The 56,014-nt window shown below is 66.4% G+C and carries 54 protein-coding genes, 2 pseudogenes and 1 riboswitch (1 of these 57 cut by a window edge); of the genes and pseudogenes, 30 read left to right on the top strand and 26 right to left on the bottom strand.

Annotated elements, in window-relative coordinates:
• The 3 genes in view from TL10_RS18065 to TL10_RS18055 are tightly spaced (at most 8 nt apart) and all read left to right on the top strand, a layout consistent with a single transcriptional unit that may run on beyond the window.
• Nucleotides 1–120, top strand: the end of a protein-coding gene (locus TL10_RS18065; protein WP_043397617.1) for a succinate dehydrogenase hydrophobic membrane anchor subunit. 363 nt of this gene lie to the left of the window's left edge; the window shows 120 of its 483 coding nt (coding positions 364–483); the start codon falls outside the window, past its left edge; it ends in the stop codon at nucleotides 118–120.
• A gap of 8 nt (nucleotides 121–128) precedes the next feature.
• Entirely contained in the window at nucleotides 129–1,883 is a 1,755-nt protein-coding gene (gene sdhA / locus TL10_RS18060) for a succinate dehydrogenase flavoprotein subunit (RefSeq protein ID WP_043397619.1), read from the top strand.
• Nucleotides 1,884–1,885: 2 nt separating this feature from the next.
• Nucleotides 1,886–2,671 (top strand): succinate dehydrogenase iron-sulfur subunit, encoded by a 786-nt coding sequence (locus tag TL10_RS18055; protein ID WP_043397621.1) that lies wholly within the window; start codon nucleotides 1,886–1,888, stop codon nucleotides 2,669–2,671.
• A 66-nt stretch (nucleotides 2,672–2,737) separates the two neighbouring features.
• Here TL10_RS18055 and TL10_RS18050 read toward each other — a convergent pair whose 3' ends face one another.
• Complete coding sequence (locus tag TL10_RS18050; protein ID WP_043397759.1) at nucleotides 2,738–3,586, bottom strand: type IV toxin-antitoxin system AbiEi family antitoxin; 849 nt, start codon at nucleotides 3,584–3,586, stop codon at nucleotides 2,738–2,740.
• Between the two features lie 153 nt (nucleotides 3,587–3,739).
• Between TL10_RS18050 and TL10_RS18045 the strand changes: the two genes are divergently transcribed.
• Both TL10_RS18045 and TL10_RS18040 read left to right on the top strand, forming a co-directional pair.
• Complete coding sequence (locus TL10_RS18045; protein ID WP_043986687.1) at nucleotides 3,740–4,717, top strand: AurF N-oxygenase family protein; 978 nt, start codon at nucleotides 3,740–3,742, stop codon at nucleotides 4,715–4,717.
• A complete protein-coding gene (locus TL10_RS18040; protein ID WP_043986686.1) occupies nucleotides 4,717–6,147 on the top strand; it encodes an FAD-dependent oxidoreductase in 1,431 nt (476 codons plus the stop codon). Before TL10_RS18045 ends, TL10_RS18040 begins: the two co-directional genes overlap by 1 nt.
• Here TL10_RS18040 and TL10_RS18035 read toward each other — a convergent pair.
• Nucleotides 6,123–6,857 (bottom strand): TetR/AcrR family transcriptional regulator, encoded by a 735-nt coding sequence (locus TL10_RS18035; RefSeq protein WP_043397627.1) that lies wholly within the window; start codon nucleotides 6,855–6,857, stop codon nucleotides 6,123–6,125. The genes TL10_RS18040 and TL10_RS18035 overlap by 25 nt on opposite strands.
• Nucleotides 6,858–6,927: 70 nt before the next feature.
• Between TL10_RS18035 and TL10_RS18030 the strand changes: the two are divergent.
• Together TL10_RS18030 and TL10_RS18025 are read left to right on the top strand one after the other, a co-directional pair.
• Nucleotides 6,928–7,518: pseudogene (locus tag TL10_RS18030) on the top strand (carboxymuconolactone decarboxylase family protein); the annotation flags it as partial.
• Nucleotides 7,519–7,616: 98 nt separating this feature from the next.
• Nucleotides 7,617–8,408, top strand: coding sequence for a phosphatidylethanolamine N-methyltransferase family domain-containing protein (locus tag TL10_RS18025; RefSeq protein WP_043397631.1), 792 nt, complete (start codon nucleotides 7,617–7,619; stop codon nucleotides 8,406–8,408).
• Nucleotides 8,409–8,412: 4 nt separating this feature from the next.
• Here TL10_RS18025 and TL10_RS18020 read toward each other — a convergent pair whose 3' ends face one another.
• Nucleotides 8,413–9,318 (bottom strand): sigma-70 family RNA polymerase sigma factor, encoded by a 906-nt coding sequence (locus tag TL10_RS18020; protein ID WP_043986684.1) that lies wholly within the window; start codon nucleotides 9,316–9,318, stop codon nucleotides 8,413–8,415.
• A gap of 83 nt (nucleotides 9,319–9,401) precedes the next feature.
• Here TL10_RS18020 and TL10_RS18015 point away from each other — a divergent pair, with 83 nt between their 5' ends.
• The 4 genes from TL10_RS18015 to nagA all read left to right on the top strand — a co-directional run bounded on the left by TL10_RS18015 (nucleotide 9,402) and on the right by nagA (nucleotide 14,736).
• Nucleotides 9,402–11,111, top strand: a complete 1,710-nt coding sequence (locus TL10_RS18015; protein WP_043986683.1) for an APC family permease — start codon at nucleotides 9,402–9,404, stop codon at nucleotides 11,109–11,111.
• 93 nt (nucleotides 11,112–11,204) lie between these two features.
• Nucleotides 11,205–12,203: an SMP-30/gluconolactonase/LRE family protein gene (locus TL10_RS18010; RefSeq protein ID WP_043397636.1), complete on the top strand. Its 999-nt coding sequence runs from the start codon at nucleotides 11,205–11,207 to the stop codon at nucleotides 12,201–12,203.
• Between the two features lie 96 nt (nucleotides 12,204–12,299).
• Entirely contained in the window at nucleotides 12,300–13,547 is a 1,248-nt protein-coding gene (locus TL10_RS18005) for a D-alanyl-D-alanine carboxypeptidase family protein (protein WP_043397639.1), read from the top strand.
• 13 nt (nucleotides 13,548–13,560) lie between these two features.
• Nucleotides 13,561–14,736 carry an N-acetylglucosamine-6-phosphate deacetylase gene (gene nagA / locus TL10_RS18000; protein WP_043986682.1) on the top strand — a complete coding sequence of 392 codons (1,176 nt, stop codon included), beginning with the start codon at nucleotides 13,561–13,563 and terminating at the stop codon, nucleotides 14,734–14,736.
• Nucleotides 14,737–14,909: 173 nt separating this feature from the next.
• On the opposite strand, the gene TL10_RS17995 is transcribed toward nagA, so the two are convergent.
• The 6 genes from TL10_RS17995 to TL10_RS17965 are packed head-to-tail and all read right to left on the bottom strand — an operon-like array spanning nucleotide 14,910 to nucleotide 21,313.
• Nucleotides 14,910–16,475 (bottom strand): radical SAM protein, encoded by a 1,566-nt coding sequence (locus TL10_RS17995; protein WP_043986681.1) that lies wholly within the window; start codon nucleotides 16,473–16,475, stop codon nucleotides 14,910–14,912.
• Nucleotides 16,472–16,921, bottom strand: a complete 450-nt coding sequence (locus TL10_RS29705) for a hypothetical protein (protein WP_052506451.1) — start codon at nucleotides 16,919–16,921, stop codon at nucleotides 16,472–16,474. Before TL10_RS29705 ends, TL10_RS17995 begins: the two co-directional genes overlap by 4 nt.
• Nucleotides 16,902–17,702, bottom strand: a complete 801-nt coding sequence (locus tag TL10_RS17980) for a prolipoprotein diacylglyceryl transferase (RefSeq protein ID WP_043986680.1) — start codon at nucleotides 17,700–17,702, stop codon at nucleotides 16,902–16,904. The genes TL10_RS29705 and TL10_RS17980 overlap by 20 nt, the downstream gene beginning before the upstream one ends.
• A 25-nt stretch (nucleotides 17,703–17,727) precedes the next feature.
• Nucleotides 17,728–18,834, bottom strand: a complete 1,107-nt coding sequence (locus tag TL10_RS17975) for an NDMA-dependent alcohol dehydrogenase (RefSeq protein ID WP_043986679.1) — start codon at nucleotides 18,832–18,834, stop codon at nucleotides 17,728–17,730.
• Between the two features lie 13 nt (nucleotides 18,835–18,847).
• Complete coding sequence (locus tag TL10_RS17970) at nucleotides 18,848–19,795, bottom strand: alpha/beta hydrolase (RefSeq protein WP_043986677.1); 948 nt, start codon at nucleotides 19,793–19,795, stop codon at nucleotides 18,848–18,850.
• 12 nt (nucleotides 19,796–19,807) lie between these two features.
• Nucleotides 19,808–21,313 (bottom strand): flavin-containing monooxygenase, encoded by a 1,506-nt coding sequence (locus TL10_RS17965; RefSeq protein WP_043986675.1) that lies wholly within the window; start codon nucleotides 21,311–21,313, stop codon nucleotides 19,808–19,810.
• 125 nt (nucleotides 21,314–21,438) lie between these two features.
• Between TL10_RS17965 and TL10_RS17960 the strand changes: the two genes are divergently transcribed.
• Entirely contained in the window at nucleotides 21,439–22,698 is a 1,260-nt protein-coding gene (locus TL10_RS17960) for a PucR family transcriptional regulator (RefSeq protein ID WP_043986674.1), read from the top strand.
• A gap of 3 nt (nucleotides 22,699–22,701) precedes the next feature.
• Here TL10_RS17960 and TL10_RS17955 read toward each other — a convergent pair whose 3' ends face one another.
• Both TL10_RS17955 and TL10_RS17950 read right to left on the bottom strand, forming a co-directional pair.
• Nucleotides 22,702–23,829, bottom strand: a complete 1,128-nt coding sequence (locus TL10_RS17955) for a sensor histidine kinase (RefSeq protein WP_082067989.1) — start codon at nucleotides 23,827–23,829, stop codon at nucleotides 22,702–22,704.
• Complete coding sequence (locus TL10_RS17950; protein WP_043986673.1) at nucleotides 23,826–24,548, bottom strand: response regulator transcription factor; 723 nt, start codon at nucleotides 24,546–24,548, stop codon at nucleotides 23,826–23,828. Before TL10_RS17950 ends, TL10_RS17955 begins: the two co-directional genes overlap by 4 nt.
• Before the next feature lie 153 nt (nucleotides 24,549–24,701).
• Between TL10_RS17950 and TL10_RS17945 the strand changes: the two genes are divergently transcribed.
• Nucleotides 24,702–25,160 (top strand): DM13 domain-containing protein, encoded by a 459-nt coding sequence (locus tag TL10_RS17945; protein ID WP_043986672.1) that lies wholly within the window; start codon nucleotides 24,702–24,704, stop codon nucleotides 25,158–25,160.
• On the top strand, nucleotides 25,160–25,654 hold the full coding sequence (locus TL10_RS17940) for a DoxX family membrane protein (protein WP_234711475.1): 495 nt from the start codon (nucleotides 25,160–25,162) through the stop codon (nucleotides 25,652–25,654). Before TL10_RS17945 ends, TL10_RS17940 begins: the two co-directional genes overlap by 1 nt.
• On the opposite strand, the gene TL10_RS17935 is transcribed toward TL10_RS17940, so the two are convergent.
• Entirely contained in the window at nucleotides 25,655–26,746 is a 1,092-nt protein-coding gene (locus TL10_RS17935) for an NmrA family NAD(P)-binding protein (RefSeq protein WP_043986671.1), read from the bottom strand.
• 65 nt (nucleotides 26,747–26,811) lie between these two features.
• Entirely contained in the window at nucleotides 26,812–27,252 is a 441-nt protein-coding gene (locus tag TL10_RS17930) for a MarR family winged helix-turn-helix transcriptional regulator (RefSeq protein WP_043986670.1), read from the bottom strand.
• A gap of 147 nt (nucleotides 27,253–27,399) precedes the next feature.
• On the opposite strand from TL10_RS17930, the gene TL10_RS17925 reads away from it, so the two are divergent.
• The gene (locus tag TL10_RS17925; RefSeq protein ID WP_043986668.1) at nucleotides 27,400–28,638 is read left to right on the top strand and encodes an oxygenase MpaB family protein; all 1,239 of its coding nucleotides are present in this window, start codon (nucleotides 27,400–27,402) and stop codon (nucleotides 28,636–28,638) included.
• A gap of 4 nt (nucleotides 28,639–28,642) precedes the next feature.
• Here TL10_RS17925 and yhjD read toward each other — a convergent pair whose 3' ends face one another.
• Together yhjD and trpS are read right to left on the bottom strand one after the other, a co-directional pair.
• Nucleotides 28,643–29,665: an inner membrane protein YhjD gene (gene yhjD / locus TL10_RS17920; RefSeq protein ID WP_043986667.1), complete on the bottom strand. Its 1,023-nt coding sequence runs from the start codon at nucleotides 29,663–29,665 to the stop codon at nucleotides 28,643–28,645.
• 75 nt (nucleotides 29,666–29,740) lie between these two features.
• Entirely contained in the window at nucleotides 29,741–30,769 is a 1,029-nt protein-coding gene (gene trpS, locus TL10_RS17915; RefSeq protein ID WP_043986666.1) for a tryptophan--tRNA ligase, read from the bottom strand.
• Nucleotides 30,770–30,960: 191 nt separating this feature from the next.
• Between trpS and TL10_RS17910 the strand changes: the two genes are divergently transcribed.
• Nucleotides 30,961–31,968: an SIS domain-containing protein gene (locus TL10_RS17910; RefSeq protein ID WP_043986665.1), complete on the top strand. Its 1,008-nt coding sequence runs from the start codon at nucleotides 30,961–30,963 to the stop codon at nucleotides 31,966–31,968.
• 10 nt (nucleotides 31,969–31,978) lie between these two features.
• On the opposite strand, the gene TL10_RS17905 is transcribed toward TL10_RS17910, so the two are convergent.
• Nucleotides 31,979–32,407: a MarR family winged helix-turn-helix transcriptional regulator gene (locus TL10_RS17905; RefSeq protein WP_043986664.1), complete on the bottom strand. Its 429-nt coding sequence runs from the start codon at nucleotides 32,405–32,407 to the stop codon at nucleotides 31,979–31,981.
• A 51-nt stretch (nucleotides 32,408–32,458) separates the two neighbouring features.
• Here TL10_RS17905 and TL10_RS17900 point away from each other — a divergent pair, with 51 nt between their 5' ends.
• Entirely contained in the window at nucleotides 32,459–33,091 is a 633-nt protein-coding gene (locus TL10_RS17900; protein WP_043986663.1) for a TIGR03086 family metal-binding protein, read from the top strand.
• 81 nt (nucleotides 33,092–33,172) lie between these two features.
• Entirely contained in the window at nucleotides 33,173–33,514 is a 342-nt protein-coding gene (gene fdxA, locus TL10_RS17895) for a ferredoxin (protein ID WP_043986662.1), read from the top strand.
• A gap of 69 nt (nucleotides 33,515–33,583) precedes the next feature.
• Here fdxA and TL10_RS17890 read toward each other — a convergent pair whose 3' ends face one another.
• The 3 genes from TL10_RS17890 to TL10_RS17880 form a co-directional block, all read right to left on the bottom strand.
• A complete protein-coding gene (locus TL10_RS17890; RefSeq protein WP_082067987.1) occupies nucleotides 33,584–36,907 on the bottom strand; it encodes a helix-turn-helix transcriptional regulator in 3,324 nt (1,107 codons plus the stop codon).
• A 46-nt stretch (nucleotides 36,908–36,953) separates the two neighbouring features.
• Complete coding sequence (locus TL10_RS17885) at nucleotides 36,954–37,757, bottom strand: exodeoxyribonuclease III (protein WP_043986661.1); 804 nt, start codon at nucleotides 37,755–37,757, stop codon at nucleotides 36,954–36,956.
• A 78-nt stretch (nucleotides 37,758–37,835) separates the two neighbouring features.
• Entirely contained in the window at nucleotides 37,836–40,073 is a 2,238-nt protein-coding gene (locus TL10_RS17880) for an NADP-dependent isocitrate dehydrogenase (protein ID WP_043397676.1), read from the bottom strand.
• 261 nt (nucleotides 40,074–40,334) lie between these two features.
• A riboswitch (SAM riboswitch) is annotated at nucleotides 40,335–40,455 on the top strand.
• Nucleotides 40,456–40,574: 119 nt separating this feature from the next.
• Between TL10_RS17880 and TL10_RS17875 the strand changes: the two genes are divergently transcribed.
• The 3 genes from TL10_RS17875 to TL10_RS17865 are packed head-to-tail and all read left to right on the top strand — an operon-like array spanning nucleotide 40,575 to nucleotide 43,761.
• Entirely contained in the window at nucleotides 40,575–41,912 is a 1,338-nt protein-coding gene (locus tag TL10_RS17875) for a bifunctional o-acetylhomoserine/o-acetylserine sulfhydrylase (protein ID WP_043986659.1), read from the top strand.
• A 17-nt stretch (nucleotides 41,913–41,929) separates the two neighbouring features.
• Nucleotides 41,930–43,048: a homoserine O-acetyltransferase MetX gene (gene metX, locus TL10_RS17870; protein ID WP_390892687.1), complete on the top strand. Its 1,119-nt coding sequence runs from the start codon at nucleotides 41,930–41,932 to the stop codon at nucleotides 43,046–43,048.
• Nucleotides 43,045–43,761, top strand: a complete 717-nt coding sequence (locus TL10_RS17865; protein WP_043986658.1) for a class I SAM-dependent methyltransferase — start codon at nucleotides 43,045–43,047, stop codon at nucleotides 43,759–43,761. Before metX ends, TL10_RS17865 begins: the two co-directional genes overlap by 4 nt.
• Before the next feature lie 49 nt (nucleotides 43,762–43,810).
• On the opposite strand, the gene TL10_RS17860 is transcribed toward TL10_RS17865, so the two are convergent.
• On the bottom strand, nucleotides 43,811–44,305 hold the full coding sequence (locus TL10_RS17860) for a winged helix-turn-helix transcriptional regulator (RefSeq protein ID WP_043986657.1): 495 nt from the start codon (nucleotides 44,303–44,305) through the stop codon (nucleotides 43,811–43,813).
• Between the two features lie 82 nt (nucleotides 44,306–44,387).
• Between TL10_RS17860 and TL10_RS17855 the strand changes: the two genes are divergently transcribed.
• Nucleotides 44,388–44,807 (top strand): nuclear transport factor 2 family protein, encoded by a 420-nt coding sequence (locus TL10_RS17855; RefSeq protein ID WP_043986656.1) that lies wholly within the window; start codon nucleotides 44,388–44,390, stop codon nucleotides 44,805–44,807.
• Here TL10_RS17855 and TL10_RS17850 read toward each other — a convergent pair.
• Both TL10_RS17850 and TL10_RS17845 read right to left on the bottom strand, forming a co-directional pair.
• Entirely contained in the window at nucleotides 44,797–46,323 is a 1,527-nt protein-coding gene (locus TL10_RS17850; protein ID WP_043986654.1) for an FAD-dependent monooxygenase, read from the bottom strand. The genes TL10_RS17855 and TL10_RS17850 overlap by 11 nt on opposite strands.
• A 2-nt stretch (nucleotides 46,324–46,325) precedes the next feature.
• Nucleotides 46,326–46,961, bottom strand: a complete 636-nt coding sequence (locus TL10_RS17845) for a TetR/AcrR family transcriptional regulator (protein ID WP_043986718.1) — start codon at nucleotides 46,959–46,961, stop codon at nucleotides 46,326–46,328.
• 121 nt (nucleotides 46,962–47,082) lie between these two features.
• Here TL10_RS17845 and TL10_RS17840 point away from each other — a divergent pair, with 121 nt between their 5' ends.
• From TL10_RS17840 to TL10_RS17815, 6 genes are all read left to right on the top strand, one after another.
• A complete protein-coding gene (locus TL10_RS17840; RefSeq protein ID WP_043397694.1) occupies nucleotides 47,083–47,691 on the top strand; it encodes a TetR family transcriptional regulator in 609 nt (202 codons plus the stop codon).
• Nucleotides 47,692–47,821: 130 nt separating this feature from the next.
• A complete protein-coding gene (locus TL10_RS17835) occupies nucleotides 47,822–49,345 on the top strand; it encodes a nitric oxide reductase activation protein NorD (RefSeq protein WP_043986653.1) in 1,524 nt (507 codons plus the stop codon).
• The gene (locus TL10_RS17830) at nucleotides 49,342–50,148 is read left to right on the top strand and encodes a CbbQ/NirQ/NorQ/GpvN family protein (protein ID WP_043986652.1); all 807 of its coding nucleotides are present in this window, start codon (nucleotides 49,342–49,344) and stop codon (nucleotides 50,146–50,148) included. Before TL10_RS17835 ends, TL10_RS17830 begins: the two co-directional genes overlap by 4 nt.
• Before the next feature lie 37 nt (nucleotides 50,149–50,185).
• The gene (locus TL10_RS31985; RefSeq protein ID WP_043397699.1) at nucleotides 50,186–50,314 is read left to right on the top strand and encodes a hypothetical protein; all 129 of its coding nucleotides are present in this window, start codon (nucleotides 50,186–50,188) and stop codon (nucleotides 50,312–50,314) included.
• Nucleotides 50,311–51,000: a hypothetical protein gene (locus TL10_RS17820; RefSeq protein ID WP_043397702.1), complete on the top strand. Its 690-nt coding sequence runs from the start codon at nucleotides 50,311–50,313 to the stop codon at nucleotides 50,998–51,000. The genes TL10_RS31985 and TL10_RS17820 overlap by 4 nt, the downstream gene beginning before the upstream one ends.
• A gap of 10 nt (nucleotides 51,001–51,010) precedes the next feature.
• Nucleotides 51,011–51,430, top strand: coding sequence for a hypothetical protein (locus TL10_RS17815; RefSeq protein ID WP_043397706.1), 420 nt, complete (start codon nucleotides 51,011–51,013; stop codon nucleotides 51,428–51,430).
• Nucleotides 51,431–51,491: 61 nt separating this feature from the next.
• Here the strand turns inward: TL10_RS17815 and TL10_RS17810 are convergent, their stop codons facing one another.
• A complete protein-coding gene (locus TL10_RS17810; protein WP_043397709.1) occupies nucleotides 51,492–51,866 on the bottom strand; it encodes a DoxX family protein in 375 nt (124 codons plus the stop codon).
• A gap of 106 nt (nucleotides 51,867–51,972) precedes the next feature.
• Nucleotides 51,973–53,445: an amidase gene (locus TL10_RS17805; protein ID WP_043397712.1), complete on the bottom strand. Its 1,473-nt coding sequence runs from the start codon at nucleotides 53,443–53,445 to the stop codon at nucleotides 51,973–51,975.
• Between the two features lie 70 nt (nucleotides 53,446–53,515).
• Here TL10_RS17805 and TL10_RS17800 point away from each other — a divergent pair, with 70 nt between their 5' ends.
• Nucleotides 53,516–54,535 carry an AraC family transcriptional regulator gene (locus tag TL10_RS17800; protein WP_081936746.1) on the top strand — a complete coding sequence of 340 codons (1,020 nt, stop codon included), beginning with the start codon at nucleotides 53,516–53,518 and terminating at the stop codon, nucleotides 54,533–54,535.
• Here the strand turns inward: TL10_RS17800 and TL10_RS17795 are convergent.
• On the bottom strand, nucleotides 54,532–54,825 hold the full coding sequence (locus TL10_RS17795) for a DUF3017 domain-containing protein (RefSeq protein WP_043397716.1): 294 nt from the start codon (nucleotides 54,823–54,825) through the stop codon (nucleotides 54,532–54,534). The two genes, TL10_RS17800 and TL10_RS17795, sit on opposite strands and share 4 nt — an antisense overlap.
• Nucleotides 54,822–55,673: a bifunctional methylenetetrahydrofolate dehydrogenase/methenyltetrahydrofolate cyclohydrolase gene (locus TL10_RS17790; protein ID WP_043397795.1), complete on the bottom strand. Its 852-nt coding sequence runs from the start codon at nucleotides 55,671–55,673 to the stop codon at nucleotides 54,822–54,824. Before TL10_RS17790 ends, TL10_RS17795 begins: the two co-directional genes overlap by 4 nt.
• Nucleotides 55,674–55,743: 70 nt before the next feature.
• On the opposite strand from TL10_RS17790, the pseudogene TL10_RS17785 reads away from it, so the two are divergent.
• A pseudogene (locus TL10_RS17785) lies at nucleotides 55,744–56,014 on the top strand (NADH:flavin oxidoreductase); the annotation flags it as partial.

Genomic DNA, 56,014 nt, shown 5'->3' with positions numbered 1-56,014 from the left:
GACTACGCCCGCAAGAACACCACCAAGTTCTGGCTGAACTCGATTCTGCTGCTGGCCACCGGATTCACCCTGGTGCTGGGCAGCTACGTGCTCGTCACCTTCGACGCGAACATCAAGTAGGGACGCAGATGATTCAGGAACATCGCTACGACGTCGTCATCGTCGGTGCCGGTGGCGCAGGTATGCGCGCGGCCGTCGAGTCAGGTCCCCGGGTCCGCACCGCGGTGCTGACCAAGCTGTACCCGACTCGCTCGCACACCGGTGCCGCCCAGGGTGGCATGTGTGCCGCACTCGCCAACGTCGAGGACGACAACTGGGAGTGGCACACCTTCGACACCGTCAAGGGCGGCGACTACCTCGCTGACCAGGACGCCGTCGAGATCATGTGCAAGGAAGCCATCGACGCGGTGCTGGACCTCGAGAAGATGGGCATGCCGTTCAACCGGACGCCCGAGGGCCGCATCGACCAGCGTCGCTTCGGCGGGCACACCCGCGACCACGGCAAGGCCCCGGTCCGCCGTGCCTGCTACGCCGCCGACCGCACCGGCCACATGATCCTGCAGACGCTGTACCAAAACTGCGTCAAGCACGACGTCCAGTTCTTCAACGAGTTCTACGCACTCGACGTGGTCCTCACCGAGACCGCCAGCGGCCCGGTTGCCACCGGCATCATCGCCTACGAACTGGCCACCGGCGACATCCACATCTTCCACGCCAAGGCGATCGTCTTCGCCACCGGCGGCTCGGGCCGGATGTACAAGACCACCTCCAACGCCCACACCCTCACCGGTGACGGCCTGGGCATCATCTTCCGCAAGGGACTTCCCTTGGAGGACATGGAGTTCCACCAGTTCCACCCGACAGGCCTGGCCGGCCTGGGCATCCTGATCTCGGAAGCCGTGCGTGGTGAGGGTGGTCGTCTGCTCAACGCCGACGGCGAGCGCTTCATGGAGCGCTACGCCCCCACCATCGTCGACCTCGCGCCCCGCGACATCGTGGCCCGCTCGATGGTGCTCGAGGTCCTCGAAGGCCGCGGCGCCGGACCCAACAAGGACTACGTCTACATCGACGTGCGTCACCTCGGCGAGGAGGTGCTGGAGGCCAAGCTGCCCGACATCACCGAATTCGCCCGCACCTACCTGGGCGTCGACCCCGTCACCGAACTGGTGCCGGTGTACCCGACCTGCCACTACGTCATGGGCGGTATCCCGACCACGATCAACGGCCAGGTGCTGCGCGACAACGTCAACGTGGTTCCGGGTCTGTACGCCGCTGGTGAGTGCGCCTGCGTCTCGGTGCACGGCGCGAACCGCCTGGGCACCAACTCGCTGCTCGACATCAACGTGTTCGGCCGCCGCGCCGGCATCGCTGCCGCCGAGTACGCGCAGAACCACAACTACATCGAGCTGCCCGACAACCCGGCGGACATGGTCATCGGTTGGGTCGGCGACATCCTGTCCGACCACGGCAACGAGCGTGTCGCCGACATCCGCACCGCGCTGCAGCAGTCGATGGACAACAACGCCGCGGTGTTCCGCACCGAGGAGACCCTCAAGCAGGCGCTGACGGACATCCACGCGCTGAAGGAGCGGTACTCGCGAATCACGGTGCACGACAAGGGCAAGCGCTACAACAGCGACCTGCTCGAGGCCATCGAGCTGGGCTTCCTGCTCGAGCTGGCCGAGGTCACCGTCGTCGGTGCGCTGAACCGCAAGGAGTCGCGTGGCGGTCACGCCCGCGAGGACTACCCGGACCGCGACGACACCAACTACATGCGCCACACCATGGCCTACAAGCAGGGCGCCGACCTCCTGTCCGATATCCGGCTGGACTACAAGCCTGTCGTCCAGACCCGGTACGAGCCGATGGAACGGAAGTACTAACCATGAGTGCACCTGTCCTCGACAAGCCCGAAGCCGGCGACCCGCCGCTGCCCCCGGTGCCGGACGGCGCCGTCATGGTCACGCTGAAGATCGCCCGGTTCAACCCGGAGGACCCCGACGCCGCCGGCTTCCAGAGCTTCCGCGTGCCCTGCCTGCCCAGCGACCGGTTGCTGAACCTGCTGCTGTATGTGAAGGGCTACCTGGACGGCACGCTGACGTTCCGCCGGTCCTGCGCGCACGGTGTGTGTGGCTCGGACGCCATGCGGATCAACGGCGTCAACCGGCTGGCCTGCAAGGTCCTCATGCGCGACCTGCTGCCGAAGAAGGCCGGCAAGGACCTGACCATCACCATCGAGCCCATCCGCGGCCTGCCCGTGGAGAAGGACCTGGTGGTGGACATGGAGCCGTTCTTCGACGCCTTCCGCGCCGTGAAGCCGTTCCTCATCACCTCGGGTAACCCCCCGACCCGTGAGCGCATCCAGTCGCAGACCGACCGCGCCCGCTTCGACGACACCACCAAGTGCATCCTGTGCGCCTGCTGCACCACCTCGTGCCCGGTGTACTGGAGCGAGGGCTCGTACTTCGGCCCCGCCGCGATCGTCAACGCGCACCGGTTCATCTTCGACTCGCGTGACGAGGCAGCCGCCGAGCGACTCGACATCCTCAACGAGGTCGACGGTGTGTGGCGCTGCCGCACCACCTTCAACTGCACCGAGGCCTGCCCCCGCGGCATCCAGGTGACCAAGGCGATCCAGGAAGTCAAGCGCGCCTTGATGTTTGCCCGCTAAATATCGCGTCGAGTGTTGGCTTGTGTTCGAGATTCATTGAAATTCTCGGGCACAAGCCAACTTTCGTTAGTAGGGTCCACCTGCGGCGCGGAGGGCGTCGCGAGTGCGGGCAATGATGGTGCCTTGGCGCGAACGAAGTAAGTCAGCGCCGACGCGAACCATGCGCCAACCGAGATCCCGATACTCCACGTCCTGATCGATGTCTTTCGTGCGCCGGCGCGGGTCCTGCCAATGCTGGATGCCGTCGTACTGCACGCCGACTTTCCACTCCGGCCAGCCCATGTCGATGCGGCCCACCAAGTATCGGCCATCGAACACCTCGATCTGGGTATGCGACGGCCGCATGCCGTTCTCGGTGAACAACAGTCGTAGTCGGGTCTCCTGCGGCGACTCCCCGCCATAGTCGGCGAGGTCAAGCACCTGCTCCAGCTGCCTCAGTCCTCGAACTCCGGGATGGCGATCGGCGAGTGATTGCACTTCCGGGATCTTCAACTCGGTGGCCTGGAGCAAGGCGTCCACCCGGACTACGGCGACCGTCTGCCCTTTTCGTCGCCCAAGGTCGAATGCCGTTCTTGCCGGCGTCGTGACGTTGATGCCCCGCACCTGACATATCTCGTCGTCGGGGAGCTTGTCACTGCGGATGAGAATGCCAGTTGGCCGCGTCCTGCTCGCCTGGTTGAGCTCTGCGGGTTGCCTCGCATCGATCCAAAGTGAGCCGTGCAGGGCGGCGGCCGACAACCCGACAGCAGTTGCCCTGCGCTCGGACCACAGCCAGGCCGCGACCGCCTTGTCGACGGGTGTGAGCTCCTGACCACGGGCAACGTAGACATTGCGATGAATCGCGTCGTATCGAGTTCTGAGTTGGTATCGATTGACCCTGCCCGCGGCCAGTGCCTCAGTACCCAAAAACGGCATGTGGATAAGACGCGTGCGCCACCTGCCCGGTTCCACCTTCATCGAGTGTTGGCCTGTGTGCGACTAATGCGCGAAATGTCGCACACAACCCAACACTCGGCGCAGGAAATTTCAGGTATTTACTGGGACCGCTGTTCCCGGTAAATTGGTGGCATGACTCAGGCAATGAAGCCCGACTACCAGAACCTGCTCGATGTGCTGTCCGAAGGCTCGGTGCGACGCCGCTTCGACCCGTACCTCGACATCGCGTGGGACGCCCCCGACATGCAGATCGACCTGCAGGATCCGCGGTGGGTGCTGTCCACCACCATCGACCCACTGGGCGCGACCGAGTGGTACCAGAGCCAGCCCCTCGCGCGGCAGATCGAGATCGGCCGCTGGCGGACGCTCAACACCGTCAAGGTGGGTGCGGCGTTCGAGAGCATCCTGATCCGCGGGCTGATGGCGTTCATCATGAAGCTGCCCAACAACTCCCCCGAGTTCCGCTACGCGCTCCACGAGATGACCGAAGAGTGCAACCACATCCAGATGTTCCAGGAGCTGGTCAACCGCTCCGGGACCGATGTGCCGGGCATGCGCAAGCTGTTCTTCCGGCTGTCGCCGTACATCGGATTGGTGGGCCAGTACTCGCCGACGGCGTTCATGGCCGGCATCCTCGCCGGCGAAGAGCCCATCGACCATTTCCAGAAGGGCATGATCCGCGACGGCGCGAACCTGCCGCCGGCCGTGCTGCGGACCATGCAGATCCACATCGCCGAGGAGGCCCGCCACATCTCGTGGGCCAACGAGTTCCTCAAGACCCACATGCCGAAACGGTCGTGGCGGTTCAGGGCCTTCGCCACCGTCGCGTTCCCGCTGACGCTGCGCTGGTTGGCGCACGAGATCATGGCGTCCCCGAAGTCGTTCGGCAAGCAGTTCGACATCCCCGAAGAGGTTATGCGGCAAGCATTCTGGCGCAGCCCGCAGTCGCGGAAGATCATGGCGAGCTTCTTCGACGAGACCCGCGCGCTCGCCGAGGAGATCGGCCTGATGAACCGCGTCGGACGCTGGATGTGGAAGCGCTGCGGCATCGCCGGTGAGACGGCCCGCTACCGCAGCGCCCCCAACCGCGAGGCACAGCTGATCGCCTGATGCCCCACGTCATCACGCAGTCCTGCTGCAGCGACGCGTCCTGCGTCTACGCCTGTCCGGTCAACTGCATTCACCCCACGCCCGACGAGCCCGACTTCCACACCGCCGAGATGCTCTACATCGATCCGGTGGAGTGCGTCGACTGCGGTGCGTGCGTGACGGCCTGCCCGGTCGACGCCATCAAGCACGACGGTTCTCTGGACCCGTCCGAGAAGGTCTTTCTGGAGCTCAACGCCGACTTCTACAAAGAACCCCGGCCCCGCCCACTGCTCGCGCCGGTCGTCCCGCCGCTGCAGGTGCGGGCTCCCGGCGCCATGCGCGTCGCCATCGTCGGGTCCGGCCCGGCTGCGATGTACGCGGCCGACGAAGTGCTGACGATCCCGGCAGCGCGCGTCCGGATGTACGAGCGACTCCCCCAACCTGGTGGCCTCGCCCGCTTCGGCGTGGCACCCGACCACCGGCGCACCCGAGCGGTGTCCCGGCAGTTCGACACCATCACTGCCGATCCGCGGCTGGAGCTGGTGACGGGCGTCGAGGTCGGCACCGACGTAACCCATCAACAGCTGCTCGCCGACCACGACGCCGTCATCTACGCGGTGGGTGCGTCCACCGATCGTCCGCTCGACGTGCCCGGCGCCGACCTGCCGGGCGTCAGCTCGGCCACCCGATTCGTGGCTTGGTACAACGGACATCCGGATTTCGCCGCCGTCACCTTCGATCTGTCGCAGCCCCGCGCCATCGTGATCGGCAACGGCAACGTCGCACTCGACGTCGCCCGGATACTCACCACCGATCCCGACCGGCTCGCCGCCACCGACATCGCACTGCACGCCTTGAAAGCCCTGCGGCAGAGCAAGATCGAAGAGGTCGTGGTCGTCGGGCGGCGAGGTCTCGCGCAGTCGGCGTTCACGGTGCCGGAGCTGATCGGCCTGACGTCCATGCCCGACGTGGACGTCGTCGTCTCCGATGCGGACCTGCAGTCGCTGCCCGACACCGATCCGCGCGCCCGCATCCTGCGCGACCTGCCGCGACGCCCCGGCAACCGCCGCATCGTGTTGGCGTACCTGCAGTCGCCCACCGCCATCGCGCGCACCCGGGCCGGACTCGAAATCGAATTCGCTCGCAACGAGCTGGTGGCGGCAGCCGATGGCACCACGAAGGTCAAGCCCACCGGGGAGCTGCACACCGTCAGCGCCGGACTCGTGCTGACGTCCATCGGCTACCGCGGCCGGCCGGTCACGGACCTGCCGTTCGACGACGCACGCGGCACCGTCCCGCACACCGCGGGCCGGGTCGACGGCGTCGCAGCGACGTACGTGACCGGCTGGATCAAACGCGGCCCGACGGGGTTCATCGGCACCAACAAGTCGTGCGCGCAGGAAACGGTGCGCAGCCTGGTCGCTGACTACAACTCGGGGTTGCTGGCCTGACGGTTCGCCAGCGCGGCGACCACCGCGACCAGCGGTTCGTCCCGGCTGACCTCGAACCCGATGGCCCGGGCGGCGCCGTCGATGACGTACCACGTGAAGTCGGCCAGGTGCGCGATCATTTGTTCGCGAGTGTGGGTCGGCGCCGGGCTGCGCACCCAGGCGAACAGCGTCTCCTCGACCATCGTCACGATCGCCAGCGGGACCAGTTTGAACGCGCTGTCCTCGACGCCGATGGCCAACTGGATAGCGGCGATGATGCCGTCGGCGCGTTCGATGATGCGCAGCTTCAGCTCACCGACGGCGTCGAGCGTCTCATCCCCCTCGAACGACGGACCGCTGCGCGCGAATTCGTTCAGCCGTGGATGGTCGATCATCCAGTCCGCCACCGACTCGATGGTCCGGGTCAGGATCTCCCGTAGCGAACCATCGGTGATGTCGAGCTTGCCGACCAGGACGGAGCCGAAGTCGTCGATCAGGTACGACCGCACCCGACGTTCGAGCTCCTCCTTGCCGGAGGTCTGCCGGTAGATCACCGATTTGGCGACGCCGGCACGCTTGGCGATGGCCGCGACGGAGATGTCCGCGCCGGGTGGGCTCTCCTCGAGCAGCTCGATCATCGCGAGCAGGATCTGCGACCGCCGTTCGGCGTTGTGCTGTTCCCACCGCGCCTCGTAGCCACTCACCGACGCAGGGTTCGGGGCCACAGACATGTGTGCCACCGTAGTCGCCGACCTGTCATGTGATGCCCGCCACGCCCCGTCACACATCGCCGACCTGTCTCGTCCAACCGATATGACGACAACACCACGCATCGCGCCCCTGCCCCCACAACGAGCCGGCCTGCTGACCCGGCTCATGTACCGCTACGCCAAGCGTGAATTCGGCGAAGTGCCCGAACCGTTCGCCGTCGCGGCGCACCACCCGCGACTGCTGATCGCCAACGCCGTGCACGAAGGCCTGCTGAAGAGCGGTTCGAAGACGCTGCCCGACTCGGTACGCGACCTCGCCGTGCTCTGGACCGCACGGACGGTGGGCTGCTCCTGGTGCGTCGACTTCGGCACCATGCTCATGCGGCTGGAGAGCCTGGACGTGGAGCGGCTCAAGCACATAGACAGTTATGCGACTTCCCCTTTGTTCACCGACGACGAGCGAGCCGCGATCACGTACGCCAACGCCATGACCACCGATCCGCACACCGTGACCGACGAACAGGTCGACGACCTCAAGCGCCGGTTCGGAGAGGCCGGCGTCATCGAGCTGACCTACCAGATCGGCGTGGAGAACATGCGAGCCCGGATGTACGCGGCGCTGGGCATCACCGAGCAGGGCTTCAGCTCCGGTGACGCGTGCCGGGTGCCGTGGGCCGACTGAGCCCGGGGCGCTGGCTTCCCGACGCAGCAAGGTGGTAGAACACGTTACAGAAATAGCGGCCCCAGTCGCTGATACCACCTGCTCAACGAGGAGCGCCCATGCACTGGTACACCGGCAACACGTTCTACGACACGGTGCTGACCGCTGCCTTCGCGTTCGCCGCATTCGTGATCATCGGCGGTTTCTTCGCACAGAGTTCGTACGGGCGTTTCTCGACCACGAAACTCGGCTTGAACCTCAACCCCAAGCTCGGCTGGTGGCTGATGGAAATCCCCGCGACCGTGGTGTTCCTGATCAGCTACCTGGCCGGGCCGCACCGGTTCGAGCCGACCTCGCTGGTGCTGGCGGGCATCTGGCTGCTGCACTACGCCAACCGGGGTTGGTTCTTCCCGCTGGCGATCCGGCAGGCACCCGGCAAGCGCGGCACCTTCAACGTCTCGGTGATCGTGATGGGCATGCTCGTCACGTCGATGCACGGCTACCTCAACGGGACCCTGTTCAGCCATGACTTCTTTGGCCAGTACACCACCGCGTGGCTGACCGATCCTCGATTCCTGGTGGGGTTGGCGATCTACCTGTGCGGATTCGCGCTGCTGGTGAACTCGGAATCGATCGTTCGGAACCTGCGCGACAAGAACAATCCCGGCGGTGCGGAATACCGGATTCCGTTCGGCGGCGGCTTCCGGTTCGTCACCAGCCCGGCATACCTGGGTGAGCTCATCGCCTGGTCCGGCTTCGCGCTGCTGACCTGGGCGCTGCCAGGCCTCGTCATCCTGCTGATCACCGCGGGCAACCTGATCCCCCGGGCGCTGGGCACGCACACCTGGTACCAGGAGAAGTTTCCCGAGTACCCCACCGATCGCAAGGCGTTGCTCCCCTACGTGCTGTGAGCCGCTAGTCCTGCTTCAGCGGGGACGCCGTGAACTTGTCCGGATTGGCGATGTCCCACAGCGCAACGACCTTGCCGTCGCGCACGGTCATCGCGGTGACGCGCGGCAGCATCTCGGGATGCTCACCGTCAGCCGGCAGACCCGGCGAGTAGGCGCCGAGCTCGCCATTGATCAGCGCCAGCTGCGACGTCGAAAGCCATTGCGGTCCATAGCGTCTGGCCAAGCCGAACAGGAACCGAGCCACCTTGTCCGCGCCGACGATGGTGCGCGGGGCCGTGGGTGCCCGGCGGTTGGAGTCGCCGGTGAACGTCGCGTCGGGGTGCAGCAGTTCGACGACGGCGGCCATGTCACCACTGGCGAGGGCGGCCATCAGCTTGCCGACGATCTCGTTGTGGCCGGCATCCGGAGGCGGTGCCGGAGCCGCCGCGACCGCGCGGCGGGCTCGCGACGCGAGTTGCCGCGCACCGGCGTCGGTCACGCCGAGAACCGAGGCGATCTCGGAGAACGGCACCGCGAAGCCGTCGTGCAGCACGAAGGCCACCCGCTGATCGGGCGTCAACCGCTCCAGCACCACCATCGCGGCGAAGCGGGCGTCCTCGCCCGCAACCACTGCGGCCAACGGATCGGCGGCGTCGAAACCTGTCACGACCGGCTCGGGCAGCCACTCACCGAAATACGCTTCGCGGCGGTGCGCGGCGGACCGTAGCCGGTCCAGGCCGAGGCGGCTGACGACCGTCGTCAGCCAGGCGCGGGGCTCGGCGATGGTCTCGATATCTGCTGCGTGCCAGCGCAACCAGGCGTCTTGCACGATGTCCTCGGCGTCGGCGTACACGCCGGTCAGCCGGTAGGCGACGGACAGCAGGTGCGGGCGCAGCCGCTCGAACTCGTCGGTGTCCTGCGCGGTAGTCACCTCACCAACCTACGACTCGTCGCTTCGAGGTGGCGGACCGTAGCATCTTCTGGTCAATCGTCAGGAGTGAGCGGGGAGCGTAGATGACGGCAACTGCACCGGACATCGTCGTCGAGGACAAAGGCCTCAAACGGGGTGCCCTCGGTCTGGTGTCCAGCGTGGTGGTGGGACTGGCGTCCACGGCGCCGGCGTACAGCCTGGCCGCCACGCTCGGCCTGGTCATCGCGGCCGGCGGCACACTGCTGGCGGGCGTCAAAGCGCCTGCGATCATGCTCATTTCGTTCGTGCCGATGTATCTCATCGCCGTCGCCTACCAGGAGCTGAACAAGGCCGAGCCCGACTGCGGCACCACGTTCACCTGGGCGGCAAGGGCTTTCGGCCCGGTGGTCGGCTGGCTGGGCGGTTGGGGCATCATCGCCTCCGACGTCATCGTGATGGCCAATCTGGCGCAGATCGCCGGGTCGTACTCGTTCACGTTCGTCGGCGACCTGGGCTGGCATTCGGCCGCCGGTCTGGCGAACAGCACCCTGTGGTCGACGGTCGCGGGCGTCATCTGGATCGTGCTCATGACGTACATCTGCTACCGCGGCATCGAGGTGTCGGCCCGGTTGCAGTACGTGCTGTTGACCGTCGAGGTCGTCGTGCTGATCGTGGTGTCGGTCATGGCACTGGCGAAGGTGTACACGCACCATGGGCATGCCTACTCGATCATGCCGTCGTGGTCCTGGTTCTGGCCTGGCGGAATGGATTTCGGCACGGTGATCGCCCCGGCTGTGCTGGCCACGATCTTCATCTACTGGGGCTGGGACACCGCGGTGGCGTGCAACGAGGAGTCCGACGATCCGGGCCGCACACCGGGCCGCGCCGCCGTCATCTCGACGTTCCTGCTGCTGGCCACCTATGCATTGGTGACGGTCTCGACCATCGCGTTCGCGGGCGTGGGCACCGAAGGCATCGGGCTGGGCAACCAGGAGAACGCCAAGGACGTGTTCACCGCCATCGGGCCATCGTTGTTCGGCGACAGCGTGATCGGGAAGATCGGCATGCTGCTGTTGTCGGCCTCGATCCTGACCTCGGCGGCCGCCTCGACGCAGACCACCATCATGCCGACGGCACGCACCACCCTGTCGATGGGCGTATACCGTGCGCTGCCACAGAGTTTCGCGAAGATTCACCGCCAGTATCTGACGCCGACCACCTCGACCATCGTGATGGGCGTGGTGTCGGTGCTGTGCTACGTGCTGTTCACCGCGATCAGCACCGATCTACTGACGGCACTGATCGGTTCGGTCGGCCTGATGATCGCGTTCTACTACGCCCTGACCGGGTTCGCCTGCGCCTGGTTCTACCGAAAGACCTTGACCCGCAACGTTCGCGACTTCGTGATGCGTGGCCTGTTGCCACTGGTCGGTGGCATCACGCTGTCCGTGGTGTTCGGCTACGGCCTGGTCCAGTACAGCAAGCCGGACTGGCTCAAGGACGAAAACCACCACGACGTCACCATTTTCGGTTTCGGTGCGGTAGGTGTGGTCGGCGTCGTTGGGCTGCTGCTCGGCGTGGTGCTGATGTTCGCCTGGCGCTTCGCACGCCCGGAGTACTTCCGCGGGCTGACCCTGCCACGGCGCCACGACCTGGTACTGGATTCGCCGGCTTCCGCACGTTCCGGACCGGCCCATTTCGGGCTGCCGGACTCCGGTGACATGCCGACGGTCATCGCGCCCGACCTGTCGAACCTGCCGCCGGGCGAGACCGCGGTGGACACGGCAACCGGCAAGGAATTCCGCCGCGGCTGACGTTTTGTCCGCGAGCAGTCGCGAAAACCCCTAATTCATCGGGAAATTGGGGGTTTTCACGTCTGCTCGCGCAGGGAAAGTTACCGTCTACCTGTGTCGCACAAGCCGTCCATCAATCCGGTGCGCTGGACCCCGCCGCCGGTCGACGCCCTGCCTGATTTCCCGTCCGCGGAACTCACCATTGTGCCGATGCCCGGCGACGCCCCGGAGGACGTCGTCGTCGGCCCCGACGGCACGTTGTGGACGGGCCTTGTAGACGGACGGATCGTGCGGGTCTCTCCCGACGGCAGCATCGATGTCGTCGCCGATACCGGCGGTCGACCGCTGGGCCTGCACGTCGCCCGCGACGGACGGGTGCTGGTCTGCGACAGCTATCGCGGGCTGATGTCTCTGGATCCCGGCACCGGTGCTCTCGACGTGCTGGTGCCCGATATCGACGGCCGACCGCTGCGGTTCTGCTCGAACGTGACCGAAACCGCGGACGGCACAATCTATTTCACGGAATCGACCAGCTCCTTCCACTACGAGCATTTCCGCGCGGCGATCCTCGAGGCCCGCGGCGACGGCGGCCTGTACAAGCTGGCGACCGACGGCACGGTCAGCACGCTGCGCGACGGCTTGTACTTCGCCAACGGCGTCACCGTCACGGCGGACGGCACGGCGCTGGTGTTCGCCGAGACACAGGGTCGCCGGCTGTCGAAGTACTGGTTGTCGGGACCGCAGGCCGGGACCATCACCCCACTGGCGGTCAACCTGCCCGGCATGCCCGACAACATCTCGACGGGAGCCGACGGCCGGATCTGGGTCGCGTTCGTCACCCCGATCAATGCCGCCGCGGAGTGGCTGGCCCCGCGGCCGACGATCCTGCGCCAGTTGGTGTGGCGGTTGCCGGAGGCGCTGCAACCGCAGATGTCGTTGGAGGTGTGGGCTGTCGCCTTCGACCCCGACAGCGGCGCGGCGGTCGCCGGCGTGCGCGGCCGGCACCGCCAGTTCGGACAGGTCACCGGACTCGTCGAACACGACGGGCGGCTGTGGATGAGTTCCATCGGCGTCCCGGCGCTGGCCCACTGCGCGCTCCCCGAGCGCCGGTAGCCGCCGGTTACCTAATTCACATTTGTAACTTCAACCCCATTTGTCACAGCGCGGCAACACCGTTTCCAGAGCTCCGTCGCCTAATCTGGCGACACCATGGCGACCACCCGATCCACGGCACAACGCGCTGCAGCCCTGGCAGCAGCGTTTTTCCTGACGACCGCGCCGGCGCTGGCCTATGCCGAACCAGACCCGCCGGCAGCTGATCCATGCCCGTACCGGGTTAACACCCCACCAGCGGTCGACCAGTCCGAGGTGCCTAAGGCCGGCGACCCGCCGGCGCCCGTCCCCGTGCCGGCCACGCCGCTCGGCGGGGAGCTGCTGGGCGGCTGCGGCATCATCGCCGCACCCGACATGCCACCACTGCCCGGCGACGTCTCGGCGGACGCCTGGATCCTGGCCGACCTCGACAACGGCGACATCATCGCCGCCAAGGACCCGCACGGCCGGCACCGCCCGGCCAGCATCATCAAGGTGCTGATCGCGACCCAGGCCCTACGCGAACTGCCCATCAACAAGCGCGTCACCGGCACCCCGGAGGACGCCGGCGCCGAGGGCACCCGCGTCGGCGTCGACGACGGTGGCATCTACACCGTCAACGACCTGCTGCACGGCCTGCTCATGCACTCGGGCAACGACGCGGCGCACGCGCTGGCGATGCAGGTCGGCGGCATGGACACCGCGATCGACAAGATCAACGATCTGGCCTCCAAGCTCGGCGGCCGCGATACCCGGGCGGCCACCCCGTCCGGCCTCGACGGTCCGGGCATGAGCACCTCGGCCTACGACATGGGCTTGTTCTACCGCTACGCCTGGCAGAACCCGACGTTCGCCTCGATCGTGGCGACGCAGAAGTACGAGTTCCCGGGACATCCGGCCAAGCCCGGCGAACCCGGTGACCATCCCAGCTACGAGCTGGAGAACGACAACAAGCTGCTCTACAACTACCCGGGAGCGCTCGGCGGCAAGACCGGTTACACCGACGATGCCGGGCAGACGTTCGTCGGCGCCGCCGACCGCGGCGGACGCCGTCTGGTCGCGATCCTGCTGCACGGCACCCGGGTGCCGATCGCGCCGTGGGAGCAGGCCGCGCGGCTGCTGGACTACGGATTCGCCACGCCGCCCGGCACCAAGGTCGGCACCTTGATCGAGCCGGACCCGTCGCTCACCCAGCGCAAGCCCGACGCCAAGCATCCCGCGGCCGCTCAGGCTCTCGACGGCCTGCCGCCGATGGACGCGGTGCCGGTCCGCGTCGGCGTCGGTGTCGTGGGGGCCGCGGTGGTGCTCTCGCTGATGATGGCCGCCCGTTCGATCAATCGGCGCCCGCAGCACTCCAACAGGTAGAGAATGACCGGCAATGACGATCATCTCGGCCGGGACCGTTGTTTTGGGAGGCTCGGCGCTCGACGCTGTGTGCAGGCCCGGGTGGTTGGAGATCAGCGGCGACCGAATTCTGGGGTGCGGTAGCGGCACCGCACCGCGCAGCGTCGACGTCGACTTCCCCGAAGGCGTTGTGGTCCCGGGCTTCGTGGACATGCATGTGCACGGCGGCGGCGGGTTTTCCTACACCACCGACGATCCCGACGAAGTAGCGCGGGCCGCCGAATTTCACCGCGCCCACGGGACCACCACCACCCTGGCCAGCTTGGTCACCGCGGCTCCGGAAGTACTGCTGGCGCAGGTTCAGACCCTGGCCGACGCAGTACGCGCCGGCATCGTCGCCGGGATCCATCTGGAAGGTCCGTGGCTGAGTTCCGCTCGCTGCGGCGCACACGACATGACGCAATTGCGTGACCCCGACCCCGCCGAGATCGACAGCTTGCTCGCCGCGGCCGACGGGGCCATCCGGATGGTGACGATCGCTCCGGAACTGCCGGGTGCCGACGTCGCGATCGAACGATTCGTCGACGCGGGAGTCATTGTGGCCGTGGGCCATACCGACGCCAGCTACGAGGAGACCAAGCGGGCACTGCAACTGGGCGCCACTGTCGGCACGCACGTGTTCAATGGCATGCGCCCGCTGCACCACCGCGATCCGGGCCCGGCACTGGCGCTGCTGGAGGAAGCCCGGGTGACGGTGGAACTCATCGCCGACGGGGTGCATCTGCACCCGGCGCTGGTGCATCAGGTCGCGATCACCGCGGGTTCGGAGCGGGTAGCGCTCATCACCGACGCGATGGCGGCCGCCGGCATGCCCGACGGGTCATACCGACTGGGCGGGCTCGATGTCGAGGTCAGCGGGTCGGTGGCACGGCTGCGCGAGCGGGCCACCATCGCGGGCAGCACTGCGACCATGGACGCCCTGTTCCGCACAGCGGCAACAGGTTTGGAGTCCGCCTCGGATTCTGCGTATCGGCACGCAGTGGCGATGACAGCGACGACCCCTGCGCGCACGCTGGGTTTCAGCGACGTCGGCGTGCTCGCGCCCGGCGCGTCCGCCGATCTCGTGGTGCTGGATTCGCAATTGCGGGTTCGCGCGGTCGCGAGGCGCGGGGTATGGGCGGCGGTGGGCGGAGCCCCCTTCTCGCGTTGACCCGGTAGTCACGGCGAGCTTTTCCGAGTAGCCACGTGCGTAGCTTCAAGGTCAATTGGTTTCGATGGCCCCGACTCCACGAGCCTGACCGCACGGCGAAAATCCGGCCGAAAAATCACCCTGTGGTCAGGACCGCGAACACTGCACAGCACCAACGTTGGCGTGCCGAGCCCTCACACCACAGTGAGCGGCAGTGCCCGTCCCAAGTCGCGACCCGCTGCGATGGACATCCGTTGTCTCCCAAGGGCAGGCCATGCCTGCACCGCGCAGAACGGCGCGCACTGGTCCTGGCTGGAGCGGGTTCCGACGTGTACGCAGCACTGCACCAGACGCTCCTCGATCATGGTCGAGATGTCCATGAACGGCTTGACGGTGATGCGAACCACCCTCTCCCCCAACAGCTTCCGCACCCGGTTCTTCCCGCCGGGCAGCGCCGATGAGGCGAGGGCCAGCAGGGTCGGCATGCCCAGATCGCAGTTCTGGCAGATGGTTCGCCACACATCGCCGATTCCGGGGTGCGACAGCGACGACTGCTCGGACAACAGGCCCAGTAGCGATTCCCGTACCGCGAGTTGCAGTTCGTGCGGCAGCTCGCTGTCGGCAATTCTGTTGGACACCAAACCGAGTCGGTCCTTGAGGACGTCGTGGCCGATCAGCGAGACCAGCGACCGCCATTGCCCGGAGTCGTCGCGCAACACGTAGCCGACCGAGCAGCAGTGCGGGTGCGAGCAGGGCAGCGCGGTGAGGTCACGCCAGGTCACCAGGCCATCGGTCTGCGGGCCGAGCCGGCTCAGCACGCCGGTGTGGGTCAGCCGATCGAGCGCGTCCAGGCTCCCCGAGCGCCCCGAGCCGAACTGCGGCTGGATGGTGATGCCGCCGACATACGGGGTATCGAGCGCCAGCTGGACCATGTCGCCGATCTCGTTGTCGTTGACACCCAACGCGGCGGCCATCACCAATGTCGTGAAGATCTGGTGTTCCGAAAGCCGCTGCAAAACCTGCTTTTTCAGCCTCCGGAGGTCACCTCCGCGATGGTGCCGGTGGGCCGTCTCGGACAGCCCGTCGTACTGCAGATACACCTCGACCCGCTGCCGATGTGAGCTGATCAGCTCCAGCAGGCTGTCGTCGGTGGCGATCCGAACCCCGTTGGTGTTGATCAGAATTCGCGTGATGGGCCGGCTGGTCAGTTCGTCGAGCAACTCGGCCAGGTCGGGATGCAGGGTGGGTTCTCCGCCCGAGAGCATCAGCACATCCAGCCGCCCGTTCTCGCGGGCCAGCCGTTGGTCGATGTTCGCGAGCACCTCGGCCACCGGAACCACATTGCGCAGATCGGGAGACGAATCGGTGAAGCAGGTGGGGCACCGCAGATTGCAGGCCTCGGCGATGTCTTCGAGCAGAATGCAGGTGTGCTGGGTCTGCATCTCCGGTAACCCGCGCAGATATGCGGATGGGATCGGATCGAAATTGCCTGCCACATCAGGGGTATGCGACTTGGTCGGTGCGGTCCACTCCTCCAGATACGACAGAATCTCGGGGCTCTCGTCGTACAGCGTGCTCACCAGTCCATGCGTCGGGCAGCCTCGCTCCAGCCACACCCGTTCGTCACGCTCGACCAGCCGGCCGGCCAGGCGCGCGACGTCGGCCAGCGGCCGTTCCGGCACCTCGTGGTGGCAACGCGGACAGTACGCCGTCACGTAGCGCAGTATCCGGTCACCGCGCAGCCCCATCCCCGACGTCATGTGTACATCGTGGGGTTCAGGCCGGTGCAGAAGCCGACAGTCAGGATCGAGGTGAGCGCCCAGCCGATCATCAAGCCGAGACCGAGCCCTTTGGGCACCGGGCTGCCCGACTTCCACAGCGCAAACCCAGCACCGAAAGTGACCAGAGCCAGCAGCGCGGCGCCCAACCCGACCGTCATCTTCCCCTGGTCCGAAAGCATCACCGTGACGATCCCGATACCGAAGTTCAGCACCGGAAACATGAAAACCCCGCCGATCGCGGCGCCGACCGACACCGCGTTGGGCTTCGGCGGCGGATAGCCGTACTGCGGATACGGCGGCGGGTATTGCGGGTACTGCGGCGGATACTGGGGGTATTGCGGGTACTGGGGGTACTGCGGATTCTGACCGGGCGGAACGCCATCGCCGGGCTCATCGTCGGGATACTCAATTGGCGGCTGGGACACGGTCGTCCTCCCTGTCTGCAGACGAAATCCGGTAGTAGCCACGGCGATAGCCACGCCATACCCGAAAACCCAAGAGCGCCAAGGACGGCAGCAAGAACCATTGGGGCCGGGTGAGATCCAGCCACACCGTCTCGTTGGCACGCACGAACTCCACGAAGAAACGGAACACCGCGTAGGCCGCCACGTAGATGACGAACAACTCGCCGGGATGGGTGATGCGGGGCCGCAGCCACATGAGCACGGCGAAAGCCGCCAACTGGAACACGATTTCGTACGCAAACGACGGATGCATGGCCAGCCCGGCCAGGCAGCCCGGACATTCGGGGGTGCTCGCCGGGGCGTGCACACCCCACGGCAGCGTCGTCGGGCGTCCGGGCGCCTCGGTCAGCAGGCAGCCGATTCTGCCGATCGCCATCCCCAAGGCGACCGCCGGCGCGAACAGGTCGCCGGTCTTGCCGCGATACCCGCCGAGGCGTTTGGCGATCAGCACGCCCACGTAGGCGCCGAGCAGCCCGCCGAGGATGCTCTTGGAGCCGTACTCCCACGCCTGCTCGACGGTGGGGTTGGCACTGAAATCGAGGTGGCGCGTCAGGCCCGACAGGCGCATCCCGATCGCCCCGCCGACGAGGGCGCCGGTGACGGCCACCAGCGACTGTTCGTTCACCGCGCCGCGGCGACGCGCCTCGTGGACGAACACGAGCACGGCAGCCAGCACGCCCAGCCCCACGAACAAACCGTGTACCGGCACCTGCACCGGTCCGATCTGCCATTGCGGGATCACAATGGCAACCTACCTGCAGGAATGGTCAGTGCACGATGATCCCGCGAATGTTCTTGCCTTCTCGGAGGTCCTGGTAGCCCTGGTTGACCTCTTCGAGGGTGTACTTCGTGGTCACCAGGTCGTCGAGCTGGAGCTGGCCGTCGTTGTAGAGCCGGAGCAGCCGGATGATGTCGTACTGCGGGTTGGCCGAGCCGAACAACGAGCCGCGAATGGTCTTCTCGAACAGGGTCAGTTCCAGGCCCGAGACATGAATCGTCAGCTTCTCGGGGTTGGCCATACCGATGACGACGACCGTCCCGCCCTTGCCGATGGCGTGGAATGCGGATGTGACGACGTCCTCGTCGACTGTTCCGACGCAGATGATGGCCTGGTCGGCGCCTTGTCCCCAGGACAGTTCGTTGATCTTCTCGGCCGCGGCCTCGGCGCTCGCAAACACATGTGTCGCACCGAATTTCAGCGCAGTATCGCGTTTGAACGCCACCGGGTCCACGGCCACAATGTATTTCGCGCCGGCGTGCGCGGCACCCTGGACGGCGTTGATGCCGATGCCGCCGATGCCGTACACGACGGTGATGTCGCCCGGCCGCACGTTGCCCGCATAGGTGGCACCGCCCCATCCGGTCGGGACGCCGCAGCCCACCAGGACCGCGGTCTCCAGCGGCAGCCAGTCGTCGACCTTGACCACCGAGTACTGCGAGATGGTGGCCTTCTTGGCGAACGTGCCCAGCATGCACATGGCGCCGAAATCCGTACCGCCCTGGTGGAATCGGAACGAGCCGTCGGGCATGGAGCCCTCGAGAATGGTGGCGCCCATGTCGCAGAGGGCCTGCCGACCGGTCGAGCAGTACCGGCAATGGCCACAGCTCGGAATGAAGCTACACACGACGTGGTCGCCGGGCTTGACCTTGGTGACGCCGGGGCCGACGTCCTCGATGATGCCGGCGCCCTCGTGCCCACCGACGATGGGATAGCGGGGTGGCAGATCACCGTCGGACAGGTGCAGGTCGGAGTGACACAGTCCCGCGGCGGTGTAGTTGATCAACACCTCACCCGGCCCGGGTCCGTCGAGCTCGAGTTCCATGATCTCGAAGGGCTTGCCCGGCTCCAGCAGTACGGCTGCAGTGGTCTTCATGGGGGAATTCCTTTCAGGCTGAGTGGGTTTCGAGCGGGTGGCCGTGCTGATGTCCCTGCACTGGCGCCAGATCGCGCTTGAGGAAGTCGAGCTGATCGGCCAAAGCCCGCTGTTGCCACGGACCGTCGTAGAAGTCGAGATGGTCTGCGGGGTACTCGCGCAGCTGCGCCCAGTAGCCGGCGCGACGAGCCGCCTTTCGGGCCGCTGCCGCCGGCGCGATGCGGTCGTCGGTGCCGGGCTGTACCAGGATCGGGCACGTCAACTTCCCGGCTTTCGTGATCGGGCGGTTGAACGCGACTCCGAGCGCGTGCCGCCCGCGGACCTCGTTGCGCCACGTCGCCCCGGCCAGAGGGAGCCAGGCTTCTGCGGAACCCGACGTCGCGATCACCGCGTGCGATCCGGGCTTCCCCACCACCGGCACCATGTGCGATGGTCGCCCGAGTGCGCTGCCAACCATGTCCCGCACGGCATTCGTGCTGGCGCGCATCAGATAGCCGGCGCCGCAGGTGCGGACCAGGTGGGCCAGCGTGGCCAGGCCGTCGACCGCGGGATTCATGGAGATGACGGCCGCGATGCGCTGGTCCCGGGCGGCCACGGCGATGACGTGACCGCCGGCGTAGGAGGTGCCCCACAGCACGATCCGATCCGGGTCCACGCCGGGCAGCTGCCGCGCCGCAGCGATGGCGGCGTGGTAGTCCTGCCGCTGCCGGCCGATCGAAACATACTGCCGGGGAACGCCTTCGGACTCACCGAAGCCCCGGTAGTCGAACACCAAGACGTCGAGACCCGCAGCGGCGAAGGGCTCGGCGAAGCTGAGCAGCGCGGTGTCCTTCGTGCCGCTGAAGCCGTGCGCCATCACCACACACGGCCGGCCGGACTCACCGGCCAGCGCATCGGTGGCAGCGGGCAGATGCCAAGCGGCGCACCGCACTCCGTGACTGTAGAAGTAGAGCTGTTTCATGACGCTATCTCCCTACGAGGCGTACGCGACGGTCTTGACCGACGAGAACCGCAGGCCGGGGTCCTCGACGGGGCCACTGCGCAGCCGCTCGGCATCCATCTCGTACGCGTGCTTGAACAACCACGAACCGCTGTCCCCGCCCCGGGGGAACTGCGCAATGCCACGCTGGACATAGCCCGACGACAGGTCCATCAGCAGGCCGCGCTCCATGTCGGGGTTCTCCGGCACCGGGACGACGACGTCGTGTCCGTGGGTGTCCATATGGTCCAGCAGCCGGCAGAAGTGCTCACAGACCAGATCGACCTTCAGCGTCCAGGCGATGTTGGTGTAGCCCATCGCGAATGCCATGTTCGGCACGTCGGAAACCATCATGGCCTTGTACACCGTGTGATCCGGCATGTTGAGCACCTGACCGTCGACGCTCAACGCGATCTTTCCGAAGAGCGACATGTTCAAACCCGTTGCGGTGACAATGATGTCGGCCTCCAGCTCCTGGCCGGACTGCAACACGATGCCGCGCTTGGTGAACCGCTCGATCTGGTCGGTGACCACCGACGCCTTGCCAGACTTGACCGCTTTGAACAGGTCGCCGTCGGGCACCATGGCCAGGCGCTGCTCCCACGGGTTGTACCGCGGCGTGAAGTGCGTGTCGACGTCGAAGCCCTTGGGCAACTGTCGGGCAACGTTGGCGATCAACAGCTTTCGCATCACGGCCGGGTACTTCTGGCAGAGCTTGAACAGCCCGCGAGCCGTCGCGATGTTCTTCCGCCGCACGATCGGGTACGCGCGCTCATGGCCCAGCACCGTGTTCAGCGCGTTGGTGATCGGATCAGCTGCCGGTACCGACAACACGTAACTCGGGGACCGCTGCAGCATGGTGATGTGGCCGGCCTTGTCCACCATCGACGGGATCAGGGTGACCGCCGTTGCACCACTGCCGATCACGACGACCTTCTTGCCGGCGTAGTCCAGGTCCTCCGGCCAGAGCTGCGGGTGGATCACCGGGCCCGCGAAGTCGTCCTTGCCGGGAAAGTCCGGCATGAACGGCTTCTCATAGTCGTAGTACCCGGTGCCCAGGAACAGGAAGCGACCGGTGAACGCCGTCGTCTCCCCGCCGCTCGTGGTGGTGACGGTCCACCGTCCGGTGTCTGTATCGAAGTTCGCGTTCTGCACCCGCTGGCCGAACCGGATGTGCTCGTCGAGCCCGTTCTCGTCGACGGCCTGCTGCAGGTAGTCCAGGATGATGTGGCCGTCGGCGATCGACTTGCGGTGCGTCCAGGGTTTGAAGCCGAACCCGAAAGTGGGCATGTCGGAGTCGGAGCGGATGCCCGGGTATTTGTGCAGGCTCCAGGTGCCGCCGATGGCGTCCCTCCCCTCCAGGACCAGGAACGACGTGCCCGGGCGGTTCGCCTTCAGGTGGTACGCCGCGCCGATGCCGGAGATGCCGGCGCCGATGATCAATACGTCGACATCCCGCGTCGCTGACCGCTGCGCTGAGGTAGCTGAGGTGACTGACACTGTGTGGCTCCTGACGGGTGGACGGCTTCCTGTGACGGCACTCACGCTATGGACGCCGCCGGACACGTGACAGGTGCGACGGCCCAGTACTCGCCTTGCGATATGTGCGGGCGCATACTTCGTTGATGGCTGTTGAGACACCATCGCCCGAGGTCATCAACCTCATGGGTGACGTCGCCGAACTGATGCTGGCAGAGCTCGACGACCTGGTCGCCGAGATGGACGCCGCCGAGATCGAGCTCTCCCCCGCCGCTGGTTCCGATGCGGCCGTGTTGGCGGACACCTCGGCCAGTAACCGCGCCAACGCCGCGCGAGTGCTGTCGACATTCGCGCGCCGCGAGGCCAAGATGGCGCCCATCGACATCCCGCCCGAGGCACTCGATGTCGCCCGGACCATCGCACGGCGCGGGCTGGACCTCGATGTGCTGTTCCAGTCCTACCGGCGCGGGCAGAACGTGGCGTGGCGCCGCTACATGGCTCATGCGACCCGGCTGGTGCCTGTCGGTCCGCTCCTGCTGGAACTACTGGAGGCGTCGTCACAACGGTTGTTCGCTTACGTCGATCACGTGCTCGGGTGCGTCGTCATCGCGGCGCAGCGGGAACGCGAGGAGGTGCTCGGCGGCGCGATAGCCCGCCGGGCCGAGACGATCCGGCTGATCCTCGACGGGGCCGCCATCGACACGACACGGGCCGGTGAACGCCTGGGCTACGACCTACGTCAGCGCCACACCGCGCTGGTGCTGTGGACGCCGCCGCACGGAGATGTGCAGGGCGCACTCGAATCCGCCGCAACGGCATTGGCGCGGGCCGCGGGCACCCGGCCGCCGTTGACGTTGTCCGTCGGCCCATCGACGTTGTGGGCGTGGCTGGGCAGCAGCTCCGAACCGGCTCTCGACACGTTACCGGAGGCAATCGAGCAGGCGCAGAACCACATTCGCGTCGCCGTGGGTCCGACGCGGCCGGGCATCACCGGATTTCGCCGCTCACACGAGGCAGCGCTGTCGATCCAGAGTCTGCTCGCCGGGCACCCCGGCGGCGCCCGGGTCGCCCTCTTCCGTGACCTCGAGGTCACGGCGTTGGCGGCCCAAAACACCAACCGCGCAGCCGAATTCGTCGCCGCGACGCTGGGTCCCCTCGCCGAGGACACATCGGCGGCGGCCCGCCTGCGCGAAACCTTGCGGGTGTTCCTCGACGAGGCCGAGAACGCGCCCCGAGCGGCAACGCGCCTGCATACGCATCGCAATACCGTCCTGCAGCGGGTGGCCCGCGCAACCGAACTGCTGGGCTACCAGCCGGGTGAACGCCGGTTGGCCATGGAACTCGCGCTGGAGCTGGCGCATCAACTCGGTCCGCGGGTACTGACCACGGGTCCAGTCGGCGCCTGACAATCAGGTCGTCGGCAGCGTCACATCGAGCCGGAATCCGCCGGGCACGTGGGCGGCGGAAACCTGCCCGCCGTGTGCCTCGACGATGCCCCGCACGATGGCCAAACCGATTCCGCCGCCCGAGCCGTCGGCCTCTGGGGTCCGGGCCACAGAGCCGCGCCAGCCCATGTCGAACATGCGACCGAGGTCGTGCGACTGCACGCCGGGGCCCTGGTCCAGCACCGTGAGGACGATCCGGTCTCCTTCGAGGTGGTGGGCGGAGACCTGAATCTCGGAGTTCTCCGGCGCGTGTCGAATGCTGTTGACCAGCAGGTTCGCCACCACCCGGGACAGTTCGCCGGGATCGGCGTACAGCACCTGGTCGGTCATTTCCGCGTGAATGATGGCGATACCGCGGGTGGCCGCGAGGGCGCGCATGTCCGACACCACGTCGGACACCAGGTCCAGCAGCACCACCGGCTCCTTGCTGAGCTTGAGCATGCCGCTCTGAATCTTGGACAACTCGAACAGCCCGTCGACCATGCCGTTGACCGCGTCCACCTGATCGCGGATCTGCCGGATGTAGTCCGCCGGCTCGTCGACCACACCTTCCTCGAGTGCTTCGGCCATCGCCCGCATCCCGGCCAGCGGTGTCCGCAGATCGTGTGACACCCAGGCCACCAGCTGACGACGTGACGCATCGAGCTGCTCGACTTCGGCGCGGGCGGCGGCCAGCTGCGCGGATGACTGCGCGAGTTGGCTGGACAGTTCGGCGAATTCCCGGGAGCCGTCGACGTCCGCCGTGACGACTTCGCCGCTGCCGATCTGCTGGGCCGCGCGTTGCAGCCCAGCCAGTGACCGTCGTAGCCGGCTCAGCATGAACCAGGCGGCGAGGCCGGCCATCAGCGCGGAGATGGCGATCACCGACAGCAGCACCTGGAGATCGTGCGATGACAGGTACATCTCGATCGAAATCGCCACGGTGGAGGCGACGATGGCGACGATCGTCGCGCAGATCAGCGCCGTCACGTGCGTGCCGATGGATCCGCGCCGATTGAGCTGCATGACGAGGACGGCCGCCCCGGTGGCCACCGAGGTACAGATGAGGGCCGTGACCGCGATGACGACGAGGTCCACCGCGCCGAGGATCATGACGACTTCCCCGACGGCGTGAATCGGTACCCCGTGCCCCACTCTGTGCGCAGGTAGACGGGAGCCCGCGGGTCCGCTTCGATCTTCTCGCGCAACCGCCGGATGTGCACGGTCACCGTCGACGCGTCGCCTGCACTCCAGCCCCACACTTCGCGCAGCATCTCGTCGCGCGCAATCACGCGATCAGGGTTCTTGAGGAGGAACAGCAGGAGTTCGTATTCACGTCCGGTCAGGTCGACATCGGTACTGCCGCAGGTGATCCGGCGCATCGTCGGGTCGATCCGGAACCGGCCGACCACGAACGGGGCGAGCGGCGATTGGTGGGAGACCCTGTGCCGCAACAGTTTCGAGATACGCAGTTGTAGCTCGCGCAGCGCGAACGGCTTGGCCAGGTAGTCGTCGGCGCCGAGTTCGAGACCGTCGATCCGGTGCCCGCTCGCACCGAGTGCGGTCAGCATGATCACCGGGACGTCGGAGCGGGTGCGAATCTCGCGCAGCAGGTCGTCGCCGGACAGCCCGGGCAGCATGCGGTCGAGCACGAGCACGTCGGGCGTCGAGCGCTGCACCGCGTCCCGCGCGGTTTCCCCGTCGGAGTACTCGTCGATCCGAAAACCTTTGGCGCGCAGGTACGCCGCCACCGCGGTCCGCACCCGCTGGTCGTCTTCGACCAGCACGACGTGCGCTCCGCCGCCGTCGTCGGAGTTCACGGGCGCATCCATATCGCACCTCTCATGGTGCTGAGCCTAGACAGCCGGCCGGGCATCGGGCCGTTTCTTACGGTTCTGAAATCTTTGTCGAACGCGCGGCGGCCAGTCCCTAACTTCATCGGAGATGGGGTGATCGACACCCCACGACGCTCGAAGGAGTTCCACATGGTCATCAAGCCGATCGCAGCGACAGCAGCTGCGGTGTTCGCTCTGACGCTCACCGCGTGCGGCGCGAATGAGATGAAGTCGGCTGGTTCTGCCAGCCCCGCCAGTTCCGCGATGACCTCTGCCATGACCTCCGCGATGAGCACCGCGAGCGCCGCCGCGCGCATGGGCCACTTCACCGGACTGAACGGCAAGCACGTCGGCGGCACGGCGACGATCACCGGCTCGAATCTCGAGTTCACCGACTTCTCCTCGGATGAGGGCCCAGACCTGCACGTGTACCTCACGAAGGGGTCCGCCGAGTCCGACGTCGCGGCAGGTAAGCAGATCTCCGCCATCAAGTTCGACCAGGCGACGCAGTCGTTCTCGCTGACCGGCATCGACACGATGGGCTACACCACCGTCGTCATCCACTGCGACAAGGCGAAGGCAGTCTTCGGCGCTGCCTCACTCATGTGATGTCCGATCTGATGACCACCCGCGCACTCACCACGCGCGACCGCGCCGACCTGGCCGCGTCGATTCTCTTCGGCGCGGTCCGGGTCGGGCTGGGCCTGCTGTGGCTCCACGAGGGCTACGTCAAGTTCCGGGCCCACTTCGGGCGCGCGGACATCCTGCTAGTCGTCGACGGCGCGTCGGCGAATTCTCGTGTGCCGGAATACTTTCGCTTCGTGGCCGAACACCTCCTGCGGCCGACGGCCGACCTCGCCGGCATCATGACTCCGCTCACCGAGGTCGCGCTGGGACTGGTCCTGGTACTGGGCGTGTTCTCGACGCTGTCCGCCGTCGCATCGGCGGGATTGCTCGCGGTCTACTGGAGTTCGGATCAGCTCATCGCCCAATATCCGATCATGGCGCTGTTGAGCGTGGGCGTGCTTGCCGGACAAGGACATTCGAGCTACTGGTCGATCATGGCGCTGACGCGCCGGCGATCGGCTCACGACCAGAGCTGATCAGGGCTTTCCGCTACGCAAGTCTTGGAGGCTCTTCAAAACAGCCGAGTCCCGTGTCCAGCTTTCCGGCTGGACACGCTCCCAGAGGCCGCCCTTCCCGGCCGCTCTACCGAGTTCGTCCTCGCGTCTGAACCACTGCACGGCGGTGCGGATCCGGTTCGGGTGGATTTCGTCCAGCAGTGCGTAGTCGCGCTTGATGATGCCGTCTTTCCACAGGTGCCAGAACCCGGTGAAGTTATCGCGAATTGTCATGGTGCTCGGGTCATTCGGGTCTGCGTTGTATCCGGTAGGACTACCAGCGACGTGGCCGAGCGGCCCCCGCCAGTAGGCGTCCATGTCCGTGTCGACATATTGCGCGGGATGCCCGGTAACTGTTTCGAACGCCCGGGCAAGCTCGTGATACGCGATGTGGTCCACGGCCACCTCGAGGTCCATGCCATTGGAACGGTCGGTGTTGTCGAAGAGCCAGCGGACGTAGTAACCGCAATCCTCGAGCGAGACATGGGGCACCGCGCCATCGCCGAGAGGCACCCGCCAGGTGACGACGCCGCCCTCCACGCTGGGCGCCATGGGGGTCAGGGGCGAGATCGTCATCTCGATGTACGGCCCCGTCGTGAAGATGGCGGCGCCCATCCGAGCCGAATTCTCCTGATTTTGCAGCAGGATCCATTCAGCTATGCGCCCCTTGCCGTCGTAGTGCCCGACGCGGTACTTGGAGTTGTAACCGGCCTTCTTGAGCCCGTAGTCAAGGTTTCCGTATACGAAGAACCTGACACCCTCCTCGACAGCGATCTCGTAGGCGCGCATGGCCCAATACATCTCGGTCTTCTCACCGGTGTTGAATCCGTCGATGTTGACGAACGCGCCGTCGCATCCGCGAAAGCCCTCTCGCAGCGCCGCCTCGTCGGTGAATGTGCCTACGAGCGCCGAGACGTTTGGCAGTTCGAGCAACGTTTCTGCTCGCGCACTCGTGGCATCGCGAGTGAGAAATCGGACAGAGTACTTCCCGTCGGCCACGAGAGCGCGGGCGACGGGGATGCCCTGGGCGCCGGTCGCGCCGATCATGAAGATCCTCGACGTGGGATGTGACATAACAGCTCCTCCATTTGGTGTATATACAACATTTAGGGATCAGTAGAAGCCGACCCGGTGATTTTCTAGTCGCCGAGCGACCGAACGACGTTGACGGCGAGAGTTCGGACCGCCTTGACGCCGCCGGATCCCAAGAGCTCGGCAGCCTCCTGCTGCGCCCGTCGCCATTCCGGCATCACGGCCTCGATCTTCTTGCGGCCCGATAACGTCAGCGCAACCTCACGCACCCCCTTGGCATTCGCGGATACCGCCTCCACCCAGCCGTGCTTCATCAACAGACCCAGGTTGCGACTGACGGTCGACCGTTCCAGCTGCAGCACCTCGCCGATACGCGCCGGCGAGCAGGGACCCGCCTTCCCCAGTGCCGCCATGAGATTGACTTGAGCGATGCTGACGCCATGCCCTTCAAGGGCATGGTCGTACAGGCTCGTCACCGCCCGGCCGAGTAGCCGGACGCGAACCGCCAGGCAATTACTGGCGACCTCATCGACGGCAGATTGGACCATGCCGTCATTGTTGCATATACACCATTGATGAGCAACGGGCGGCCGCCGAATCGAGTGCCGAAACGGCCATCACAAACTTGACGGGCGTCAACCGGGTGCTACGTTGCACTGAACCGCACCACCCCGGCAGCTCTCGACAGGAGGACCGTGCCTGCACCATCAGCATTCCGGTGGCCGGAGGCACGCGAGGCCGGCCCGCACGCCCGGATTCGCAACGCGCTCAAGCGAATCACCCGTTTCGACCTGTTCCCCGACGACGAGATCGTCGACGGTTACACCCGTCTGCTCACCACCGGCGACCCCGTCGCCGAGCGGTTCGTCGACGAGACCTTCCTGGGCGATCTCGGGCCCGAACAATCCCGGGCGCTGTTGAACAAGGCGCTCGATCTCGGCATCGATCAGGTGCCGGACGCGCCGGATTCCATGCGGCAACTCTTCGCCGAATTCGAAGTGATCCCCGACTGGGTGGACCCGGAACTGATCGAGCAGGGCGCCGCAGTCTGGCGCCGCTGGGGCTACACGTTGGGCGCCATCGGCAATGCGGGCACCCTCGACACCTATACCGAGGGCTCGTTGGCCGTACCGCTGTCGCTCTCGGGTGGCTACGCCGGCGCATCAGCACTGAACCGCTATCTGGAGACCACCCGGTGGTGGATCGAGGTGTGCCGGCCCGGTGCGGCACTCACCCCGGGATCGCTGGGCCGACGCATCTCGATGCAGGTCCGGGTGATGCACGTCAGCGTCCGCCTTCGGGTAGCGGAAAACGCCGAATGGGACAGCGCCCGTTGGGGACTGCCGATCAGCCAGGCCGAGATGATGCTGACCCTGCTCGGCGGCAGTGTCGGCCCCGCGCTGGGTCTGTACTCGCTGGGTTACCTCACGTCGCCGCAGGAAATCCGCGCGGCCATGCATTTCAACCGCTACCTCGGCCACCTGGTCGGGGTGCAGTCCGAAGTGTTCCCCAAGACCGTCGCCGACGGTGTGCGGATGCTGTATCTGTTCGACGCCACCCGGTCGCATGACTCCGGCGCGGCCGGTACTGAACTGGTGGAGTCGTTCGTCCCGTCCTTCGCGCCCCGCCAGGACCAGACCGGGCTGCAGCGGTGGCGCGCCAAACTGCATCTGCACATCCAGTCCGGCTACACCCGCCTGTTCATGCTGCCCTGGAACCGCAAGCAATACCGACTGCCGTCGCCATGGCTGGGGTTGACGCTGCTACTGGCCCGAGCGCCGTTCATCACCATGTTGGAGATCGCCCGTCGGGTCAGCCCGGCAGTCGATGCGGCCTGGCAACGACGCTCGGTGGACGCCTGGGAGCGCTGGCAACGCTGGGCCTCAGAACACAAGCCCGAGCAGTTCATCGCCACAAACCCGCTACGGCGCTGAGCACCTACCGGCGTCGGGTCAACCGCGAAAGACCAAGCCCACCAAGCAGACCCACGGCCGCACCGACCGCGACGCTGCTAGCGTCGACACCGTCGCGTTCGCGGTATCGAGTGACGATCGTGGTCGGCCCTGGCGGGGCCACCGGAACCAGTGCCAACGTGTCCGCGGACGTCGCCGCCCACGCCGTCGAGAACAGGATCAGCCGCGCGGTGACATAGGCGAACACCATCAGACCCAGCACCGGACCGAACGTCGCGCCCGCCGGCCCGTGCATGACGGTCCGCAGGTAGATCGACCCCACCTGCTTGAAGAGTTCGAAGCCGACCGCGGCGATCAGGGCAGCGCGGGCCGAGCTGCGGAAGCTGACCTTCTCGCGGGGCAGCCGGGCGATGATCCAGGTGAACATCAACCACGCCACAAGGAACGACACCGCCAACGACGCCACCCGCAGCAGCACGCCGAGGCCCGGCACATGCCCGACGCCGAACCAGTGCAGGACCGTCGTCATCAACCCGGTATCGCCCACAGCGGTCAGACCGATGGTGAGGACGATCGCCACGAACGCCGAGACCAACGCCAGCAGGTCCGACAGCTTGGTACCCACCCAGCCGTCGGGTTCGCTCCGCTGCTCCCACATCTCGGTGAGGGCCTTGCGCAGGTTGGCCATCCAGCCAAGACCGGCCCAGGCCGCGGTCGCGAGACCGATGACACCGACCGAGGTGCGCGATTTCACCGCGGAATCCATCAACCCGACCAGCTGATTGCCGAAGTCACCGGAGACCGCCGACCGGATGTGCACCTCGAGCTCGGCCAGCAGGTCAGGGCGCGAGGCCAGCACGAAGCCGCCGGCGGCAAAACCGACCATGAGCAGCGGGAACAGCGCGAACACCGTGAAGTAGGTGATGCCCGCGGCATAGAAGTCGCCGTTGCAGTCCTGGTAGCGGTCCTGGGCCCGCATGATCCGATCCAGCCACGGGTGCCGCTGGCGCAGTCGGTCGAGCAGGCCCGGCTGGTCCGAGTCGGTCATTTCTGGCAAACCCCCTTGTTTGCCGGAAAGCCTAGTGCGCGACGCCACCAGTGTCCTGGCGCGGCGTCCGCAACGTCAGCGCAGCCGCGGCAGGAAGCCCAGGCGGTCGTTGACGCGCTGCAGCGTCTTGAACGCCACCTGCTCGGCGCGCTCGGCGCCGGCGGCCAGCACCGACTCCAGTTCGGCCGGGTCGGCCAGCAGCTCGTCGACCCGGTTCTTGATCGGGGTGACGTACTCGACGACGGCTTCGGCGGTTTCCTTCTTCAGGTCGCCGTAGCCGCGCCCCTCGTACCCGGCCACCAGCGTGTCGATGGCGGTGCCGGTCACCGCCGACTGGATGGTCAGCAGGTTGGAGATACCCGGCTTGGCCTCGGTGTCGAATCGGATCTCGCGCTCACTGTCGGTCACGGCCGAGCGAATCTTCTTGGCGCTCTTGGCCGGATCGTCGAGCAAGTTGATCAGCCCGGCGTCGGTGGCCGCCGATTTGCTCATCTTCGCGGTCGGGTCCTGCAGGTCGTAGATCTTGGCAGTGGCCTTGGGGATCATGGCCTCGGGCACCACGAAGGTGTCGGGGAACCGCGCGTTGAACCGCTGGGCGAGGTCGCGGGCCAGTTCCAGGTGCTGACGCTGGTCCTCACCGACGGGCACCAGGTCGGTGTCGTAGAGCAGGATGTCGGCGGCCATGAGCACCGGATAGGTGAACAGGCCGATCGTGGTGGCGTCGGCGCCCTGCTTCTGCGACTTGTCCTTGAACTGCGTCATGCGCGACGCCTGGCCGAAGCCGGTGAAACAGCCCAGCAACCAGGCCAGCTGGGTGTGTTCGGCGACGTGGCTCTGCACGAACACCGTGCTGCGGGCGGGGTCGATGCCGAGCGCCAGGTACTGCGCCGCGGTCACCAGCGTCCGGCGACGAAGCGTCTCGGGGTCCTGAGGGACGGTGATGGCATGCAGGTCGACGACACAAAAGAACGCGTCGTAGCCGTCCTGCAGGTGGGCCCAGTTCTGCACCGCGCCCAGGGCATTGCCCAGGTGAAGCGAGTCGGACGTGGGCTGTGCCCCGGAAAAGACGACGCGCTTGTCCGCGCCTGCACCGCTGTTGCTCATGATGGCTCCAATTTTCGCACTGCTGTCATCCGGGTTTCTCCGGGGCTGGCCATCAACGAGGTGTGTCCGGCCCACTCAGGCCCGCGCGATGAAGCGGAACCGGTACAGCGAGTGTGCCAGCGACTACTAATGGATCGTGAGCCCGACAAGGAGAACAAGTGAGCCCCGATCAAACGTCGCCCGGTCACCTGATGGCCGCCGAAATCGCCGAACAGCCGCAGGTCTGGCGCCGGCTGCTTGACGACGGCCGGGAGCCCATCCGCGCCGCTGCCGCCCAGATCGCGGCGGCCGCACCACGATTCGCCCTGTTCGTGGCGCGCGGCACCAGCGACCATGCCGCGCTGTACGCGAAATACCTGGTGGAGATCAACCACGGGCTACCCGCAGGCCTGGTCTCGCCGTCGACCATGACGGTCTACGGCGCCCAACCCAACCTGCGCGACGTGCTCTACGTCGCGGTGAGCCAATCCGGTGGCTCGCCGGACCTGGTGCGTTCGGTAGAGGTGGCCCGCGACAGCGGTGCGCTGACCGTGGCCGTCACCAACAATCCGGCCTCGGACCTCGCTTCGGCAGCGGCGATCCACATCGATGTGCTCGCCGGAGCCGAAAAATCGGTGGCCGCGACCAAGTCCTACACCGCAGAGTTGCTTGCGCTGCAACTGCTGCTCGGCGGCCGTGCCGGTGATGTCGAGGCACTGCCTGATCTCGGCGAGCAGGTGCTCTCCTCCGGCGAGCTGGTGCGTGAGGTCGCGCAGCGGTACCGGTTCGCGCAACGGCTCATCACCACCGCCCGCGGCTACTCCTACCCCACCGCCCGCGAGGCCGCACTCAAGCTGATGGAGACGTCTTACCTTTCCGCGCAGGCATTTTCGGGTGCCGATCTGCTACACGGCCCGCTGGCGACGGTCGACCCGCAGGTGCCTGTACTGGCGGTGGTGCCCGAAGGGGCCGGCGGTCAGGCGATGGCGCCGGTGCTGGAACGACTGGCCGAGCGCAATGCCGACGTGTTCGGAGTCGGCGCGCCCGCGGCACTATCCGGGCTCGCCGGCGGCATCGCGCTGCCCAGCGGCGTCAGCGGCGAGCTCTCCCCACTACTGGAAATCCTTCCGCTACAACAGCTTGCGCTGCACCTGGCGCTCGCCCGCGGCGGTGACCCCGACCAGCCGCGCGGCCTGAGGAAGGTCACGGAGACGCTATGACGCTGAGCACTCATGGCAGGTCGGGCGTGGGCGCCAGACGTTTGAGCACGCTGAGGAAGACGCGGCGCTCCTCGGCGCTCAGTTCACCGAGCCAGTGCTCCTCACCGCGCTGAATGTCTGTCTGCACCGCGTCTTTGAGACGACGTCCCGACGCGGTGATCGACAGTAGGCGGACTCGGCGGTCGTCGGGGTCGGGAGTCCGCTCGATGTAGCCGCGGTCCTGCAGGTCGTCGAGCGTGCGGATGATGCGGGTCTTGTCGGCCCCGATCGCCTGCGCCAGTACGGCCTGCGATCGCATCGGGGTCTCGTCGAGTGTCAGCAGCACGACGTAGCCCCACATGCTCACGCCATGGGCGTCGAGCACCGGTTGCTCGGCGGCGATCAGCTCGCGCAGCAGCGGCGCGAGCAGCGCGGCGAGGTCAGGTCGCTTGGCTGACATCCGATCATCGTAGGCATTGCCATATCGTATGCTCTTGCTTACGATAAGCCTATGCCTACATTATCCACCGATCTCCTCAGCAGTCACCGCGCGGCCGTCCTCGCTTCAGTCGATGTGGTCAACGCCATCGGCAGTTCCGACTTGGGACGGCCGACTCCCTGCACCGCTTGGAATTTGGCCGACTTGCTCGCTCATATGACCGTCCAGCACCGCGGCTTCGCAGCCGCCGCACGTGGCGGTGGCCAGGATCTCGCGCTCTGGGATGCGGCTTCCGTTCGCGACACGCAGGACCCGGTCGGCGACTACGCCTCGGCCGCGCACGATGTGCTGGACGCGTTCGCAGCTGCCGATCCCGACAGTCAGTTCGCACTACCAGAAATGGGCACATCGGTGCCCGCCGAGATGGCGATCGGTTTCCACCTCGTCGACTACGTGGTGCACGGCTGGGACGTCGCCGTCAGCCTCGGCATCCCGTTCACGCCGCCCGACGACGTCGTCGCCGCAGCCCTCCCCGTGACCCTGGCCGTGCCCGACGGCGACTTCCGCAACATGGAGAACTCGCCGTTCGGTCCCGCTCGTAATGGGCTGGCCACCAACGACTTCGACCGCCTACTCCGGCACCTCGGCCGCGACCCGCACTGGGGCGATGCGTTCGACCGCGAGTCACTCCGTCCCGTCCAGTAACTAATTGGGGACTTCCGGCCCTGTTATCAGTAACTTTCGGCCACTGAGGTCAAGTGCTACGTCATCGATACCGTCGGTTGTATGACTTACGTTATCGGACGAGAATGCGTTGATGTCACGGACATGTCTTGCGTGCAGGAGTGCCCGGTCGACTGCATCTACCAAGGCGATCGGGCGCTCTACATCAACCCGCGGGAATGCGTGGATTGCGGTGCCTGCAAGCTGATTTGCCGAGTCGATGCGATTTACTACGATGCCGATCTGCCCGAAGACCAGCTCGCGCACCTCGCTGACAATGCCGCATTCTTCGATGAGGTACTCCCTGGACGCGACGCGCCCCTTGGCTCCCCCGGCGGCGCCAGTGCGATCGGTCGTGTCGGAGTGGACACCCCGCTGGTGTCGGCCCTACCCCTTCGGGGCTAAGCCCACCAGACCGTCGTCGACATCGCGGCCGAGTCCGCACTGGCACGACTGGGCCGCGGCGTAATCCCGTCAGGCGTGCCGCGCCGATTCTTGAGCCAGTTGCATCCGGGACGTCAGCCCGAGTTTGTTGTAGACGTGCGTGAGGTGTGTCTGCACCGTACGCGGTGACACGAAGAGCCTGGTGCCGATGTCCTTGTTGGACAGCCCTTCGTTGACGAGCCGCACGACGTCCAGCTCGGTCGGGGTCAGCGAGGCCCAGCCACTCGCCGGGCGTTTACGTTCGCCGCGGCCGCGTTGTGCGTAGTTGATCGTCTCCTCCGTGGACAGCGCGGCGCCCTCGTCCCACGCCGAGTCGAAATCGCTCTCGCCCAAGGTATTACGCAGCGCCGCAATCTTCGCGTCGTAGTCGGCCTGGTAGATCTGGAATCGGACCTCACCCGTGCGTTGCCGCATCGCTGACGCTGCCCCGAAGAGCCGCACCGCTTCTCGATGACCGCCCGAGCCGGCGGCCAATACCGCGAGGCAGTCGATCACGTCAGGCACGCCCAAGCAGGCTTGCACCTCGACACCGCATGCCAACGCGGCATGAGCATCGCGCTCAGCCTGCCCCAATTGCCCCTGCGCCATCGCAACCCGAGCCCGCATCGTCAGTGCCACCATCTTGTGCCAGCCATTTGTGGTGCCCACGGCATCATCGGCCAACCGAAGCGCCGTCGACAGGTCGCCCTCCGCCAGAGCCACCTGGACCATCGGGGCAATGAACGTCGCCGCGACATCGGGTTGGGCGCTGAGGTCTGGCCAGCCGGTCCGACTGGCCGCGGCAGCCGCCGCGACGTCACCCGTCGCAAGTGCCGCGTAGGCCGATGCCAGGTGGGCAACCCCGGGGTAAATACCGCCGGCCTGCACCGCAACTCGGATGGCCTCGGCGCCCACAGTGCACGCAGCGTCGGTATCGCCGTGGTATGCCAATGCCTGCACTTGGCATTCCAGGGCAATTGATTTCACGACGACGTCGGCGCACGCATCGGCCTCGGCGGCCACTTGGCCGAACTGCGCGATCGCCTCAGTCAGCTCACCACGCCACAGGTGTACCCACCCGAGGTAGAAGCGGCACATCCGCGAATCGAACGGATTTCCGATCGCATCCGCGACCTCACGTCCTTCTTCGACCGCATCGCGCGCGAGAATCGGGTCTCCTGCAATAAAAGCACCGAGCCCCTGCCAGGTGAGGATCTGGCCCAATGTCCACTCATCGCCGAGGGCACGGACGAGATCCAACGCCTCGGTAAAGTACGGCCGCCCCGTGTCCGTCATGAAACCGCTGGTGTACGCGCAGACGGCAAGGGCACGGGCCAGCAGAGCCTGGTCCCCCACATTCCGGGCCAGCGCCAAAGCCTGTTTGGCCTCGCTCTGCTCGACACCCCACTCACCCATCCAGGCATTGATCAATGTCCTCTCGGCCAGCGCACGCGCTTCCACGGCTGCCGAGATGTCGGCGCCGTCGCGATCGGCTTCCGCAAAGGCGGAATCGAACCAGGAGCTCCCCTCTTGCAGCCGCCCACGACCCATCCAAAGTCGTTGCAGCGCTGACGCCAGCACCAATGCCAGCTCGGTCTCGGATTGTTCGCGACTCCAAGCGAACGCCGCCCGCAGGTTGTCGATCTCCGTTTCGACCTGATCAAGCAGTGTGGCGTTGCTCGTCCTGTCCGCAGTGTCGAGCCGCATTGCCATGGCCGTGTAGTGGTCGCGGTGCCGCGCGCGGACGGCCGCGGCCTCGCCTGACTCGCCCAGCTTCTCCAGCGCGTACTGACGCATGGTCTCGAGCAATCGATACCGCGTCCGGCCACCGACGTATTCGGCCACCACAAGCGACTTGTCGACGAGCAGAGCGAGCTGGTCCAGTACCTGATAGCGCTCGGCCTCCGTGCTGGCGGCGACAACTTGCGCGGCATCGAGGTCGAACCCGCCCAAGAAGGCAGCGAGCCTGCGGAACAGGACCCGTTCAGGCTCGGTCAGCAGCGCGTGAGACCAATCCACCGAGGCGTGCAGCGTCTGCTGACGGCGCACCGCCGTGCGGGCACCGCCGGTCAGCAGCCGGAAGCGATCATGAAGGCTGGCAACAATTTCGGCCAACGACAACGCCCGCACGCGCGCCGCGGCGAGTTCGATCGCCAGGGGCATTCCATCGAGACGCCGGCAGATCTCCGCGACGGCCGCGGAGTTGTCGTCGGTGACAGCGAAGTCGGGGCGGGCGAGGCGGGCGCGATCGGTAAACAGTTCGACCGCCTCGTCGGCCAGCGACAGCGACGGTACCTGCCGTGTCACCTCGCCGGGTGCGCCGACGGGCTCGCGGCTGGTGGCCAGCACCGTCGCCGCTGAGCATGACCCGAGGACCGCAACAACCAATTCCGCGCTCGCGTCGAGCAGATGCTCGCAGTTGTCCAGCACAACAAGCAGATTCCGGTCCCCGATGGACCTTGCGAGCGTCTCCATGATGGAGCGGCCCGGCTGGTCTGGGAGGCCAAGCGCCCGGGCCGCCGCGATGGGCACGACGTCCGGATCTGTGATCGGCGCCAGGTCGACGTAGCACGCGCCGTCACGAAGGCCGGGCGCCAAGCGCGCCGCCACCTGGATGGCGAGCCTGGTCTTTCCCGCGCCGCCCGCGCCGATGAGCGTCACCAACCGGTTCTCGTCCAGCAACCGCGTCACGTCGGCCATCTCCGTCTCGCGGCCGACGAAACTCGTCAGCTGCATCGGAAGATTGTGCGCACCAATGGCTTTGGAGGTACGCAGGGGAGGGAAGTCGTTGCGAAGATCGGGATGACATAGCTGCACCACCCGTTCGGGTCGCGGCAGGTCCCGCAGCGCGTGCACGCCGAGGTCGAGCAAGAAGGCGTCGGTCGGCAGCCGATCGATGACCACGTCGCTGGTCGTGCCCGACAGCACCGTCTGTCCACCGTGCGCCAGGTCGCGCAGCCGCGCGGTCCGGTTGATGGTGGGGCCTGCGTAGTTGCCTTCGTCGCGCAACTGGACGTCGCCGGTGTGCAGCCCGATGCGCAGCCGGATCGGCGCCACCGATTCACGCTGGAGCTGCAGCGCGCACGCCACCGCGTCACCGGCGCGGGAGAACGCCGCGACGAAGCTGTCACCCTCACCTTGTTCGACAGGCCGTACCCCGCCATAGGTGGCGATGATGTCCGATATCCGGCGATCGAACTGCGCGACGGCCGCGGCCATCTCGTCCGGTTGGGCCTCCCACAGCCGCGTCGAGCCCTCGACGTCGGCCAGCAGCAACGTCACGGTTCCCGTAGGCAACAGCCCACTCACGGCCAGATCGCTCCAGTTCAACGGCATATCCGCAGGTGAATCAATCTGGCTCATGCTAGCCAGCATCGCGCCGCGGCGGGCGCATTACATCAGCGCAAGCGCGTAGAAAAGCTCAGTTGTACTCGACCGTCACCGGTGCATGGTCGGACCAGCGCAACGCGTACGCCTCGGCCCGCTCCACTCGCGCCGCAACGGCTTTGGGCGCCAACTTGGCGTTGGCCAGGTGGTAATCGATACGCCACCCGGCGTCGTTGTCGAAAGCCTTGCCGCGCCACGACCACCAGCTGTACGGCCCGGCGACGTCGGGGTGCAGTTCGCGCACCACGTCGGTCCAGCCTGCGGCCATCAGGTCGGCCAGCCACTGCCGCTCACTGGGCAGGAACCCGGACTTCTTGACGTTCGCCTTCCACGCCTTCAGGTCCAGCTCCGTCGCGCAGATGTTCCAGTCGCCGCAGATCACGACGTCGCGGCGCGTGCGGCTCAGCTCGGCCATGCGGGCGGCCAGCGCCACCATGAAGCGCTCCTTCTCCACCTGCTTGTCGGTCTCGGCCTCGCCCGTGGGCACGTAGACGCTGGCGATCGTGGCACCGTCGGTGTCGGCCTCCAAATACCGGCCGTGCGCGACGAATTCACAGTCCGGGGTCAGCCCCACCCGCATCGCGGTGATCGGAGCCCGCGACAGCACCGCCACCCCATTGCGGCCCTTCGCGTGCGGTTCAGCCGACGCCAGGTGCCAACCGGAGTCGAGCGCCGGCGCCAAGGCCTGTGCGAGCTGTGCGTCGTCGGCCCGGGTCTCCTGCAGGCAGATGACGTCGGACTTGGTCTCGGCCAGCCATGGCAGCAGCCCGAGGTTCTCCTCGGAGCGTTCCTTGACCGCAGCACGGATGCCGTTGACGTTGATGGTGGTGACGATCACGATGCAGAACCCTAACGTCCCGGTACGACAGTGCACCCGGGGCAAGAGCGCCCCGGGTGCACGTCGTTCGATTTGCGACTACTCCTGAGCGGAATCCAGTGCTGCGTTGAACGTGGTGCTCGGCCGCATCACAGCCGCGGTCTTCTCCGGGTCCGGAGCGTAGTAGCCACCGATATCAGCCGGGCTGCCTTGCGCCGCAGCCAGTTCCGCGACGATCTTCTCCTCGTTCTCGGCCAGCGTCTTGGCCAGCGGAGCGAACTTGGCGGCCAACTCGGCATCCTCGGTCTGCTTGGCCAGCTCCTGCGCCCAGTACATGGCCAGGTAGAACTGGCTGCCCCGGTTGTCCAGTTCGCCGGTGCGCCGTGAGGGACTCTTGTTCTCGTCCAACAGCTTTCCGGTCGCACTGTCGAGCGTCTTGGCCAGCAGCAGGGCCTTGGCATCGTCGGTCTTGTTGCCCAGGTCCTCCAGGCTGGCGCCCAGGGCCAGGAACTCACCCAGCGAATCCCAGCGCAGATGGTTCTCCTCGACCAGCTGCTGCACGTGCTTGGGCGCCGAACCACCGGCACCGGTCTCGTACAGGCCACCGCCGGCCATCAGCGGCACGATCGACAGCATCTTGGCACTGGTACCCAGCTCCAGGATCGGGAACAGGTCCGTGAGGTAGTCGCGCAGGATGTTGCCGGTGGCGGCGATGGTGTCCTGCCCGCGCATCACCCGCTCAATGGTGTGCCGCATGGCGCGTTCCTGCGACATCACGGAGATGTCGAGGCCTTCGGTGTCGTGGTCCTTGAGATAGGTCGCGACCTTCTTGCGCAGTTCGTTCTCGTGCGGGCGCTCCTGGTCCAGCCAGAACACCACCGGCATGCCGGAGAGCCGGGCGCGGGTGACGGCCAGCTTCACCCAGTCGCGGATCGGTGCGTCCTTGACGACCGGCATGCGCCAGATGTCGCCCTCTTCGACGGCCTGGGTCAGCAGCACCTCACCCGAATCGATGTCGACGATGTTGGCGACGCCGTCCTCAGCGATCTCGAAGGTCTTGTCGTGGCTGCCGTATTCCTCGGCCTTCTGCGCCATGAGGCCGACGTTGGGGACGGTGCCCATGGTCGTCGGGTCGAACTGGCCATGGGTCTTACAGAAGTTGATGATCTCCTGGTACATCCGGGAGAACGTCGACTCGGGGTTGACGGCCTTGGTGTCCTTGAGCTTTCCGTCGGCGCCGTACATCTTGCCGCCGAGCCGGATCATCGCCGGCATCGAGGCGTCGACGATGACGTCGGACGGAGAGTGGAAGTTCGAGATACCGCGGGCCGAGTCGACCATGGCCAACTCGGGACGGTGCTCGTGGCACTTGTGCAGGTCGTCGACGATCTCGTCGTGCAGCGACTTGGGCAGCGTCGAAATCTTGTCGTACAGGTCCGAAAGGCCGTTGTTGACGTTCACGCCCAGCTCGTCAAACAGCTTCTGGTGCTTGGCGAATGCGTCCTTGTAGAAGATGCGCACCGCGTGACCGAACACGATCGGGTGGCTGACCTTCATCATGGTCGCCTTGACGTGCAGGGAGAACATGACGCCCGTCTTGTAGGCGTCCTCCATCTGCTCCTCGTAGAAGTCGATGAGCGCCTTCTTGCTCATGTACATCGAGTCGATGATGTCGCCGGCGTCGAGCTTGACGAGCGGCTTGAGCTCAATCGTCTTGCCCGCCTTGGTCTTCAGGACCATCTTGACGTTGCGGGCCTTGTCCAGCGTCATGGACTGCTCGCCGTGGTAGAAGTCGCCGTGCTTCATGGTCGCCACGTGCGTGCGCGACGCCTGCGACCACGGACTCATGCTGTGCGGATGCTTGCGGGCGTACTCCTTCACCGCCTTCGGGGCGCGACGGTCCGAATTGCCTTCGCGCAGAACCGGGTTCACCGCGCTACCGAGACACTTGCCGTAGCGATCCTTGATCGCCTTCTCCTCGTCGGTCTTCGGGTCGCCCGGATAGTCGGGCAGGTTGTAGCCCTTTTCCTTGAGCTCCTTGATCGCCGCGATGAGCTGCGGCACCGACGCGCTGATGTTGGGCAGCTTGATGATGTTGGTCTCCGGCAGCTGCGTCAGCCGGCCGAGCTCGCCCAGATTGTCGGGGACCTTCTGCTCATCGGTCAGATAGTCGCTGAACTCGGCGAGGATGCGGGCCGCCACCGAGATATCACTGGTCTGGACATCGATGCCGGCGGCACCGGCGAAGGTGCGCACGACCGGCAGGAAGGCGTACGTCGCGAGCAGCGGCGCCTCGTCGGTCAATGTGTAGATGATGGATGGTTTCTCGCCACTCATGGTCACTCTCCCGGCGTCACGGACGGTACGTACGAAAATCTATGTCGAGTCCGGCGTCTGCACATGACTACGCGTTGGCACGACGGCTACGAAGTTACCGTGACCGGCGGCGCAAGCTTCCGGTGGTCCGGTCAGACACCCACAGAACTGGATCGATACGGACAGGCTGCGCGAACCGGACCGGCAGCGGCACGCCGTCTCCCACCCACGCCGGCGACACCAGCTAGCAGTTGCCGAGCCACTTGCGATACCCTCGAAAGCGGTCATGAGTGCCAGCGTCAAGCCCCGGCTTGCTGGCCGGCAACCCTCCATCCGCGGTGGGGTGCCCCGGGAGACGACCAGGTTGAGCAGCCGCATACCGGCTGCGAGGCAAGCGCGGGTCCGCCACCACGGACCCGGATGACTGGGTGAGTGGAGGCATTCTATGTGTCGCTGTCCGTGATTCGCAGAGTTCGCGAACCCATTCGTCGTACCTAAAAACTCACAGGAGACACCCCTAACATGACCACTGAGGCCATCGACCCCACCGCAAGCTGGAGCTTCGAGACGAAGCAGATCCACGCAGGTCAGAGCCCCGATAGCGCTACCAATGCCCGCGCGTTGCCGATCTACCAGACGACGTCGTACACGTTCCGCGACACCGACCACGCCGCCGCGCTGTTCGGGTTGGCCGAGCCGGGCAACATCTACACCCGCATCATGAACCCGACCACCGACGTGGTCGAGCAGCGCGTCGCCGCCCTCGAAGGCGGCGTGGCCGCGCTGTTCCTGTCGTCCGGGCAGGCCGCCGCGACCTTCGCGATCCTGAACATCGCCGGCACCGGCGACCACATCGTGGCCTCGCCGCGGCTGTACGGCGGCACGTACAACCTGCTGCACTACACGCTGCCGAAGCTCGGCGTCGAGGTCAGCTTCGTGGCCGACCCCGACGATCTGGACTCGTGGCGCGCCGCGGTGCAGCCCAACACCAAGGCCTTCTTCGCCGAGACCATCTCCAACCCAAAAATTGATGTGCTCGACATTCCTGGTGTTTCGGGCGTCGCGCACGAAAACGGCGTCCCGCTGATCGTCGACAACACCGTCGCCACCCCGTACCTGATCCAGCCGCTGGCCCACGGCGCCGACATCGTCGTCCACTCGGCCACCAAGTACCTGGGCGGACATGGCTCGGCGATCGCCGGCGTCATCGTCGACGGTGGCACCTTCGACTGGACCAACGGCAAGTTCCCCGGCTTCACCGAGCCTGACCCGAGCTACCACGGCGTGGTGTTCGCCGACCTGGGTGCGCCGGCCTACGCACTCAAGGCGCGGGTGCAGCTGCTGCGCGATTTGGGCAGCGCCCTGGCACCCTTCAACGCCTTCCTCATCGCACAGGGATTGGAAACGCTGTCGCTGCGCGTTGAACGCCATGTGTCCAACGCCCAGAAGGTCGCCGAGTACCTCGACGGCCGCCCCGACGTGCTCTCGGTGAACTACGCCGGCCTGCCGTCCTCCCCGTGGTACGAGCTGGGCCGCAAGCTGGCCCCCAAGGGCACCGGTGCGGTGCTGTCATTCGAACTGACCGGAGGCATCGAGGCGGGCAAGGCGTTCGTGAACGCACTGACGCTGCACAGCCACGTGGCGAACATCGGTGACGTCCGGTCGCTGGTGATCCACCCGGCGTCGACGACGCACCAGCAGCTGACCGCCGAGGAGCAGCTGGCCTCCGGAGTCACCCCGGGCCTGGTGCGTCTGGCTGTCGGCATCGAGGGCATCGAAGACATCCTCGCCGACCTGGAGCAGGGATTTGCTGCCGCCGGTTCGGTGGGGGGTGCCGACCGAAAGGCGGCCTTGGTGTGACGATTATCGACGTGCCCGTGTCTGACATTTCCGCAGCGCCGCTGCTGCCTGCCGAAGGCGAGACCGGTGTGGTCAACATCGGCTCGCTGACGCTGGAGAGCGGCATCGTGCTGCCCGACGTGTCCATCGCGGTGCAGCGCTGGGGCGAGCTGTCCCCCGCCGCCGACAACGTGGTGATGGTGCTGCACGCGCTGACCGGCGACTCGCACGTCACCGGTCCGGCCGGGCCCGACCATCCGACCGGCGGCTGGTGGGACGGCGTCGCCGGTCCGGGTGCCCCGATCGACACCGACCGCTGGTGCGCCGTCGCCACCAACGTGCTCGGCGGCTGCCGCGGGTCGACGGGCCCCAGCTCGCTCGCGCCCGACGGAAAGCCCTGGGGCTCCAGGTTTCCCGCCATCACGGTGCGCGATCAGGTGAATGCCGACCTGGCCGCCCTGGCGGCCCTCGGCATCACGCAGGTGGCCGCGGTCGTCGGCGGCTCGATGGGCGGCGCGCGGGCGCTGGAATGGCTTGTGGGACATCCCGATACGGTGCGGGCCGGCCTGGTGCTGGCAGTCGGCGCCCGGGCCACCGCCGACCAGATCGGCACCCAGTGCGCACAGGTCGCGGCAATCAAATCCGACCCGAACTGGGCCGGCGGCGACTACTACCTGACGGGCCACACCCCCGACGACGGCATCCAGATCGCCCGCCGGTTCGCGCATCTGACCTATCGCGGCGAGAAGGAACTCGACGACCGGTTCCGCAACACCGCGCAGAGTCATGAAAAAAGTTCCGCCGACGGCCTTTACGCGGTCGAGAGCTACCTGGAGTACCAGGGTCGCAAGCTGGCCGCGCGGTTCGATGCGGGCACGTATGTGGCGCTGACGGATGCGCTGAGCAGTCACGATGTCGGGCGTGGTCGAGGTGGCGTCGCTGCGGCCTTGTCCAAGTGCCCGGTGCCGGTCATCATCGGGGGCATCACCTCCGACCGGCTGTATCCCATTCGGCTGCAAGAGGAACTGGCCACGCTGCTGCCGGGTTGTCCGGGTCTCGAGGTCATCGAATCCGACTACGGCCACGACGGTTTCCTGGTCGAGACCGACAAGGTGGGCCTGTTGATCCGCCAGACGCTCGACTTGGCCTCCCGGTGACGGGCGAACGCTCGCTGTCCTTCGGGGAGCAGGCTGCTGCCTACGAACGGGGACGCCCGTCGTATCCGCCGGAGTCCATCAACTGGCTGCTGCCGACCGGCGCCGTCGACGTTCTCGACCTCGGCGCCGGTACGGGCAAACTGACCGTCCGGCTGGCCGAACGCGGCCTGACGGTCACCGCCGTCGACCCCATCCCCGAGATGCTCGAGGTGCTCAGCGGATCGCTGCCGTCGGTGCCGGCCCTGCTCGGTACGGCCGAGGAAATCCCGTTGCCGGACAACAGTGTTGACGCGGTGCTCGTGGCGCAGGCCTGGCACTGGTTCGACCCGGAGCGGGCTGCGGCGGAAGTGGCGCGGGTGCTGCGGCCGGGCGGCCGGTTGGGGCTCGTCTGGAACATCCGCGACGAGCGGCTGGGCTGGGTCAAAGAACTGAACCGCATCATCGGCTGCGAGCACGACCCGTCCGCGGATTCGCTGTGCGGCGGCTTCACCGACATCGAGACCCACCGGTTCGAGTGGACGAGTTACCTTACGCCGCAAGCGCTTCTGGACCTCGTCGCGTCCCGGAGCTACTGCATCACCTCACCGGCCGACGTGCGCCGGAAGGTGTTGGGCGAGGTGCGCGAACTGCTGAATACGCATCCGGCATTGGCCAGCAGCACCGGCCTGGCACTGCCGTACGTCACCCACTGCGTGCGGGCGACCCTGGCCTGAGCGATTTGTGCACGTGTGGTGGCGCTCGGCGTCACCCAACGTGCACAACTCACTTCCCGATGAATCCGCCGATAACCGCGGTCCCCGGGCCGACGCGCGCACCAGGCCCGGGCACCGCGGTCGTCGACTGCGCCTCGAGTTCCCCACCGCACTCGGCACACACCGCCTTTGCCGTTGTGACACAGCCGCATTCGTCATGCACCAGCAGCGCCGGGGGTCCGTCGTCCCCCGCTGCCCACTTGTCGCCCCAGGCGAGCAGGGTCACGATCACCGGGTAGAGGTCCCGCCCCTTGTCGGTGAGTACGTATTCGAAACGCGGCGGCGCGCTCTGGTACTGGCGCCGTTCCACGATCGCGTGCCGCTCCAGGTCGTCAAGACGCGCGGCCAGGACGTTCGAGGCGATGCCGAGATCACGGCGGATGTCCTCGAACCGAGCCATGCCTGCGAACAAGTCCCGCAGCACCAGGGCCGTCCACCGCTGGCCCACCACGTCTAGCGCTCGCGCGATCGAGCAGGAGATGTCACCGAAGGACTGCTTGGACATTGCACGAGCCTAGTCCATTGCTTTCTGCAATGGACTCTGTTTAGGTGGGTTGCAAATAACAAGCGACCCGCAGGGGGTTCTGATGACGACAAGCACAGATTCGGTCGCGACGTTCTGCGCGGCCACGCGCACCGGGGATGTCGACCGGTTCATCGCCGCGCTGGCTCCCGACGCCGAGCTCATCTCCCCGTTGTCGGGACGCATGGTGTTCCGCGGCCGGGACGATCTCCGCGTCCTGCTGACCGCGGTCTACTCCGGCATGCGAGACCTGGAGTGGGAGAACGTCATCGGCGACGGACCGACGCGCGTCGCGGTGAGCCGCGGGCGCATCGCGGGCCTCACCATCACCGACGCCCTGGTGTTCGAACTCGACGATGCCGGACTGATCCGGCGGCTGCGCCCGCATCTGCGGCCGTGGCTCGCGGTGACGGTCTTCGCCTTGCTGCTCGGTCCCAAACTCGCCGCCCGTCCCGGCGTCGCACGCCGCGCGCTCAGGCGCTGATCTCAGCCGGACCGAACCACCGCTCCAGGGCCGCACGTAGGTCCTCGGCATCCGCCGCAGCGAAAGCGTCTGCAGCCCAGGCGACATAGCCGTCGGGCCGGATCAGCATCGCGGCGGGCCCGTCGGCCATGGCGGCGACCACCATGTCGACGCTGCGGTCCCATGGCACGGCGACCTCTGCCGCCCCACCGCCGGCGAGGTCGAGCAGCACACCCCGACCATGGTGCAGCAGATCGGTCAGCCGGCGACCGTCGTCCAGCTTCGCTTCCGGCACCATGAACCCAGTCAGCCGGTGTGGGGTGCCACCCATGTCGTAGCGAACATCCGCGCCTGCCAGTAGTCCGGCCATATGGGCGGTCGTATCGGGCAGCTCGAATAGCTCGCCCAGAAGCGTGCGCAAGGCGCGCACCTCGGGTCCGGGCGCGGTGAGCGCGATCTGGGCCAGCGAATGCATCATGACGCGCTCGCCGACCGGATAGCGCTCGGATTCATAGGTGTCGAGTAATTCCGCTGGCGCCCAGCCATTGATGACAGCAGCCAGCTTCCAGCCCAGATTCAAGGTGTCCTGCAGACCGAGGTTCAACCCCGGACCACCCATCGCCGAATGCACATGTGCGGCATCACCGATCAGCAGAATGCGGCCGGACCGGTAGGCGTCGGCCTGCCGGGTGTTCTGGCCGTCGATACGGCGCATCGCGAACGGACCGGGTCCGGTCGGCACTTCGAACGGCACGTCGACCCCGAGCACTCGGCGCAGGCTCTGCCGGAGTTCGTCATACGTCAGCTCCCCCGGCGCATCCTCGGGCAGCGAACCGAACTCGAGGGTGCCCAGCATCGGCGGATCTCCGTGCGCCTCGAAGAAGATCACCATACCGGTGTCATAACGGTTGTGCCCGAACGGAATCCGCCCGAATCCGGGCACATCGAACCCGCCGTCGGGGGTGCGGAGCTCGTCGGCGATGCACACGTGCGCCAACCGGGCCACCGTCGGCGACGTGTGTCCGGGAAAGCCGATACCCGACTGCTTGCGGACGGTGCTGCGGCCACCGTCGGCACCCACCAGCCAATCCGCTTCCAGCACATATGCGCCGTCGGGCGCGGCCACATCGACGGTGACACCGTCAGGCCCGGCCGACAGCGCGGTCACGGCGTGTCCCCAACGCACCTCGACCCCGAGAGTCTGGGCCCGGTCGTACAGCAACTGGACCAACCGGGGCTGCTTCATCAGCACAGCACGCATCGGATTACTCTCGACGCCACCAAAATTCAGCGGCAGGCCGGAGAACATCCAGCCGTAAGCGGGCTGCGGTGCGTTGGGATCGCCCGTGAATGCCTCGTAGAGACCCCGCATGTCGAGCTGCCGGATCACCTGCCCGACAAGGCCGTTGGCCTTGGGTTCGTCGCCGGGCCCGGGCAGCGCGTCAAGGATGACCGGTTTGATGCCGGCGAGGGCGAGTTCGCAGGCCATCATCAGGCCGTTGGGTCCGGCGCCGGAGATCAAAACGTCAGCGGGCATGGTCACTCCTTCGTTCTGTTTGGTTCAGGCAGTCCCGCGATGACGGCATCGAAACCCGCGCGCATCAGGTGGGTGATGGGCACCGGCGGATCGGCGTTCGCGTAGGCCTCCATCGCGGTGTCGCCGATGGCGCGGACCACGGCAACCACCAGGCGCGGGTACATGTCGTCAGGGCCGAGGCCGGTTCGCTCGGCGATGGCCGCCACCCAGTCTTCGTAGAGGTCGTGTGGCACCGCGTTACGAACCTCGGTTCGCATCATCAGTTTTCGCACTTCGACGAGTTCTCGGCGGTCCGGGACCAGATCGGCACCCGTGATGTCGACCATGTCCGCTTCGAGCGTGCCCGTCACGGCCTCGATGATCGACGTCCACAGCGGTTCATCGGCAGGCCGCGACCGGAACGCCGCGACACTGCGCCGCATCCGCTCGGCAATGCGGTAGGCCAGCGCCTCGTACTTGCCGGTGAAGTAGTTGTTGAAGGTCCGCAAGGACACTCCGGCCAGTGCCGCGATTTCCTCGCGAGTGACGGCGTCCAGCCCACCGCGGTCGAACGCCAGCTGCAGCGCCGCGTCACTGAGCGCTCGGCGCGTGTCGAGCTTCTTTCGTTCGCGCAAACCAGTCTCAGCTGATTCGGTCATGGCACCACCATACGGATAATTTTGCATATCGGGCAAGTTTGCCCAGCGGGCAATTTCCTGTGAATTTGACTGACTCAAGTCATTGACTATGGTCAGTAAATCGAGTACAACTTGAGCCACCATGACCCGCGCCACCGCCAAACCCTCGCTGCGAGAAGCCAAACGGCTGGAAACCCGTCAGCGTGTGCTCGATGCCGCGGTCACCGAATTCAAGCGCGCGGGAATGGCAGATGCCGATGTCGGCGCCATCATCAGAGCGGCCGGCGTCGCCCACGGCACGTTCTACTTCCACTTCCCCACCAAAGAACACGTGCTGTTCGAACTCGAGCGCCAAGCCGAGGAGTCCGCGGGTAACGAGCTCGCCAAGTTCCTGCAGACCCCACACACCCTCGAAGCGGCGCTCAACGAGGTGGTCCGGGTCATCGTGGCCGTGGAACAGCGGCTCGGCCGGTTGCTCTTCAAAGACGTACTGGCCCTGCACTTCTCCTCGAACCGCCCGCTGGACGACGAATGGACCGACCACCGGGTGATCGTGCTGGTGGTCCAGGAGATCGAACGCGCACGCCAGGCCGGCGAAGCCGATGCGGACGTCGACCCATTCCACAGCGCGGTCTACTTCCTGCTCAGCCTCTACGCCCTGCTGACCACAAGTCGCGGGGCGGACCAGATCCGCACCGCGCTGCTGGACAACTTTGTCAACACCGCGCTGCGGGGTATCGCAGCCCGCTAACCGGAGGAGACATCCATGTGGCAGGAAATCGCCCGGCTCGCCATCGCGTGGGGCGCCATGGCCGCCCTCATCGCCTTCTGGTACTGGATGTTCTCCAACATCGGGACCTTCTGAGAAACCCGGTCCGCAAGTGTCCCAGTCGATTACGCCCGCTGAGCTCGAGCGGGCCTGCGCGGTGACCGCGGTCGCGCTGTCGGAACGACGACGGACCGGGGTACGGCTGATCTCCGGCGAGCAGCGCCGCTTCGGGCTCAGTGCCAGCCGGACCGTCGTCCACGTCCCGTACCCGGCGCCCGCAGCCGACTGGTCGTTGCGGACCTACAGCTGCGGCATCGCCCTGCAGTGCGCGCCGTCGAAAGACCGGATCGCGCAGTATCCGCTGCACCGGTTGTCCGCGCGGGAACTCGCTGCGCTCAAGCTGGTCGAGGGCGGAGTTGCGCTGGGCTGGGTGGCGGGCCGGTGGCCCGGCCTGCTCCCGGAAGCGCACCGGACGCTCCCAGGGCTGGAACCGGCTGACCCAGATCTCGATGCGAGCGAAATCCTCAGTCGAACAGACGCATTGGCGCGGTCCGGGGCCCGGCTGGCGGACTACCCGGTGCTGGGCGCACCGCCGCTCAGCGCGGTCGCCACCCGGACGTTGGCAAGCGCGGTCCGGCGGACGTTCGGGCGCATGCCGTGGACGTCGTCGCGCTCGGACGCCCAACGCCTGATGTCGATCCCGGTCGGCGGCGAAGGCGGCGTGCGCAACGCCAACCTGCCACCGGCCAGCCGGCCCGAGGACGACGACCTGGACGTCCGGGCCGACCAACGCGCCGGAATCCCCTACCCCGAATGGAATTCGTGGCGTGGGGCGTTCCTGCCCAATCACGTCGCGGTCCTGGAACGCCGGCAGACCCTGCACGAGCGGCGCGGCAGCGCGGCACCGGACATCCGGCGCTGGTTCGACGAACCCACCCACCGCACGATGACCAATCGGCTCGAGGATGGCAGCGATCTGGACGTCGATGCCTACGTCGCGGCCTATGCGGACGCGCGCGCGGGTTCGCCGCAGGAGCCGAAGGTGTTCCGCGCCTTGCTGCCGAGTGCGCGCGACACCGTCACCGCCGTGCTGATGGACGGCAGCTCGTCGTTGGGTGTCCATCAGGGCCGGGTGTTCGACCTCGAATTGGCCTGCGCCGACGCACTTTCCCGGGCCATGACGGTCTCGCGGGAGCGGCACGGCATCTTCGTCTTCAGCGGCAACACCCGTCACCGCGTCGAGGTCCGGTGCCTGAAGGACTTCAGCGACAACCACTTTGCGTTACCCAGCAAGTCCGGTCTGGTGACGGGCGGCTATACGCGGCTCGGCGCACCGATCCGGCACCTGACCAGCCGCCTGCTGACCCAGCCCGCGGGGCGTCGCCTGCTCATCGTGATCGGCGACGGCCTCATCTCCGATGAGGGCTACGAAGGCCGGTACGCGTGGGCCGACGTCGCACATGCGGTCGGCGAGGCCGACGAGGCGGGCGTCGGCGTCTACTACCTGGGCCTGGGACCGGTCCGGGTGGATCCGCTACCCGAGGTGTTCGGCTCCCGACGGTCCCGGCGGATCCGTCGCATCGAGGAACTCCCCCGCGTCCTGGCGCACGTGCACCGAGAGTTGGTTTCCGCATGAGGGATTGGGCCGCAACCGATTCGCCGTACCTGCCGGCCGGCAACGAGGTGACCACGTTCCGCCAGGCGTATCAGCGCCGGCTGCCGGTCATGCTCACCGGACCGACGGGCTGCGGCAAGACTCGATTCGTCGAGCACATGGGCACCGTGCTGGGTCGCCCCGTGCTGACCATCAGTTGTCATGACGATCTGACGAGTTCGGACCTGGTCGGCCGGTTCGTCGTCGCCGGCGGCGATGTGATCTGGACCGACGGCCCGTTGACCCGCGCCGTGAAAGACGGCGCCATCTGCTATCTCGACGAGGTGGTGGAGGCGCGCCACGATTCACTGGCAATCCTGCACTCGCTGACCGATCATCGGCGGACCCTATATCTGGACCGGGCCGGCGAGGTGGTCCCGGCGCCCGATTCGTTCCTGCTGGTCTGTTCGTACAACCCCGCCTACCGTCATTCGCTCAAGGACCTCAAGCCGTCGTTCCGGCAGCGGTTCGTCACCATCGCGATGAACTATCTGGCACCCGAACGCGAGGCCGACGTCTTGGTCGGAGAAACGGGCATCGACATCGGTGCCGCACAGTGGCTCGTGCAGTGCGCCAACAGTATTCGTCAGGCCGACGACGCTTTTCACTTCGAGCCGCCGTCCACGCGGGTGCTGGTCACCGCAGCGCATCTGATCGCCGCGGGGGCCGACGAGATGTCGGCCGCCGAAGCCGCCGTGCTGGCGCCGCTGAGCAGCGACGGCGCCATCGGGGATGGTCTGCGCGAGATCGCCGCGGCATGCCTGCAACCGGCGGTCATCCATTGATCACGAACATCCCTGTCAGAAAAGGAGATTCACGTACATGAACGAGCAGGATCGCAAACGCAAGTGGGCACTGATCGTCTTCCAGCTGTTCGCGTACGGATGGCTGCTGGCGATGTTCCTGATCCAGTTGCACATGTCGATCGTCCGGGGCTGGTGGTCGCTGTGAGCGCGACGACGGTGCCGGCCGTCAGCTACGACCAGCACCACGACGAATCCCGGCTCGCGCAACGGCAGGCGGACCGCTGGCTGATCACCGGCACCCTGTTGATGGGGTCGATGTTCATCGGCTTCGTCGGGCTGCCGTTCTTCCTGCGCGGCGTCTGGCTGCAACGGCGTGCGCAAAAGGCCGGGCTGTCGGTGCGACCGATCATCGTGACACTCATCGGCTATCTGGTGATCCTCGACGCCGCGCTCAACAGCATCGGGTGGTCACTGGACCTGCTGGCCAACCACACCCTGCTGAACCGCACCATCATCACCGCGTGGGGCAACATGTTCGACGCCGGATACTTCTGGCACTACAACGAACTGTGGATCGGCGGAGCGGGCGCACCGGGTGAAAAGGCCTGGGAGGTCGCGCTGATCCTGACGGTGTTCACCATGCGCATCGCCGCCGGTATCGCGTTCCTGCAGATGAAGCGATGGGGCCACCAGTGGCTCATCATCACCTGCTGGTTCGGCATCGTCATCTGGATCGGCTACACGTTCAACATGACGATGTTCGCCGATATCCGTTATGCCGGAGTGGTTTTCCCGGTCGTCGGCTGGTGGCTGTACGACATCTTCTACATCACGCCGTTCCTGGCCATCCCCTATCTGCACACCGTCAATCGCGAAATCTTCAGCGACTAAAGGACATCCCATGAGCATCGCCGACACCGAGTCGCCCAAGGCGGACGACACCCTGCCGCTGGGCACCACGCCCGTCTACGCCAACATGCACAAGTGGCTCAAGCGCGGCCTCTTCGTGTGCCTGTTCGGCCTCGTCATCGAAGGTTCGTTCACCATGCCGGCGCTGGCCGTCTGGTACGGCTGGCCGACATTGTCGTTCAGAGAGATCTGCAGCGAGCTGATGAAGGTGCGCTACTCCGACGACACCGTGGAATGCAAGTTCCCGTACGACTTTTCGGGTGCGCCGTTCGGTGGACCCGCAGAAGCGACCGGGCAGAAAACCGCGCAGGACACCTGGGGCGTACAACCGGTGCCCCACTATCACCGACTCGGCTTCCGCGAGCTCGTGCAGATTCACGAAGACCGGCTCGCCCGCACCGGCGGCCACTGACGGCGACTTGTGCACGATTTTCCGCGGCGACCGCGGAAAATCGTGCACAAATCCCAGAGGATCAGAAGGCGTAGGCGCCGAACCGGCCCCAGGCGACGAACAACGCCAGGCCGAGCAGCACCACGTTGACCGCCACGTTCGGGTACTCCTTGCGACGGCCGTGCGTGACGATCGCGCCCACCATGACCACCGCCAGGCCGATGGCGGCCAGCGGGGCGAGCACCGGGAGAATGTGCACCAGCGGCGGCACGATCAGGCCGATCGCGCCGGCCACTTCGGCCACGCCGATCCCGCGGATGGCGTTCGGGTCCACGTCGGCAAGCCCGCCCAGACCCTGCGCAACCAGCTTCTCCTTGGGAAGAACCAGCTTCATCACGCCGCTTCCGGCGAAGACGAAAGCCAGTACGCCGGCGACGATCCACAGTGCCGTGTTCATGTTGAGCTCCTCAGGTCTGAAGTTCGCGGTCGGAATGACCTAGTCGATTAAACGGACTTTAGTCCGATTCAATTCCTGGCGCGAACACAGGTCGAACGCGTCGCCGCTACAGTGGCGCGACGCGATCCGCCCAGGGCATCGCTTCCTCGAGTTGAGCGGCCAACCGAATGAGTAGCGATTCACCTCCGAGAGGAGCCACGAACTGGACACCGAGTGGCAGTCCGTCTGCGGTCCAGTGCAGCGGCAACGAAATAGCCGGGCGGCCGGTCAGATTCGCCAGTTGCGTATATGGCACCCAGCCGAGGTTCTTCTCCACCATGTCGTCGACGATGTTCGTGTATCGCAGTAGGGATGCGGTGCGGGTCTTGAGCAACACGTCGACCGCGGGCCGCAGTGCGGCCGGCAGATCGAACTCGCCGACCTTCGGGGGCGGGGTCGCCAACGTCGGCGTCAGCAGCAGGTCGTAGGACTCGAAGAATGCGGTGAGGCGGCGGGCATGGTCGTGACGCCGCTGGACGGCGGCCACGTAGTCGACGCTGCTCGTCGCGCGACCGAGCGCGGCCATGATCAGCGTGTCGCGCTCGAACGAATCATCGCCCGCACCCGTCAGTCGTTTGGCTTCGGCGACCTCCCATGCCAAGAAGACGAACCAGGTGAGCAGGAAGTCTCGCGCCAACTCGCCGTCATCGAACGGCGCCTGCCGCAGTTCCTCCACGTGGTGGCCGAGGTCGATCAGGCTTCTCACCGCCGCCTCCACCGCCGCGAACGCCTCAGGGTGCGGCGTCGGCGTGATCGCGGACGGCACCCGTACACCGATCCGCAGTTTCTGCGGGTTCTCGCCCACAGCCGACGCGAACGACGACGTCGGCAGCCCTGGCACGAAAGGCCCGCAGGGGTCGCCCCCGCTGATGACGTCGAACATCGCGGCGGTGTCGCGCACCGTCCGCGAGACCACCCCCTGCACCGCCGCGCCGTGCATCAACTCACCGGCTCCGGGACCGAACGGCGTCAACCCCCGTCCGGGCTTCAGCCCGACCAGTCCGCAACAGGCCGCCGGGATACGCGTCGATCCGCCACCGTCATTCGCGCCGGCACAGGGAACGATTCCGGCGGCGACCGCGGCAGCCGAACCGCCCGACGATCCGCCCGGCGTTCGCGTCAGGTCCCATGGATTGCGCGCGGGACCCCAGACCTCGGGTTCGGAAATGGCTTTCGCCCCGAACTCCGGCAGGTTGGTCTTGCCGAATATCACCAACCCTGCGTCGATCCAGCGCTGCACGATCGTCGCGTGTTCCTTGGCGGGCAACGCTTTCAAAGAACGCGATCCGTGCGAGCTCGGTGTGCCTGCGTAGTCCTGCCCCAGGTCTTTGATCAGGAACGGCACTCCCGCAAACGGGCCGTTGAGTTCGTCCGCCGGTTTCGTGACGGGCACATCACGGACGATGGCATTGATCCTGGGATTCACCGCCGCAGCCCGTTCCCGGGCCAGCGTCAACAATTCCGCCGCCGACACCTCTTTGTCGGCGACCAGCTTCGCCAACCCGGTGGCGTCGTATCTGCGGTACTCATCGAAGTTCACCGTCTGATCTTCAGTGCGGCCGGAAACTCGCTCTTGACATATCGAGACACGGATTTCGACACTGACGAACGTGGATGAGTCGATACGAGCCGGCGTGCTGCAGGACTTCGCCCCGTTCATCCGCGAACTCGGCGGCAATCCCGACCGGTTGTACAGGCAGAGCGGGCTGGATCCAGCTGCACTGGGTGACCCCGAATCCATGGTGCCCCTCGACGTGCTCGCGCTCCTGCTCGAGAACGCCGCTCAACATCACCGACTGCCCACGCTCGGCCTCCGACTGGGAAGCCGCCAGGACCTGTCGATACTGGGCCTGCTCGCTGTGGTCGTCCAGAACAGCGGCACGGTGTACGAAGCCGCGGTCAGCGCATCTCGATACCTGTTCTTTCACAGCCCGAGCTACGAGCTGGTCATCGAGGACCCCAGCCTGCACCTGCCCGGCTGCATCACGGTGCGGTTCGACGTCCAACTCGAGCGGGCGGTCCCGCAGCGGCAGCTGATCGATGCGTACCTATCGTCGACCTACCGGATGGCGCAGGCGCTGTCACCTACTCCCCTGCACCTACGAGGGGTATCCATCCCACACACGCCGGTCGGACAACGCAGCGTCTACCGTACGCATTTCGATGCCCCCGTCTCTTTCGAGCAGCCCTATGCCGCAATACATTTGGACCGTCATCTCCTGAACACCAGGATCAGGGCCATCAAGCCGCACCTCCGCAACCAGGCGATCGCGTACATCGCCACCCGTTATCCCGCAGCCGGACAAAGCCTTTCGGAACGCGTACAGCGCACATTGAAGAGCACCATAGGAGCAAATCGGGGCACCAAGGCAGAGGTCGCAGATCTGCTCAACATGCACCCTCGGACGTTGCAACGCAGATTGTCAGACGAGCACGCCACGTTCGAGGACATCCGAGCCGATGTCTACCGGTCGGCGACGCGCCGACTGCTGCTCGAAACCGAGCTTCCCCTAAGCCAAGTCGCCGCCGCCCTGGGCTACTCCGAACATTCGTCCATGACGAGGTCGGTCAAGCGATGGTTCGGTGTCACCCCGGCACAACTGCGCAAGGACGGCCCGGTGGCAACCTAGGCAGTACCCAATGGGTTGATGGTCCACGCGACGTACAGCATCACGGCGCTGACGGAGGCCGTCGTCGCGACGTCGATGATCCGGCTGCGCACCACCAGCAGGCCGGCGCGGTCGTCGGTCAGCAGCAGCCGCATGGCGGCGGCGATACCGACACCGATCGCCATCACCAGCGCGCCGCGGCGCCAGTAGCCGCCGATCACCAAGGCGAACGCCACCACGAAGAACACGCCCACCGACAGGATCGGCCATTGGCCAGCGAACACCTTGCGGGCGAATTCCTTTGCGGTCAAGACAGTTTCGCCTCTTCCGCCTCGACGACGTTGGCCAGCAGGAAGGCGCGGGTCAGCGGCCCGACGCCACCGGGATTCGGCGAGATGGCGCCGGCCACCTCCCAGACGTCGGGGTGCACGTCACCGGCGAGCTTGCCGTCGACCCGGCTGACGCCCACGTCGACGACGGCCGCGCCCGGCTTGACCATGTCAGCGGTCAGCATGTGCGGCACGCCGACGGCGGCGATGATGATGTCGGCCTGCCGGGTCAGGGCAGGCAGGTCGCGAGTTCCGGTGTGGCACAACGTCACTGTCGCGTTCTCCGAACGCCGGGTGAGCAGCAGCCCCATCGGCCGGCCCACGGTGACACCGCGGCCGATCACCACGACGTGCGCGCCGGCGATCGGCACCTCGTAGCGGCGCAGCAGGTGCACGATGCCGCGCGGCGTGCACGGCAGCGGCGCGGGCTCGTTCAACACCAGCCGGCCGAGGTTCGTCGGGTGCAGTCCGTCGGCGTCCTTGTCGGGGTCGATGCGCTCCAGCGCGGCGTTCTCGTCGAGGTGCTTGGGCAGCGGCAACTGCACGATGTAGCCGGTGCACTCCGGATTGGCGTTCAGCTCGTCGATGACGGCGTTCAGCTCGACCTGGCTGATGTCGGCGGGCAGGTCCCGGCGAATCGAGTTGATGCCGACCTTGGCGCAGTCGGCGTGCTTGCCGCGCACATAGGCGTGTGAGCCCGGGTCGTCGCCGACCAGCACGGTGCCCAGACCCGGTGTCCGGCCGGCAGCGGCCAGCGCCGCCACCCGCTTGGTCAGGTCAGTGAAGATCTCGTCGCGTGTGGCCTTGCCGTCCAGCGTGATTGCACCCACGACGAACATTGTGTCAGGCGCGGTGGAACCGGCGTTGACACCACCCGACACCACGTGGTCAGCTGCGTCGGTGAACACCCAGCCCAATGTGTCCACTGACGTTTTCAGTGAAGCCAAACTCGGTCCGATCACGCTGCGCAACCGGATCATCAAGGCCGCGACGTTCGAAGCGTCCACCCCTGATGCCCTGGTCACCGACGATCTGATCCGGTATCACCAGCTGCCCGCGGCCGGCGGCGTCGGCATGACGACCGTCGCCTACTGCGCGGTGTCCCCCGGTGGCCGCACCGACGGCTGGCAGATCTGGATGCGACCGGAGGCCATCCCCGGCCTGCGCAAAC

The organism is Mycolicibacterium llatzerense (assembly GCF_000878195.1).
In the GTDB taxonomy this organism is placed as follows: domain Bacteria; phylum Actinomycetota; class Actinomycetes; order Mycobacteriales; family Mycobacteriaceae; genus Mycobacterium; species Mycobacterium llatzerense.
The sequence above is the reverse complement of the archived record's forward strand: the minus strand, read 5'-3'. Positions and strand labels throughout refer to the sequence as shown.

Excerpts from the sequence above, each read along its gene's own strand:
- TL10_RS17975 (WP_043986679.1), bottom strand. The coding sequence starts at position 18,834 with ATGAAGACCACTGCAGCCGTACTGCTGGAGCCGGGCAAGCCCTTCGAG.
- TL10_RS17830 (WP_043986652.1), top strand. The coding sequence starts at position 49,342 with ATGAGGGATTGGGCCGCAACCGATTCGCCGTACCTGCCGGCCGGCAAC.
- nagA (WP_043986682.1), top strand. The coding sequence starts at position 13,561 with ATGACGATCATCTCGGCCGGGACCGTTGTTTTGGGAGGCTCGGCGCTC.
- TL10_RS17900 (WP_043986663.1), top strand. The coding sequence starts at position 32,459 with ATGCCTACATTATCCACCGATCTCCTCAGCAGTCACCGCGCGGCCGTC.
- TL10_RS18005 (WP_043397639.1), top strand. The coding sequence starts at position 12,300 with ATGGCGACCACCCGATCCACGGCACAACGCGCTGCAGCCCTGGCAGCA.
- TL10_RS17905 (WP_043986664.1), bottom strand. The coding sequence starts at position 32,407 with ATGTCAGCCAAGCGACCTGACCTCGCCGCGCTGCTCGCGCCGCTGCTG.
- TL10_RS17875 (WP_043986659.1), top strand. The coding sequence starts at position 40,575 with ATGACCACTGAGGCCATCGACCCCACCGCAAGCTGGAGCTTCGAGACG.
- TL10_RS18015 (WP_043986683.1), top strand. The coding sequence starts at position 9,402 with ATGACGGCAACTGCACCGGACATCGTCGTCGAGGACAAAGGCCTCAAA.
- TL10_RS18055 (WP_043397621.1), top strand. The coding sequence starts at position 1,886 with ATGAGTGCACCTGTCCTCGACAAGCCCGAAGCCGGCGACCCGCCGCTG.
- TL10_RS17950 (WP_043986673.1), bottom strand. The coding sequence starts at position 24,548 with ATGGATGCGCCCGTGAACTCCGACGACGGCGGCGGAGCGCACGTCGTG.
- sdhA (WP_043397619.1), top strand. The coding sequence starts at position 129 with ATGATTCAGGAACATCGCTACGACGTCGTCATCGTCGGTGCCGGTGGC.
- TL10_RS17970 (WP_043986677.1), bottom strand. The coding sequence starts at position 19,795 with ATGAAACAGCTCTACTTCTACAGTCACGGAGTGCGGTGCGCCGCTTGG.
- TL10_RS17855 (WP_043986656.1), top strand. The coding sequence starts at position 44,388 with ATGACGACAAGCACAGATTCGGTCGCGACGTTCTGCGCGGCCACGCGC.
- TL10_RS31985 (WP_043397699.1), top strand. The coding sequence starts at position 50,186 with ATGAACGAGCAGGATCGCAAACGCAAGTGGGCACTGATCGTCTTCCAG.
- TL10_RS17935 (WP_043986671.1), bottom strand. The coding sequence starts at position 26,746 with ATGTCACATCCCACGTCGAGGATCTTCATGATCGGCGCGACCGGCGCC.
- TL10_RS17910 (WP_043986665.1), top strand. The coding sequence starts at position 30,961 with ATGGCCGCCGAAATCGCCGAACAGCCGCAGGTCTGGCGCCGGCTGCTT.
- TL10_RS17860 (WP_043986657.1), bottom strand. The coding sequence starts at position 44,305 with ATGTCCAAGCAGTCCTTCGGTGACATCTCCTGCTCGATCGCGCGAGCG.
- TL10_RS17815 (WP_043397706.1), top strand. The coding sequence starts at position 51,011 with ATGAGCATCGCCGACACCGAGTCGCCCAAGGCGGACGACACCCTGCCG.
- yhjD (WP_043986667.1), bottom strand. The coding sequence starts at position 29,665 with ATGACCGACTCGGACCAGCCGGGCCTGCTCGACCGACTGCGCCAGCGG.
- TL10_RS17845 (WP_043986718.1), bottom strand. The coding sequence starts at position 46,961 with ATGACCGAATCAGCTGAGACTGGTTTGCGCGAACGAAAGAAGCTCGAC.
- trpS (WP_043986666.1), bottom strand. The coding sequence starts at position 30,769 with ATGAGCAACAGCGGTGCAGGCGCGGACAAGCGCGTCGTCTTTTCCGGG.
- TL10_RS17995 (WP_043986681.1), bottom strand. The coding sequence starts at position 16,475 with ATGACGTCGGGGATGGGGCTGCGCGGTGACCGGATACTGCGCTACGTG.
- TL10_RS17955 (WP_082067989.1), bottom strand. The coding sequence starts at position 23,829 with ATGATCCTCGGCGCGGTGGACCTCGTCGTCATCGCGGTCACGGCCCTC.
- TL10_RS18035 (WP_043397627.1), bottom strand. The coding sequence starts at position 6,857 with ATGTCTGTGGCCCCGAACCCTGCGTCGGTGAGTGGCTACGAGGCGCGG.
- TL10_RS17880 (WP_043397676.1), bottom strand. The coding sequence starts at position 40,073 with ATGAGTGGCGAGAAACCATCCATCATCTACACATTGACCGACGAGGCG.
- TL10_RS17960 (WP_043986674.1), top strand. The coding sequence starts at position 21,439 with ATGGCTGTTGAGACACCATCGCCCGAGGTCATCAACCTCATGGGTGAC.
- TL10_RS17810 (WP_043397709.1), bottom strand. The coding sequence starts at position 51,866 with ATGAACACGGCACTGTGGATCGTCGCCGGCGTACTGGCTTTCGTCTTC.
- TL10_RS17890 (WP_082067987.1), bottom strand. The coding sequence starts at position 36,907 with ATGCTGGCTAGCATGAGCCAGATTGATTCACCTGCGGATATGCCGTTG.
- TL10_RS17840 (WP_043397694.1), top strand. The coding sequence starts at position 47,083 with ATGACCCGCGCCACCGCCAAACCCTCGCTGCGAGAAGCCAAACGGCTG.
- TL10_RS18045 (WP_043986687.1), top strand. The coding sequence starts at position 3,740 with ATGACTCAGGCAATGAAGCCCGACTACCAGAACCTGCTCGATGTGCTG.
- TL10_RS18040 (WP_043986686.1), top strand. The coding sequence starts at position 4,717 with ATGCCCCACGTCATCACGCAGTCCTGCTGCAGCGACGCGTCCTGCGTC.
- fdxA (WP_043986662.1), top strand. The coding sequence starts at position 33,173 with ATGACTTACGTTATCGGACGAGAATGCGTTGATGTCACGGACATGTCT.
- TL10_RS18050 (WP_043397759.1), bottom strand. The coding sequence starts at position 3,586 with ATGCCGTTTTTGGGTACTGAGGCACTGGCCGCGGGCAGGGTCAATCGA.
- TL10_RS17945 (WP_043986672.1), top strand. The coding sequence starts at position 24,702 with ATGGTCATCAAGCCGATCGCAGCGACAGCAGCTGCGGTGTTCGCTCTG.
- TL10_RS17850 (WP_043986654.1), bottom strand. The coding sequence starts at position 46,323 with ATGCCCGCTGACGTTTTGATCTCCGGCGCCGGACCCAACGGCCTGATG.
- TL10_RS17940 (WP_234711475.1), top strand. The coding sequence starts at position 25,160 with ATGTCCGATCTGATGACCACCCGCGCACTCACCACGCGCGACCGCGCC.
- TL10_RS17930 (WP_043986670.1), bottom strand. The coding sequence starts at position 27,252 with ATGGTCCAATCTGCCGTCGATGAGGTCGCCAGTAATTGCCTGGCGGTT.
- TL10_RS18025 (WP_043397631.1), top strand. The coding sequence starts at position 7,617 with ATGCACTGGTACACCGGCAACACGTTCTACGACACGGTGCTGACCGCT.